General features: G+C 69.6%; 45 protein-coding genes and 1 pseudogene. 26 read left to right on the plus strand and 20 right to left on the minus strand.

The annotated features are described in order from the left end of the window. Positions 1-296: pseudogene (locus GXW71_RS26610) on the plus strand (hypothetical protein); the annotation flags it as partial. Between the two features lie 4 nt (positions 297-300). Here the strand turns inward: GXW71_RS26610 and GXW71_RS26615 are convergent. Then, positions 301-687: a c-type cytochrome gene (locus tag GXW71_RS26615; RefSeq protein WP_211855736.1), complete on the minus strand. Its 387-nt coding sequence runs from the start codon at positions 685-687 to the stop codon at positions 301-303. 449 nt (positions 688-1,136) lie between these two features. Between GXW71_RS26615 and GXW71_RS26620 the strand changes: the two genes are divergently transcribed. The 5 genes from GXW71_RS26620 (at position 1,137) to GXW71_RS26640 (ending at position 5,643) form a co-directional block, all read left to right on the plus strand. After that, positions 1,137-1,994, plus strand: coding sequence for a cytochrome c oxidase subunit II (locus tag GXW71_RS26620; protein ID WP_246526917.1), 858 nt, complete (start codon positions 1,137-1,139; stop codon positions 1,992-1,994). Continuing rightward, positions 1,991-3,769: a cytochrome c oxidase subunit I gene (gene ctaD / locus GXW71_RS26625; RefSeq protein ID WP_211855738.1), complete on the plus strand. Its 1,779-nt coding sequence runs from the start codon at positions 1,991-1,993 to the stop codon at positions 3,767-3,769. Before GXW71_RS26620 ends, ctaD begins: the two co-directional genes overlap by 4 nt. Beyond that, positions 3,766-4,476: a cytochrome c oxidase subunit 3 gene (locus GXW71_RS26630; protein WP_246526918.1), complete on the plus strand. Its 711-nt coding sequence runs from the start codon at positions 3,766-3,768 to the stop codon at positions 4,474-4,476. Before ctaD ends, GXW71_RS26630 begins: the two co-directional genes overlap by 4 nt. 9 nt (positions 4,477-4,485) lie before the next feature. Beyond that, the gene (locus GXW71_RS26635) at positions 4,486-5,208 is read left to right on the plus strand and encodes a heme-copper oxidase subunit III family protein (protein ID WP_211855739.1); all 723 of its coding nucleotides are present in this window, start codon (positions 4,486-4,488) and stop codon (positions 5,206-5,208) included. Positions 5,209-5,307: 99 nt separating this feature from the next. Further along, entirely contained in the window at positions 5,308-5,643 is a 336-nt protein-coding gene (locus tag GXW71_RS26640) for a cytochrome C oxidase subunit IV family protein (RefSeq protein ID WP_211855740.1), read from the plus strand. A gap of 60 nt (positions 5,644-5,703) precedes the next feature. Here GXW71_RS26640 and GXW71_RS26645 read toward each other — a convergent pair whose 3' ends face one another. Continuing rightward, positions 5,704-6,495 (minus strand): DUF2189 domain-containing protein, encoded by a 792-nt coding sequence (locus GXW71_RS26645; RefSeq protein ID WP_211855741.1) that lies wholly within the window; start codon positions 6,493-6,495, stop codon positions 5,704-5,706. 274 nt (positions 6,496-6,769) lie between these two features. Next, complete coding sequence (locus tag GXW71_RS26650; RefSeq protein ID WP_211855742.1) at positions 6,770-7,837, minus strand: AbrB family transcriptional regulator; 1,068 nt, start codon at positions 7,835-7,837, stop codon at positions 6,770-6,772. A gap of 71 nt (positions 7,838-7,908) precedes the next feature. On the opposite strand from GXW71_RS26650, the gene GXW71_RS26655 reads away from it, so the two are divergent. Then, positions 7,909-8,307 carry a hypothetical protein gene (locus GXW71_RS26655; protein WP_211855743.1) on the plus strand — a complete coding sequence of 133 codons (399 nt, stop codon included), beginning with the start codon at positions 7,909-7,911 and terminating at the stop codon, positions 8,305-8,307. On the opposite strand, the gene GXW71_RS26660 is transcribed toward GXW71_RS26655, so the two are convergent. The 10 genes from GXW71_RS26660 to flgE form a co-directional block, all read right to left on the minus strand. Beyond that, complete coding sequence (locus tag GXW71_RS26660; RefSeq protein WP_211855744.1) at positions 8,304-8,891, minus strand: acyltransferase; 588 nt, start codon at positions 8,889-8,891, stop codon at positions 8,304-8,306. The two genes, GXW71_RS26655 and GXW71_RS26660, sit on opposite strands and share 4 nt — an antisense overlap. Further along, positions 8,888-10,090: a DegT/DnrJ/EryC1/StrS family aminotransferase gene (locus GXW71_RS26665; protein ID WP_211855745.1), complete on the minus strand. Its 1,203-nt coding sequence runs from the start codon at positions 10,088-10,090 to the stop codon at positions 8,888-8,890. The genes GXW71_RS26660 and GXW71_RS26665 overlap by 4 nt, the downstream gene beginning before the upstream one ends. Continuing rightward, the gene (locus GXW71_RS26670) at positions 10,087-12,552 is read right to left on the minus strand and encodes an O-linked N-acetylglucosamine transferase, SPINDLY family protein (protein WP_211855746.1); all 2,466 of its coding nucleotides are present in this window, start codon (positions 12,550-12,552) and stop codon (positions 10,087-10,089) included. The genes GXW71_RS26665 and GXW71_RS26670 overlap by 4 nt, the downstream gene beginning before the upstream one ends. A gap of 118 nt (positions 12,553-12,670) precedes the next feature. Further along, a complete protein-coding gene (locus GXW71_RS26675) occupies positions 12,671-13,453 on the minus strand; it encodes a DUF1217 domain-containing protein (protein WP_211855747.1) in 783 nt (260 codons plus the stop codon). 4 nt (positions 13,454-13,457) lie between these two features. Further along, complete coding sequence (locus GXW71_RS26680) at positions 13,458-13,802, minus strand: flagellar biosynthesis regulator FlaF (protein ID WP_211855748.1); 345 nt, start codon at positions 13,800-13,802, stop codon at positions 13,458-13,460. Then, positions 13,799-14,236, minus strand: coding sequence for a flagellar biosynthesis repressor FlbT (locus GXW71_RS26685; RefSeq protein WP_211855749.1), 438 nt, complete (start codon positions 14,234-14,236; stop codon positions 13,799-13,801). Before GXW71_RS26685 ends, GXW71_RS26680 begins: the two co-directional genes overlap by 4 nt. A 69-nt stretch (positions 14,237-14,305) precedes the next feature. Next, the gene (locus GXW71_RS26690) at positions 14,306-15,145 is read right to left on the minus strand and encodes a flagellin (RefSeq protein ID WP_211855750.1); all 840 of its coding nucleotides are present in this window, start codon (positions 15,143-15,145) and stop codon (positions 14,306-14,308) included. A 227-nt stretch (positions 15,146-15,372) separates the two neighbouring features. Next, the gene (locus tag GXW71_RS26695; protein ID WP_211855751.1) at positions 15,373-16,434 is read right to left on the minus strand and encodes a flagellin; all 1,062 of its coding nucleotides are present in this window, start codon (positions 16,432-16,434) and stop codon (positions 15,373-15,375) included. Between the two features lie 2 nt (positions 16,435-16,436). Next, entirely contained in the window at positions 16,437-17,963 is a 1,527-nt protein-coding gene (locus tag GXW71_RS26700; protein WP_211855779.1) for a flagellar hook-associated protein FlgK, read from the minus strand. 143 nt (positions 17,964-18,106) lie between these two features. Then, entirely contained in the window at positions 18,107-19,411 is a 1,305-nt protein-coding gene (gene flgE / locus GXW71_RS26705) for a flagellar hook protein FlgE (RefSeq protein ID WP_211855752.1), read from the minus strand. 283 nt (positions 19,412-19,694) lie between these two features. Here flgE and GXW71_RS26710 point away from each other — a divergent pair, with 283 nt between their 5' ends. The 8 genes from GXW71_RS26710 (at position 19,695) to flhA (ending at position 29,268) form a co-directional block, all read left to right on the plus strand. After that, a complete protein-coding gene (locus tag GXW71_RS26710) occupies positions 19,695-21,131 on the plus strand; it encodes a flagellar hook-length control protein FliK (protein WP_211855753.1) in 1,437 nt (478 codons plus the stop codon). 15 nt (positions 21,132-21,146) lie between these two features. After that, positions 21,147-21,821 (plus strand): flagellar hook assembly protein FlgD, encoded by a 675-nt coding sequence (locus GXW71_RS26715; RefSeq protein WP_211855754.1) that lies wholly within the window; start codon positions 21,147-21,149, stop codon positions 21,819-21,821. Positions 21,822-22,164: 343 nt separating this feature from the next. Continuing rightward, positions 22,165-23,817 carry a flagellar basal-body MS-ring/collar protein FliF gene (fliF, locus tag GXW71_RS26720; RefSeq protein WP_211855755.1) on the plus strand — a complete coding sequence of 551 codons (1,653 nt, stop codon included), beginning with the start codon at positions 22,165-22,167 and terminating at the stop codon, positions 23,815-23,817. Further along, complete coding sequence (gene fliG, locus GXW71_RS26725; protein ID WP_211855756.1) at positions 23,817-24,812, plus strand: flagellar motor switch protein FliG; 996 nt, start codon at positions 23,817-23,819, stop codon at positions 24,810-24,812. Before fliF ends, fliG begins: the two co-directional genes overlap by 1 nt. Before the next feature lie 73 nt (positions 24,813-24,885). Next, positions 24,886-25,485, plus strand: coding sequence for a FliH/SctL family protein (locus GXW71_RS26730; protein ID WP_211855757.1), 600 nt, complete (start codon positions 24,886-24,888; stop codon positions 25,483-25,485). Next, positions 25,482-25,799 carry a flagellar motor switch protein FliN gene (gene fliN / locus GXW71_RS26735; RefSeq protein ID WP_211855758.1) on the plus strand — a complete coding sequence of 106 codons (318 nt, stop codon included), beginning with the start codon at positions 25,482-25,484 and terminating at the stop codon, positions 25,797-25,799. The genes GXW71_RS26730 and fliN overlap by 4 nt, the downstream gene beginning before the upstream one ends. 4 nt (positions 25,800-25,803) lie before the next feature. Continuing rightward, the gene (locus GXW71_RS26740) at positions 25,804-27,195 is read left to right on the plus strand and encodes a sigma-54 dependent transcriptional regulator (RefSeq protein ID WP_211855759.1); all 1,392 of its coding nucleotides are present in this window, start codon (positions 25,804-25,806) and stop codon (positions 27,193-27,195) included. 6 nt (positions 27,196-27,201) lie between these two features. Then, positions 27,202-29,268, plus strand: a complete 2,067-nt coding sequence (flhA, locus tag GXW71_RS26745; protein ID WP_211855760.1) for a flagellar biosynthesis protein FlhA — start codon at positions 27,202-27,204, stop codon at positions 29,266-29,268. A gap of 4 nt (positions 29,269-29,272) precedes the next feature. Here flhA and GXW71_RS26750 read toward each other — a convergent pair whose 3' ends face one another. Then, positions 29,273-30,103 carry a hypothetical protein gene (locus GXW71_RS26750; protein WP_211855761.1) on the minus strand — a complete coding sequence of 277 codons (831 nt, stop codon included), beginning with the start codon at positions 30,101-30,103 and terminating at the stop codon, positions 29,273-29,275. Between the two features lie 179 nt (positions 30,104-30,282). Here GXW71_RS26750 and GXW71_RS26755 point away from each other — a divergent pair, with 179 nt between their 5' ends. Then, positions 30,283-31,185, plus strand: coding sequence for a flagellar biosynthesis protein FlhF (locus GXW71_RS26755; protein ID WP_211855762.1), 903 nt, complete (start codon positions 30,283-30,285; stop codon positions 31,183-31,185). Further along, positions 31,182-31,967 (plus strand): nucleotide-binding protein, encoded by a 786-nt coding sequence (locus GXW71_RS26760; RefSeq protein ID WP_211855763.1) that lies wholly within the window; start codon positions 31,182-31,184, stop codon positions 31,965-31,967. The genes GXW71_RS26755 and GXW71_RS26760 overlap by 4 nt, the downstream gene beginning before the upstream one ends. Positions 31,968-32,158: 191 nt before the next feature. Here the strand turns inward: GXW71_RS26760 and GXW71_RS26765 are convergent, their stop codons facing one another. Then, positions 32,159-32,491 (minus strand): DUF1491 family protein, encoded by a 333-nt coding sequence (locus tag GXW71_RS26765; RefSeq protein WP_211855764.1) that lies wholly within the window; start codon positions 32,489-32,491, stop codon positions 32,159-32,161. A gap of 191 nt (positions 32,492-32,682) precedes the next feature. Here GXW71_RS26765 and GXW71_RS26770 point away from each other — a divergent pair, with 191 nt between their 5' ends. Continuing rightward, the gene (locus tag GXW71_RS26770; protein WP_211855765.1) at positions 32,683-32,904 is read left to right on the plus strand and encodes a hypothetical protein; all 222 of its coding nucleotides are present in this window, start codon (positions 32,683-32,685) and stop codon (positions 32,902-32,904) included. 39 nt (positions 32,905-32,943) lie between these two features. Here GXW71_RS26770 and GXW71_RS26775 read toward each other — a convergent pair whose 3' ends face one another. Next, positions 32,944-33,522 carry a cytochrome b gene (locus tag GXW71_RS26775; protein WP_211855766.1) on the minus strand — a complete coding sequence of 193 codons (579 nt, stop codon included), beginning with the start codon at positions 33,520-33,522 and terminating at the stop codon, positions 32,944-32,946. Between the two features lie 34 nt (positions 33,523-33,556). Here GXW71_RS26775 and GXW71_RS26780 point away from each other — a divergent pair, with 34 nt between their 5' ends. After that, complete coding sequence (locus tag GXW71_RS26780; protein WP_246526919.1) at positions 33,557-34,495, plus strand: hypothetical protein; 939 nt, start codon at positions 33,557-33,559, stop codon at positions 34,493-34,495. 111 nt (positions 34,496-34,606) lie between these two features. Next, on the plus strand, positions 34,607-35,602 hold the full coding sequence (gene cuyA, locus GXW71_RS26785) for a D-cysteate sulfo-lyase (RefSeq protein ID WP_211855767.1): 996 nt from the start codon (positions 34,607-34,609) through the stop codon (positions 35,600-35,602). 189 nt (positions 35,603-35,791) lie between these two features. Here the strand turns inward: cuyA and GXW71_RS26790 are convergent, their stop codons facing one another. The 4 genes from GXW71_RS26790 to GXW71_RS26805 all read right to left on the minus strand — a co-directional run bounded on the left by GXW71_RS26790 (position 35,792) and on the right by GXW71_RS26805 (position 39,268). Beyond that, complete coding sequence (locus GXW71_RS26790; RefSeq protein ID WP_211855768.1) at positions 35,792-36,781, minus strand: ketopantoate reductase family protein; 990 nt, start codon at positions 36,779-36,781, stop codon at positions 35,792-35,794. A 31-nt stretch (positions 36,782-36,812) separates the two neighbouring features. Next, complete coding sequence (locus GXW71_RS26795) at positions 36,813-37,196, minus strand: hypothetical protein (protein ID WP_211855769.1); 384 nt, start codon at positions 37,194-37,196, stop codon at positions 36,813-36,815. Positions 37,197-37,301: 105 nt separating this feature from the next. Beyond that, the gene (locus tag GXW71_RS26800; RefSeq protein ID WP_211855770.1) at positions 37,302-38,096 is read right to left on the minus strand and encodes a creatininase family protein; all 795 of its coding nucleotides are present in this window, start codon (positions 38,094-38,096) and stop codon (positions 37,302-37,304) included. Further along, positions 38,093-39,268 (minus strand): M20 metallopeptidase family protein, encoded by a 1,176-nt coding sequence (locus GXW71_RS26805; RefSeq protein WP_211855771.1) that lies wholly within the window; start codon positions 39,266-39,268, stop codon positions 38,093-38,095. The genes GXW71_RS26800 and GXW71_RS26805 overlap by 4 nt, the downstream gene beginning before the upstream one ends. A 198-nt stretch (positions 39,269-39,466) precedes the next feature. Here GXW71_RS26805 and GXW71_RS26810 point away from each other — a divergent pair, with 198 nt between their 5' ends. The 6 genes from GXW71_RS26810 to GXW71_RS26835 all read left to right on the plus strand — a co-directional run. Then, complete coding sequence (locus GXW71_RS26810; protein WP_211855772.1) at positions 39,467-40,414, plus strand: Bug family tripartite tricarboxylate transporter substrate binding protein; 948 nt, start codon at positions 39,467-39,469, stop codon at positions 40,412-40,414. Between the two features lie 55 nt (positions 40,415-40,469). Continuing rightward, a complete protein-coding gene (locus GXW71_RS26815) occupies positions 40,470-41,066 on the plus strand; it encodes a hypothetical protein (RefSeq protein ID WP_211855773.1) in 597 nt (198 codons plus the stop codon). A 29-nt stretch (positions 41,067-41,095) separates the two neighbouring features. Continuing rightward, a complete protein-coding gene (locus GXW71_RS26820; RefSeq protein WP_211855774.1) occupies positions 41,096-42,598 on the plus strand; it encodes a tripartite tricarboxylate transporter permease in 1,503 nt (500 codons plus the stop codon). 287 nt (positions 42,599-42,885) lie between these two features. Continuing rightward, a complete protein-coding gene (locus GXW71_RS26825) occupies positions 42,886-44,313 on the plus strand; it encodes a mannose-1-phosphate guanylyltransferase/mannose-6-phosphate isomerase (RefSeq protein WP_211855775.1) in 1,428 nt (475 codons plus the stop codon). Between the two features lie 154 nt (positions 44,314-44,467). Beyond that, positions 44,468-46,039: a Na+/H+ antiporter gene (locus GXW71_RS26830; RefSeq protein WP_211855776.1), complete on the plus strand. Its 1,572-nt coding sequence runs from the start codon at positions 44,468-44,470 to the stop codon at positions 46,037-46,039. Further along, positions 46,040-47,732, plus strand: a 1,693-nt coding sequence (locus tag GXW71_RS26835; protein ID WP_211855777.1) for a DUF4011 domain-containing protein, incomplete at its 3' end; no start/stop codon positions are given.

The following is a 47,732-nucleotide window of genomic DNA, read 5'->3' on the forward strand; positions in this document are numbered from 1 at the left end:
TCCGCGCCGAGCTGCCGGCGGCGGCCTTGGCGGCGCTGCGCGCGGCGCTCGCCGCCTGCCGGCTGCGGGCGCTGGTGGTGCTGCCCGCACTGACGCCAGCCGATGCCGTCAGCGCCTTCCGGCGCGCCGCGCAGCACTGGCAGGAGGAGGAGGCGCGGGAAGGCGCCGTGGAAGCGGTGCGCCTGATCGGCCCGACCGAGAGCGCGCGTGTCCAGGCGCAGCTCGCCGCCAGCGCCGAGGCCTGCGCCCATTACCGGGACTGGCTGCACCGCCGCACCGGCTGGCGCGCGGCCTAAGCGTTCAGCCCTGCTGCTGCCGGAGATAGGCAATCAGGTCGTTGAGCTGCTGCTCATTGCGCAGCCCCGGGAAGGCCATGGTCCCGGCCGGGACGAGTTCCTTCGGGTTGCGCAGGTAGGAGCGCAGGTTGTCCTCGGTCCAGGTCAGCCCGCCTTCCGCCCGTTGCCGCATCGCGGGTGAATAGCGGAAGCCGTCGATCGCGGCGGCGCGGCGGCCGACGACGCCCCGCAGATTGGGCCCGACGCCGGCGCGCCCGCCTGGATCGACCGTGTGGCAGGCGCGGCATTGGGCGAAGACCCTCTGGCCCGCCGCGGCGTCGCCGCCGGCGTCCTGCGCCGCCGCGGATGCGGCGCAGAAGAGGATCATGGATGCAAGCAGTGGTCTGAGCATGGCGTTGGCTTCGCTCCTCCCCGACGCATCTTGTTCAGGGGAGCTTAAGCGCGATCGTCAGCCGGATGCAAAACGCATCTCCACACGACCCAGCGACGACGCCTCTATCCTCCCCGTGAGGCGGGGCTTCGCTGTTTCCGTTGACATCGGCGCCGGCCGCGCACAACCATTCCTGGTAGCCAAAGGGCCCCGGCGCGGCCATTCGCCGCTTGAGAGTGCTCTGCGTTGCTTGCTGTTGGCTTTTCTCCCGCGGGAGCGAAGCAGGGCACGACCACGGCGAATACCACGCAGCCATTGCTTCATGGATGGGGTCCCGCGCGTGCGTGACTGGGTGTCGGCTGTCCGGCGCATGGGACCGCGTGCCGACATCGCGACGGAGGAAACGGCAGGCTGAGTTGAGGCCCGTCCAGTTCAGCCCCGGAACCCACCGGGGCGTGGAGGAGCGAGGCATGGCGGTAGCGCTGATCCTGGTGCTGGTCGCGGTCGGCTCGGTGGCATTCCACCTCTGGAGCCCGTGGTGGTCGACGCCCATCGCGTCGAACTGGGGCTATATCGACGACACGATCAACCTCACCTTCTGGATCACCGGCTTCGTCTTCGTCGTGATCCTGCTGTTCATGGCCTATTGCGTGCTGCGCTTCCGTACGCGTCCCGGCAATCGCGCGCACTACGAGCCGGAGAACAAGCGCCTGGAATGGTGGCTGACCGGGATCACCGCGATCGGCGTCGCCGCGATGCTGGCGCCCGGCCTCGTCGTCTGGAACCAGTTCATCACCGTACCGCGCGACGCGACCGAAATCGAGGTCGTCGGCCAGCAATGGCGCTGGAGCTATCGCCTGCCGGGGCAGGACGGCAGGCTCGGCAGATCCGACGTCCGCCATGTCAGCGCGGAGAATCCGCTGGGCGTCGATCCGACCGATCCGCAAGGGCAGGACGACATCATCCTCGACGGCGAGGATTTGCGCCTGCCGATCGACCGGCCCGTCCGGGTGCTGCTCCGCGGCATCGACGTGCTGCACAATTTCTACGTGCCAGAGTTCCGCGCGAAGATGGACATGATACCGGGCTCCATCACCTATTTCTGGTTCACGCCCACGCGGACCGGGACCTTCGAGGCGCTCTGCGCCGAGCTCTGCGGCGTCGGGCACGCGGCCATGCGCGGACGCGTCGTCGTGCAGACCCAGGCCGAATACCAGGCCTGGCTCGTCGGGCAGCGGACCTTCGCCGAACTCGGCGCCGCCGCGCGGCGCGCGCAGGCATCGGCGCCACCACCTGAGCGGGACAGATACGAGGAGGCGTCACGATGAGCGAGATCGTGCCCGGCGCGGACCATCCGATCCCGCACGACCATGCCGATGACGTCGAGCTCTATCACCCGCATAGCTGGATCACGAAATACGTCTTCAGCCAGGACGCCAAGGTCATCGGCATCCAGTACTCGCTGACCGCGATGGCGATCGGCCTGGTGGCGCTCGTGCTGTCCTGGCTGATGCGCCTGCAGCTCGGCTTCCCCAGCACCTTCTCCTTCATCGATCCACCGAGCTACTATCAGTTCATCACCATGCACGGCATGATCATGGTGGTGTACCTGCTGACCGCGCTGTTCCTCGGCGGCTTCGGCAACTACCTGATCCCGCTGATGGTCGGCGCGCGGGACATGGTCTTCCCCTACGCGAACATGCTGAGCTACTGGATCTACCTGCTCGCGGTGCTGGTGCTGGTGGCGAGCTTCTTCGCGCCCGGGGGGCCGACCGGCGCCGGATGGACGCTCTACCCGCCGCAGGCGATCCTCTCCGGCACGCCGGGCGGACAGGGCTGGGGCATCATCCTGATGCTCGTCTCCCTCGCGCTCTTCATCATCGGCTTCACCATGGGCGGGCTGAACTACGTGGTGACCGTGCTGCAGGCGCGGACGCGCGGGATGACGCTGATGCGCATGCCACTGACGGTCTGGGGCATTTTCACCGCGACGGTGATGGCGCTGCTGGCCTTCCCCGCACTCTTCGTCGGCGCCGTGATGATGCTGTTCGACCGGCTGCTCGGCACCAGCTTCTTCATGCCCGCGCTAGTCGAGATGGGCCAGCAGCTCCGTTATGGCGGCGGCAGCCCGATCCTGTTCCAGCACCTGTTCTGGTTCTTCGGCCACCCCGAGGTCTACATCGTCGCGTTGCCCGCCTTCGGCATCGTCTCCGACCTCATCAGCACCCATGCGCGGCGCAACATCTTCGGCTACCGGATGATGGTCTGGGCGATCGTCGGCATCGGCGCGCTGAGCTTCATCGTCTGGGCGCACCACATGTATGTCAGCGGCATGCACCCGTGGTTCGGCTTCTTCTTCGCCACGACGACGCTGATCATCGCGGTGCCGACCGCGATCAAGGTCTACAACTGGCTGCTGACGCTCTGGCGCGGCGACATCCACCTGACGGTGCCGATGCTCTTCACGCTCGCCTTCATCGTCACCTTCCTCAATGGCGGGCTGACCGGCCTCTTCCTCGGCAATGTCGTCGTCGACGTGCCGCTCTCGGACACCATGTTCGTGGTCGCGCATTTCCACATGGTGATGGGCGTCGCGCCGATCATGGTGATCTTCGGCGGCATCTACCACTGGTACCCGAAGGTCACCGGGCGGATGATGAACGACGCGATGGGCAAGATCCATTTCTGGGTCACCTTCCTCGGCGCCTATCTGATCTTTTTCCCGATGCATTATCTCGGCCTGCTCGGCGTGCCGCGCCGCTACCACGAGATCGGCCCGACCTCCTTCGTGCCGGACTCGGCCGAGACGCTGAATGCCTTCATCAGCGTCGTGGCGCTTGTCGTCGGCGCCGCTCAGATGCTGTTCCTGTTCAACCTGGCCTGGAGCCTGCGGCGCGGTCGCGAAGCGGGGCCCAATCCGTGGAACGCAACCACGCTCGAATGGCAGACGCCGCAGACCCCGCCGGGCCACGGCAATTGGGGCAAGGAGACGCCACCGGTCTATCGCTGGGCCTATGCCTATGGCGTGCCGGGGGCGGCGCGTGACTTCATCCCGCAGAACGAGCCGCCGGCGACAGCGGCCGGCGACGGAGGCTCGGGATGATCATCACCCTTCTGTTCCTGGTCGCAGTACTGGGTTTCCTCGGCTGGTGGCTGCTGGCGCGGCAGGGGCTGATGAGCAAGCCCTGGCTGGAGACCGCGACGCCCGCGACGATCCTCGATACCGGCGCGTCGCCGCTGCCGACCGCGAAGATCGGGCTCGGCGTCTTCCTCGGCATCGCCGGCACGCTGCTGATGCTCCTGGTCAGCGCCTATGCCATCCGGATGGACATGGAGGACTGGCGGCCCCTGCCCTGGCCGCAGCTTCTCTGGGCCAATACCGCCGTGCTGGTGCTGAGCAGCGTTGCGCTGCACCGGGCGCGGGCCGCGGCGCGGCAGGCGGCGCGGGAGGAGGCGCGATCCTGGCTGCTGGTCGGCGGGCTCGCCGCCATCGCCTTCCTGGCCGGGCAAGTCCTCGCCTGGCGCCAGCTCGCGGAGGCGGGCTATCGCCCGGCGACCAACCCGGCCGATGCCTTCTTCTATCTCCTCACCGCCTTGCACGGGCTGCATGTGCTGGGCGGGCTGGTCGCGCTCGCCAGGGCGGCTGCCCGCCTGCGCCAGGCCAGGATCGAGGCGCTGCGACTCAGCATCGAGCTGTGCGCGACCTATTGGCACTTCCTGCTGGCGGCCTGGATCGTGTTCTTCGTCCTGCTCGCCTACGCGCCCGTCTTCCCCTGGCTCTACGCGATCTGCCGCGCGCCGTTCGGATAGGACCGGTCCATGCCCGACACCCCGCTCATCCGCACGCAGGACGCCGCCACGCCGACTTCCGGTTGGCATTCCTTGGTCAGCGACTGGTCCTCCGACCGGCATGCCTTCAAGGACGTGTCCTGGGGGAAGGCCATGATGTGGATCTTCCTGCTGAGCGACACCTTCATCTTCGGCTGCTTCCTGCTGTCCTACATGACGGTCAGGATGTCGACGACCACGCCCTGGCCGAACCCGAGCGAGGTCTTCGCGCTCGAGATCGCCGGCACGAACATGCCGCTCATCCTCATCGCCATCATGACCTTCGTGCTGATCACCAGTAGCGGCACCATGGCGATGGCCGTCAATGCCGGCTATCGCCGCAACCGCCGGGCGGCCGCCTTGCTGATGCTGGTGACCGCGCTATTCGGCGCGGCCTTCGTCGGCATGCAGGCCTTCGAATGGTCCAAGCTGATCCATGAAGGCGTCCGCCCCTGGGAGAACCCCTGGGGCGCCGCGCAGTTCGGCTCGACCTTCTTCATGATCACGGGCTTTCACGGCACCCATGTCACGATCGGCGTCATCTTCCTGCTGATCGTCGCGCGCAAAGTCTGGCGTGGCGATTTCGACAGCGGGAGGAAGGGCTTCTTCACCAGCCGCAAGGGCCGCTACGAAATCGTCGAGATCACCGGGCTCTACTGGCACTTCGTCGATCTGGTGTGGGTGTTCATCTTCGCATTCTTCTATCTCTGGTAGGGCAGATCCCGCCCGGGCGGGTGAAGATGCTCGCCACAATCAAGGACTGGCGTGGTTGGAGCGCGGCAAGGCGGAGCGAGACCGCTCCAGGAGGCAAAATTGGCGCAGGCATCGGCCGAAGGGCAGCAGCAGCATCCGATCAAGCTCTACCTGATCGTCTGGCTCTGGCTGTTCGTCCTCAGCACCTTCTCCTACCTGGTCGACTACTTCCACCTGCAGGGCATCCTGCGGTGGTCCCTGATCCTGATTTTCATGATGCTGAAGGCGGGGCTGATCGTCGCCGTCTTCATGCACATGGCCTGGGAGCGGCTGGCGATCATCTACGCCATCCTGCTGCCGCCGCTGGCGGTGGTCGTGTTCATGGCCCTCATGATCTTCGAGGCGGACCACACGCTGTTCACGCGGATCCGGTTCTTCAGCCCCGGATCCGGGTGATCCGCCGCAGCGTGGTCGCTTCGAGCTGAAGCGACCACGCTCCGGGCCACCGCGCAGGGATCAGGATCCGACCACCTGCCGATAGAGGTGCCAGGTGGCGTGGCCGAGCAAGGGCATCACCACCGCGAGGCCGACGAAGAGCGGCAGGCAGCCGACGAGCAGCAGCGCGGCGACGATCAGGCCCCAAACCGCCATGGGCCCCGGGTTCATCAGCACCGCCCGGATCGATGTCCGGACCGCCACGCGCACCCCCACGGGCCGATCGATCAGCATCGGGAAGGACACCACGGTGATGGTCAGCACCAGCACGGCGAAAAGGAAGCCGACGGCATTGCCGATCAGGATGAGGTTCCAGCCCTCGCGCGTGCCGAGGATGCGGCCGAAGAAATCGCCGATCGAAGCCGGGATCCAATTGCCCATCGTCGCCCAGTAGACCATCTGCGCGGCGAAGAGCCAGGCCACGAAGATCACGCAGAGGATGAGCCCGAGCCCGATGATCGCGGGCAGCGACGGCGAGTGGATCACGTCGAGGGCATTCACCCAGGAGACCTCAGCCCCCTGCTCGCGGCGCCGGCTCAGCTCATAGATGCCGACCGCGGCGAGCGGGCCCATCAGGGAAAGGCCGGCGACCAGCGGATAGAGCAGCGGCAGCCCGTCGCCCGAGGCGAAGCGGGCGGCGATGAGGCCGATGATCGGATAGATGATGCCGAGGAAGATCAACTGCGTCGGCGCGGCGAGGAAATCGTCATAGCCGCGGCTGAGCGCGGTCCAGAGATCCGCCATCCCGATCCGGCGTGGAATGGGATCGGCATGGGCTGTCACCATGCCGTCGGCCGTCGAAGCGTTTGCCATTATTCTGCCTCCCCAAGGACTGCTCGTGCAGAAGCACTCGCTGTCGCGAGTCGCGGGCGGCATCGGACGGCCGATAGCAGTGAGTGTGACCGCGGCAGTGGCCGTCTGACGGCGCGGGTCGACCCTCGATGGAGAAGATTCTAGCACCGATCGCCAGATCATCGCGGGAAAAAACCGGCGAGCGCCCCTTGTCGCCTTGATTGGCGCGCAGCCGCCACACCAACCCTGCGCGCTGATACCCAACTCCGAAAGGCAAGCCTTTCTCCGCCGGGTATCAGCCGCCGAGGCCGAGCCGCTCCGCGATGCGCCAGATCGGCGCGACGATCACGTTGCAGAGCAGCGTGCGCGTCAGATGGAAGCCGAGCACCAGCGGCACCGCCATGTCGAGCGCCTTGGCGGTCACCGTCATCTCCGGCATGCCGCCGGGCGCCATGCCGAGGATCACCGCCGGGATCGGCAGGCCGCTGATGAGTGCCAGCACCACCGCGACCGCGATCAGCAGCAGGGAGAGCGCGATCGTGGAAATGAAGGACGCGAAGGCGAGGCGCCGCGCGCCGAGGATGAAGTCGCGCGTCAGCTTGACGCCGATCGAGGCGCCGAGCGCGACCTGCGCGGCATCGACCAGCGGCATCCAGACGCCGGACGGCAGTCTGTCCGCTGCCGAGAGGCCGATCGCCAGCAGGCAGGGCCCGAACATCCAGGGATTGGCGAAGCCGACGCGCTGCCCCGCGAAGCCGAGCGCCGCGCCACCGGCCGCCAGCATCAGGAGCCCGGGCCACCAGACCTCCGGCCGCACCGTCTGGAAGCTGGTGTCATGGGTGCCGCCGGCGAGTGCGGCCAGCAGCGGCGGGAACACCAGCACCACGACGACGAGGCGCATGGTCTGCGAGAGCGTCACCGGCGCGATGGAAACGCCGGCGCGCGCCGCCAGCACCACCATCACCATCAGCCCGCCGGGAACACCGGCGAAGAAGGCGGTGCGGCCATCGAGCCCGCCGAGGCGCTGCAGGATCGGCCCGACCGCGAGCCCGGCCAGGATCGACAGCACGGCGGCCGCGAGGATCACCGGCAGGGCGCCGGCGACTGCCGCGATGACCGGCGCGGTGAAGGTCTGGCCGAGTGCCAGCCCCAGCACCAGCAGCCCGGCCGGGCGGGAAAAGGCGGGGACCGAAGCGTTGTGCCGCCAGGCGAGCGCCGCGGTCGCGACCATGGCGCCGATCATCCAGGCCAGCGGCATGCGCAGCAGATGGGCGACATAGCCGCCCGCCGTCGCCAGCGCGAGGGTGCCGAGGGAGGTGAGAAGGGAGGAGAGGGTCACGCGGGCGCCAGTGTTGCGCCGCAACAGTGGAACGTCAAAACCGGCGGGCGTTAAGCTCTCGGTAATTATTTATTCTTAATCTTTAACGATCCGCCATGCTGATCGACACCTCCTGGCGCGGCGTAGCCGCCACCGGTCTGGCCTATGCGCTCCCGTCGCCGATGGCGACGGCTGTGAGCACGGAGGCGCCGGCTGTCAGCACGGAAGCGCCGGCCGCGATCGAGGAGATCCGGCCGAATCCGCGCCTGCGGCTGGACAGCGGCCTCGGCGTGGTGGTGATCGAGTTCCTCGATTCCCAGGGCGAGGTGCGAACCTCGCTGCCGACCGAACGGGAGATGGCGGCCTATCGCGCCGCGGCGATCGCCGATCAGCCATTGCCCAGCGAACTCGGCCTGCCCGGGCCGGCGCCCCTGCCCAAGGCTCGCGACACGCAGGATGCGCCGCCGGCACCCGAGACCCCGGCCAAGCCCGTGTCGCGGGATATCGACATCTAGCCCGCCCCCGCAGCTTCGGACGTCAGATAGGCCTGCTCCAGTTCCAGCATGGTCCTGGCGCGCTCGCCCAGCTTGCGCGCCGGGTTGCCCGCCATAATGGCAAAATCGGGCACATCCTGCCGGATCACGCTCAGCGCACCCACCGCGGCACCGAGGCCGATGCTGACCCCGGGCAGCACGATGCTGCCGCAGCCGATGATGACATGCCGGCCGAGCCGCACCGCCCCATGCGTCGCCTGGGTGAACTCCTCCGGGACGGTCGGATTGGTCATCGCAACGCCCGTGTAGTCGTCGCTCGAACTGAAGAGCGAGCAGCGTTGCGACAGGCCGGCGAAGTCCTCGAGCTCGATCCGCGCCCGTCCGACCATACCGCAATAGGCCGCGACATGGACGTTGCGCCCGATCGTGATCCCGTCGGGCCCAGCGCTCAGCACGCAGAAGGGGTCGATACGGCTGTGGTCGCCGATCGATATGCGCCCGATCCCAAAGAGCCGCACGCTGCGGTCAAGCCGCACGTCGCGCCCGACATGGGCGAAGCCGAGCCCCCGCAGCTCCGCCTCGCTGTAGAGATGTGGAGGGTTCACGCCGCCGAGACCAGGACGGGAAAGGCGCCGGCGGGTGACGCATAGGTCTCCGTCGCCGGCGCGGGCGTGGCGGCGGCGATCTCCGCGAAGGCGGTGCCGATCTGCGCGATCTCGGCGTCCGAAAGGTCGCAGTAGAAGGGAATGCCGATGGTGCTGTGCGCCAGGACCTCGGTCGCCGGCAGGCGGTTCTGGGCGGCGTGGTTGCGCCGGGGCAGATGCGCGAAGGCGGGGCTGGTGTGGCAGCCAAAGCCCCACCAGGCGCGCGTCGAAATGCCGCGCAGCCCGAGGCCCATCGCCGCATCGCCGGCGCCGAGCCCGTCCGGCAGGCGCAGCACGCAGGTGGCCGAGACCCAGTCCTCACCGAAGCCGGGCTGGAACACGGCGCCGCTCGGCTCCACCGCCGCGCGCAGCCGGTGCGCGACGGACTGGAATTCGGCGCGCCGTTCCGGCCAGCCCTTGAGCGAGCAGAGCGCGACGGCGGCGTGATACTCACTGAGCTTGGCGTTGGTCGCAGGCACCTCGGCGAGACGGGTGCCAAGGAAGCCGAGATTGGCCACGCGCTTGATGCGCTTGGCGAGGTCGGCATCGCGGGTCGCGACGAAGCCGCCCTCCCCCGCGCCCACGGTCTTGGTCGCGTGCAGGCTGACGACGGAGGGCGTGCGCGCGACGCTGAGACCATCGAAGGCAGCAGCGGAGTCGATCACCACCGGGATCCCAGTCTCGGCGGTGAAGGCATCCCAGGGTTCGGGCGCGAGCTGCAGGCCGAAGGGCGCGACCACGACGACCGCGGCGACCGGCAGGTTCGACTTCAGCCCGGCCAGCAATTCTCGGCGCACAAGCTCCGGGGTCAGCATCCAGCTCCCTTCCTCGACATCGAGGAAACAGGGCGTGAGGCCGGCGGCCAGCGCTGCATGCGGCGTCGCGACGAAGGTCCAGCTCGGCATCAGGCAGAGGCCAAAGCGCTTCTCCGCCGGCCGATCCTCGAGCACCGCGCGCAGCGCGCAGGTGATGCCGTCGGTCGCCGAGGAGCAGGTGACGACCGAGGCGCCGAGTCGGTCGCCGAGCAGCCGCTCGAGCTCAGCGTTCAGCGGGCCCCAGTTGGAGTAGATGCGCCGCTGGTCGATGGCGCGGAGATACGGGAGCAGCGCATCGGCATCGGGCAGCTTCGGGCGGGCGACTGCAATGCTGCGTTGCATCATGTCGGCATCTCCTCGCCTGGGCCACCGAGCTGTTCGGGGGTGATGGTGATGGCGGCCGGCGCCTGGCCTTCGCAGAAGCGGCGCCACATGGCGCGGAAGGCGGCATCAAAGCCGCGCGCGGCCAGGTCGGACTGCCGCATGGCCGCATCCATCTGCCCGGGCAGCCGGGCGCGGATGGCGGCGAGTTCCTGCAGGTTGTCACTCCAATGGGCAGCGCGCGCCACGAACTCCTCAGGGGTCGTGGCGACGAAGCCCTCCAGCCCGACATGGTGCGTCAGCACGATGCCGCTGCGGCTGACATAGGTGTCGCCGGCGAGTGCCAGCACCGGCACGCCCATGCGCAGCGCGATGCTCGTCGTCGTGCCGCCGGCATAGGGGAAGCTGTCGAGCAGCATGTCCACCTCGTGGTGGTATTGCAGATAGTCGGGGGAATGGCGGCGGAACATCAGCCGGTCTTCCGGAATGCCGGCCTTGGCGAAGCGCGCGATCATGGTCGCGACCATCTCGACACCCTTCATGCCCGCGACGAGGAAGTGGGAATTCGGCACCGCATGCATCGCGCGCGCCCAGAGGTCGACCACGCTCTGATCCGACTTGCTGATGCGATTGAAGCTGCCGAAGGTGATGTGGCCATTGGTGAGCGCCGGCAGTGGCCTGACCTCCGGGATCACCGAAGCCTCCGAGGCGGTGAAGCGCTGCAGGTCGAACATGTAGGCACGCGGCAGCCGCACCAGCTTCTCGGTGAACTGCTCGTCGCAGAGGCCTTCAGGCACTGCCCCGCCGCAGAGCGCGTAGTAGTCCATGCGCGACATGCCGGTGGTCGCGGGATAGCCGAGATAGCTCACCTGCACCGGCGCCGGCTTGCGGGCGAAGATACCGAGGCGGTTGTGGTTGGTGTGACCGGCCAGGTCGACCAGGATGTCGATCCCATCCTCACGGATCCGCTTCGCGGCGGCATCGTCGGCCAGGCCGCGGATCACCCGCCAGCCGGCGGCGAAGCCCCGCAGCCGTTGCGTGACCTGATCATCGCGATCGCTCGTCGCATAGGCGTGGATTTCGTAGCCCCGCTGTTGCAGCTTTTCCCAGAGCGGCAGGAACCAGGCCGAGACCACGTGCTCCGCGAAGTCGCCGGAGACGAGGCCGATCCGCGGGCGGCGCACCGCCGCGGCGGCGTCCGGGCGGTGCCGCATGGGCTTGGCCTCCGCTTCCAGCCGCCGCCCGAAAGCGCGATGGGCCGCGAAGACCTCCGCCGTGCTGCGTCCCGGCGCATGCAGCAGCGTGAAAAGATGCACGTTGTGCAATGCGGTATTGCCCGCTTCCACCGCGAGGCCGGCACGGGCGCTCTTCAGCGCCTCCTCCACCTGGCCGATATTGAAGTGCACATGGGTCAGCGTCAGCCACAGCGGCCCGTTGCGTGGATCAATCGCCAGCGCCTTGCGCAGCCACGCCTCCGCCTCTGCCGGCACGCCCCACTTGGCATAGAGGTCAGCGAGCTGCCGATAGGCGTCGGTGCGGTCGCTCTTCAGCGCAATGGCACGGCGAAAGGCAGCTTCCGCCTCCGCTTGGCGATTCCCGCGCTGCAACAGCTTGCCGAGATGGACTAGCGCTTCCGCCGAGTCCGGATCGGCCTGCACCGCAGTACGAAAATGCCGTTCGGCCAGCACGTCCTGCCGCTGCAAGGCAAAGAACTGGCCCATGACCAGATTCGTGTTGCTGGCTGCGGGTGCGAGCGCCAGCGCGGTGCGGCAGTCCCGCTCCGCCTCGTCATGCCGGCCTGCATCGATCAGGATGCGCGCGAGATTCAGCGGCAGGGCGACGAGCCCGGGATGAGCAGCGATCCCCTGGCGCAGCAGCGCGACAGCGTCGTCGACCCGGTCCTGCACGCGGAGCAGGCCACTCAGGCTGTTGATCGCCTCGGCCTGGTACGGCTCGATCTTTAGGATCGCGCGGAACTCCGCTTCCGCATCGGCGGTGCGGCCGGACGCCATCGCCTTGCGCGCGCGCAGGAGCTTCGCCGCCACTTGTGGGGAGGCCTTCGCCGCGCTGCCGGCCAGCCCTGGGGCGGAAGCCGCCCCGGCCGGTGCAGGAGAGGAGGCAGCCAGCGGTGTCATCCGCGACAAGCTTGCCGTCGTTCCCGCCAGCAGACGGCGTCGCATCTCCTCGATCACCTCGGCCTCGAACCCGAGTTGCTGAACCTGGCCGATCAGCTTGTGCGCGCCATCGAACATGCCCGTGGCGATCAGCGCCTCCTGGATCGCGAGCCAGCGCTCGGCGATGCCGGGTTCGGCTTCCAGGGCGCGCAGCAGCAGCGGGAAGGCGAGCGTCGGCTCACCGGAATCGAGCAAGGCCCGGCCGAGCCGCGCGGCCTCCTCAGGCGCCACCGACGCGGGATCGACCGCGGCTTCCGACAGCAAGGGTGGAAGGTGATCCGCCTGCGCTGGCGAGAGCGGCGCTTGATCCATTGCTACAGCCCCTCATGGGCAGGAATTTACGGAGCTAGGCTAAGGGCTTGCGGCTGAAACAAAGATTAAGACCAAGGCTGGCTGGTCAGTGCCGCTGAACCAAGGGCACGAGGCCGATCTAAAGGATCAGATTGATGCCTGAGATGGCAGTGAAATCGATCCCCGTCTGACCGCTCTGGTTGAAGCCCGGCAGGCTGAAGCTCGGCGTCGTCGAACTGTTCATGTTGGTCATGATCAGATAGCGCTCGGCGAGCTTCTGAACCTTTTTCGGATCCTGCAGGTCCTTCAGGTTGATGCGCTTCTCGATCACCTTGGCCTGAGTCTCGACCGACTGCAGGGCGAATTCATCGGGCAGGCCGAGTGCCCCGGTCACCACCCGCCGCAGCACCGCGTTACCGAGGATGGCATAGGCGCTGGTCGCGTTCTTCGCACTCTCTTGGAAATAGAGCGCATCGGAGATGCCGGTCGCGCGCTCGTCCAGGCCGTTCCGCCAGGAGAGCTCGCGGATGCCCTTGTCCAGGGTCTCGAGCAGCTTCGGATCGCGCAGCGCGTCGAGGCCCTTCTTCTTCAGGTCGAGCGTGGTCGCGGCGTCCTTCCAGCGGGTGTCCGTCAGCTGGTTGGCGAGGCTCTTCGGATCCGTCAGGTCCGAGGTGAGCGCCTTCCGCGCCAAGGCGGTATTCCCCACCTGGTCGCCGAGCCCCATCGCCGGCAGCAGCACGTTCAGTACCCGCGGGTCCTTGAGCGCGGAATCAAGGTCTTTCGCCTTGGCGATAGCGGTCTTGTAGGCCTCCATCTGACGCTTGATGGCCGGGTCCTTGGCCAGCCGGTCGAGCGCCTTCGCCTCCTGCTTCGGGTCCAGCGCCTGGCGGAAGAGCGGGATGGCGGAGAGGCTGCCGGACATGGCGTCAGGCCGCCTCGGTCAGCCCTGCGGCAATCTGCTCATTCACCGAGATGAGGAAGCCGAGATCGGGTGCCGCGCCATCCATCTCCCGCCGCACCGCGCGGCCGAGCGAGATCAGCCCGGCGCGCAGCGGCTCGGGCAGCAGGTTCGAAGGATGCGCCGCGGCGGATTCGACCGCCAGCCACAGGCGGCGATTGTCGGCGATGGCGCGGGCGCGGCGCCCGTCATCGGCTTCGGTCGCGGCGCGCAGCAGGCCGATCACCCGGCGGAAGACATCGGCTTCCTGCACGCGAGGATCCATGACCGCGCGGGTAGCACCATAGGCACGCAGCGCGTTGGAAGCGTTCATGCGTCGCTCTCTTCTTCCTCACGGGCGAAATCGGGGATCGGCGGCAGGCCGAGCACGGCATCCTCATGCCGCATGACGCGGCGCGCCAGCTTCAGCGCCTGGTAGCATTCATCCGCTTCGGCGGACGCCAGCGCCCGCTCCAGCAGGTCGCGCGCCAGGGTCGAGGTGGTCGCTTCCTGGAAGGCGGCGATATAGCTGCGCGCAGCTTCGAGGCCGCGCTCGCGCTCCAGCTCGTCGCCGATATAGGCGGTCTGCAGCGCGAAATAGATCCGGCGCGCCGGGGTATCGGCGGCCTCGGGGGCCATGAGCTGCTTGCCGAACAGGAAGCGCGCCTTGCCGGTCAGCTCGATCCGCGTGCGATTGCGGAAGCGGATCGGCGCGCCATTCACGACCATCAGATCGCCTTGGCGAAGCTCTAGCACGAGGGTGGACATCCATCGCTCCCGGTCGAACAGGCGAAAAGCGGTGGCGGCGCCGCGAACGCGACGCCGCCACCCAGTTACTCAGCGGAACAGGCTCATCAGCGACTGCGGCGCCTGGTTCGCGATGGAAAGCGCCTGGGTGCCGAGCTGCTGACGGATCTGCAGGCTCTGCAAGACGGCGGATTCCTTTGCGAGGTCGGCATCGACCAGTGCCCCAAGGCCACCGTTCAGCGCGTCGACCTTCTCATTGTTGTAAGAGATCTGGCTGTCGATGTACTTGGAGTTGCTGCCGAACGTGTTCAGCGCATCGCTGATCGCGGTGTTGATCGTTTCCCAATCGCCACCAGCCGCCAGTGCGCTCTGAGCGTCGCCCGCGCTGGCGATGCTGCTGACATCCTGGATAACGAGAGTGCTCGCGCCATCCACCGCAGTCAGGGTGAAGGTCGTGCCGTTCTCGTTACGGACAGTGGTGATGTCACCGCCGCCGGAGGCGGTGGCGGTGCTCAGCAGCGAACGGCCGTTGTACGTCGCATCCGCGATGAAGTTCTCGACCTTCGTCCGCAGGTCCGTGTACTGGGCCTCGTACTGCGCCCGCTGCTCCGTGTTCAGCGTATCGTCCGCCAGACGCACCAGCGTCGTGCGGAGTTCGGTCATGGTGTCAGACACCTTGCCGAGGCTCGACAGGGCGGTATCGAGAATGCCCTTCACGCCGCCGAGCTGCTCATTGGCGGCGCTCAGGCCCGCGACCTGCGAGCGCACGGTCTGGGCAACGGCAAAAGCGGCGCCGTCATCCTTCGCATCGGCCACCCGGAAGCCGGTGGAGATGCGCTTCTGCGTCGCTTCCAGGGCGCTGTTCGTCCGGTTGAGGGACTGCAACGCCACCATGGCGCCATTGTTGGTGTTGACAGAGTTCAGAGCCATTGGGGTCTTCCCCTTCCATCGGCCCCGCCGGCCACACGGGCACGTCGGGAACCATAGTTGCATTCCGCATTTTGCGGTCTGTGTTCAAGATGCCCGAAGGCCCGTTAAGAAAGGCTCAAACAGCTTGGGCTTCTTGCGCTTCGCGGCGCCTGCCGCGACCGTCCTGCACCCAACCTGAACGGGCTCAATCACCCGCCCAGGTTGTAGCGCCGAAAGAGGGCTCCGTCTTAGCGGAGGAACTGGGTCAGGGTCAGCGAGGACATCAGCGAGATCGCCTGGTAGGAGGCCTCGAGCTGCGTCTTCGTCGCGGTCAGGCGCGTCAGGGTCTCGGCCGGATCCACTTCCTCGATCTCGGAAAGCTGGGTCTTCAAGGCGATGGTGATTTCGGCATGGTCGGTCGCGATGCCTTCCAGCCGCTTCTGCGTGACACCAAGCGCGCCCTGCTCCTGCGCGATACCGCTCGTCGTATCCTTGAGGCCCTGGCGGACATTGACCATCAGCGCGTCGAAATCGGTGCCCAGCGCCGCCTGGTTGGGCGTCATGGCCGCGAGCGTCGCCAGGCCGCGCATCAGGTCGCGCGCCCAGGACCCCGTGGTGTCACCGGTCGAGACGCCCGCCGCATTGCGATTGGCGAAGAGGCCATAGGGAACGTTCTGCCCATCCGATGCGGGCACACTCCGCCGTGCCTCGGTCGCGCCGGGGCCGGTGGAGAGATAGCCGGAGAAGGGCGTGACGCCGGCCGTATCGTCGCTGGCCGCCGCGAGGGTCGCGGCGGAGACGGCGGCGGCGGCGCCCGCGGTCAGGCCCTGCACGGCGGCGGTAATCTGCGTCACCATGCCGGAGGAGGCGATATTGGTGGCGTCGGGGATCGGCGGGTTGGTGGTGTCCTGGCCGCCGAAAATGTACTGGTCGCCATATTGGCTGTTCAGGAGCTGCGCGACCTGAGCCAGCGCTCCCTTCGCCTCCTCCGCCGCCGCGGCGATCCCCGCCTTGTTGGCGGCATTGACACCCTGGGCCAGGGAATAGGCGCGCGTCGCGATGGTCGAAAGCTGCTGCAGCGTGTTCTGCGCCACATCGGCCTGCGAGAGCGTCTGGGAGATGGTGCTCTGATAGGTCTCGCGCCGGTTCATGTCGGCCCGCAGGCTGATGGCACGACGCGCCTCCGGCGCGATATCCCCGAGATGGACGCCCTTGCGGCCGTCGGAGATCTGGCGGGTCAGCGTCTCCATGCGCAGGCGCAGCATCGCTGCACCGGCGTCAAGGCGGCCGAGGGCGGAGAAGCCGGTCATGGTCAGCGCGCCGCCTGGAGCAGGGCGTCCCACATCGCCTGCACGGTGCTCATCACCCGGGCATTGGCGGCATAGGCATTCTGCAGCGTCACCATATTCGCCATCTCCTGATCGATGTCGACGGAAGACCGCTCCGCGAAACGTATGTTGAGGCCTTCATTCACCAGCTTCGCGTCCTCGACCGCCGTGGTGGCCGCGGCGCGGTCGCCGGTCTGGGTCGCGGTGACGTTGGCGGCATAGCCTTCGATCGTCGTCGGCGCGATGAAGGGTGAAGAAAGCGTGCCATCCGGCCCGAGGCCGGTCGTCGCGATCGGCGGCCAGCCGACGCCGTTCTGCGCCTGCGCGCCGAAGGAGAAGTCGACCACGCGGCCGAGCAGCGTCGAGAAGCCAGCCGGGCCGCCGGCGCCATTGGGCGCGAAGGCCGAAGGCCCGGTCGCCGATCCCGTGACCGTATGGGTGCCGTCGCGGAGCAGCGAAGGATTGGCCTGGACGGCGGGATTGACCACCATGCTGGCCGCGAAGCCGATCAGCGGTCCGCTGTTATAGGGCTGCGTCGGATCGGGCACCGTGCCGCTGCCATCGGCGAAGAGCCGCAGCCCCTGCCCTTCGAAGCGGGCCGCCATGGTGGCAGCGGAGAGATCGACCTCCGCCTGGTAGCGCGGCAGCGTGCTGTCGCGCAGCGTGACGTATTCGCCGAGCCGCCCTCCCTGGATCTGGCTGGTGACGTCGATGCCATAGAGCGTCACCGGCGGGATGGTGCCGCCGCTGCCGTAATAGGAGGACGGCCCGATGACCGCCCCGCTGGTGGAGAAGGGGTCGGTCTTGCTCGGGATGGTGATCGACTGACCGCCCTGGGTGACCAGCGCGATGCCCCCATTCGCCGAGCGCAGCGCCTTGACCGGGATGCTTTCGGATAGCGTGGCGATCGCCTCGTCGCGCTGATCCTCGAGATTGGCGGTGCTGAGCCCGGCCGCCTGCTGTGACTGGATCTGGTCGGTCAGCGCGCTGATCCGGCGGATCGAGGCGTTGGCGGCGTCCACCTCGTTGACGATGCCATCCTGGCTCTGCTGCCGCGTCGCGACGATGGCGCCGGCGACCGCCTGGAAACGATCCGTCACCTGGCTGGCGGCGAGCAGCACATTCCCCTGCCAGCTCGAGGACGCCGGATCGGCCTGCATCTGCACGAAGGCCGTGCGCAGCGCTGAGACACGATCCCCGAGACCGTCGCCGGCCGAGGTCTGGCCATGCGCCATCTCGATGGTCTTGAGCAGGCTCTCGCGCGCCGTGGCGCCGGCGAGCGCGCCGCCCGAGCGGTGCAGCGAGTCGATGACGGCATTGTCCACGTTGCGGGAGGTGAGCCCGAGCCGGACGCCGCCGCCGGCGCCCGTGGTATTGGCGATCGAGGGCAGCGTCTTCTTGGTATAGCCCGAGGTCTGCGCGTTCGCGACGTTGTCCGCCGCCACCGAGAGCGAGCGCTGCGCATAGCGCAGCCCCGACTGGGCGATGGAGAGGGCGGCATCGAGGCTCATGATAATCTCCAGCCTGCGGCAATGGCCATTAACGCTGCGCTAACAAAGCCGAGGAGCGCGAAGGTGCCCTGCGTCGCGCCGAAGGCGCGTCTCCGGCACGTCATGCGAACAGCGTGCTCTTCGCACGACGCGTCCTGGTGGCGCTACCGCCGCATGTTGATGGTGTCCTGCAGCATCTCGTCGGTCGTGGTGACGATGCGGGTATTCGCGGTATAGGCGCGCTGGGCGATGATCAGCTTCGAGAATTCGGAGGCGATGTCGACATTCGAGCTCTCGACGGAACCGATGACCAGCGTGCCGCTGCCATTGCTCGCGGCATCGCTCACCCGCGCCTCACCACTCTCCAGGGTCCGCATGAAGGCCTGGCCATCCATGCGCTGCAGGCTGTCGGCATCGTTGAAGGTGACCACCGGCACGCGATAGGCGACGCGCGACTGGCCATTGTCGTAGTTGATCGCGACATCGCCGTTGTCGCGGATCGAGACCGAGGAGAAGGAGCCGAGCGGCACACCATCCGACTCCAGGTTGCGCAGCTCGAAAGTCTCGCCCGCATACTGGGTCAGGCCGCCCGCCGCACCAAAGGTGCCGAGGTTCAGCGCCATCGCCTGCGCACCCTGGCCGAAATTGGCGTTGAAGCTGATGGTCGCCGGGTTGCCGGCAGTGGCAGCGGAACCAGCGAGGACGCCGGTCGCGCCGCTGAGATTGCTGATCGTACCGGCCGCCATACCACCCGATCCGAATTGCACATCGATGGTGCCGAGTGCGGCAGCGGGCGTGGCGTTGGGGGCGTTGATGCTCAACCGCCACGAATCAGTTGGGGTAGCCAAAGGCGTCCAGGTCAGCGTCATCGGCTGCAGCGTGCCCAATGCGTCATAGACATTGACCGGCGTGACGATCGGAGCAGAGGTGGCTGTCGCATCGGCCGGCAGATTGGCCGAGAGATCGACGTTGCTGGTCGCGATCGGGTTGAAGACCAGCTCGTTGATGCGGATCGGCGAAAGCTGGGTGCGATCCGGCTGGCCGGTGGCATCAGCATTCCAGCCCTGCAGGTAGTAGCCGGAGCCGTTGACCATGTAGCCGTTCTCGTCGACGCTGAAGTCGCCGGCGCGGGTGTAGAATTGCCGCTCGTCGAACTGCAGGCCGCCATTGGCGTTGCCGTCCGGCCGCGCCACTGAGAAGAAGCCCTGCCCGGCGATCGCCATCGCAAGCGGGTTGTCGCTCTGCGTCGGCGTGCCCTGGATGCTGTTCCGGTAGTCGGGCCGCGCCTGCACCGCGCCCGGCTGGTGGCGGGTCGAGGTGCTGTCGGTGATGTAGGACACGAAATTCGTGTCGACGCGCTTGTAGCCGACGGTCTGGCTGTTCGCGACGTTGTCGGAGATGTTGCCGAGCGCGCGGGACTGGGCGGTGAGCCCGGAGATCGCGGTGGTCATGGAGCCGAACAGGGACATGCGGGCCTCCGGGTCCTCTGGTTGGCGCAGGGCCGATGCGGCCATGCGGCGAATGGATGCAGCGACGTGCTGCGCAAGAGCGACTGGGTCCAGGGCAAGGCGCGTGCCAGGCGCTGCGGGGCCGGAACCGGCGATTCCTGCCAGGTGCAGGGGGTAGCGCGCGGCAGGAATTGCCGCCGCCCGGCGCCGATTGCCGGGACAGGACCGGCATGCGGCTGGCCCGGCGCTTGCTGTCACCCGATGGCACGGCGTCCGGCCCGGGACCGCCGCCAGGAGATCGCGTATGGAAACCCCGCAGGTCGCAGCACCCGCCATCGTCGCCGGCCCGGCCGCGCCCGAGGCCGCGCCCGCGGCATCCGGCTTCGCGGCCCTGGTCACCGCGGCGTCCGCGGCCACGGGTCCGGATACCCCGCCGAAGCCCGCCAATGATACGGAGCCGGAGGCGCCGGACGCTGCGGCGGTCGATGCCGGCGCCATGGCGGGCCTGCTCTGGATCACTGCCGCGCCGGCGCCGCAGGCCAGCCCTCAGATGCCGCCGGGGACGGTCAGCATGCCGAACGCGACCGCCGCGGCTGGCGCCAGTGCCGCTACGAACCTTGCCGGGGCGAAGCCGCAGGTCGGCCTCCAGACGCTGCCCGAGGGCTCAGCGCCCGGCACCTCGGCTGTTGCTGCCGACGCCGCCGCTGCCAAGGGGCTTCCCGCCCAAGCTGCCGCGCCCGGTGCCGTCGCCCCAGGCGCCAGCGCGGCACCGGCCGCGCCAGTCACCACTACCGCCAATGAAGCCGGGACGGATGCCGCCGCGGCCGACGCAGCCCCCACGCCCGGCAACGCGGCTCCGGCCACGGGTTCGGCGCAGCCGACCCCGGCTGAGGCCGCTGCCGCAGCAGCCGCGGCGCCGGTGCCCGGCACACCATCGAGCTTGCCGGAGGCGATGGCCACGATCGCCGCCGCTGCCGCCACCGCTTCCACTGCCGCGTCACACGCACCGAAGGTCCAACCCACTCTCTCGGCCCGTGTGGCAACCGCAAAGCCCGAAGCTGCCGCGGCAGCGCCGGCTGCCGATGCCGCCGCAGTCGCGGCGACGCCCGACAAGGCCGCGCCGGACGCCACGCGACCGGTGTCGCCAGCCGAATCCAACCCCGCACCGCCCCCCGTTTCCCGGGCGGCGGAGCTGTCGAAGCCGGCCGCCCGCACGGCAGAGAAGGAGCCGTCGGAGCTGCTGCCGGCCGGCGCTGTGGCCGCCGCTGCGCTCCGTACCGCCGAGATGGCCGCGGAGGCGCCGCGCGCCGCCCCACCCTCCCCGCCGGCGCGCCAGATCGCGCCGATGGCGGTCGCGCTCGCCTTCTCTGTCAGGGATGGCGAGAGCAGCAACCTGTCCGTGGCGCTGGATCCGGGTGAGCTTGGCCGCGTCGAGGTCAGCGTCGAACGCCAGGCCGGGCACACCGCGGTCCGGGTCACCGCCGAACGGCCGGAGACCCTGATGCTGCTGCAGCGCGACCGGCATGAGCTCGATCGCGCCCTGACCCAGGCCGGCATCGCGACGGAAGGGCGCTCACTCGACTTCAGCCTCTCCGGCCAGGGCGCCGGGCAGCGTGACGGGCAGCAGGACGCACCGACATCCTGGAGCGGCTTCACTACCGGCGGCGGCCCTGCGCGCCCTGCCGCCGTCGCCGAGCCGGCACCCCGCCTTTCGCTTTCGCTTCTCGATATCGCCGTCTGAGCAGGAGATAGATCCATGTCCGGCACCGTAGGCACGACCGCCACCGCCCAAGCCGCCGCCAACGCGGCGCAGCAGGCCGCATCGACGCCGACCATCGCGTCCGACTTCAACACCTTCCTGACGCTGCTGACGACGCAGCTCAAGAACCAGAGCCCGACCGATCCGCTGGATGCCAACCAGATGATGGCGCAGCTCACGCAGTTCGCCTCGGTCGAGCAGCAGGTCAACATGAACCAGAACCTGCAGCAGCTCATCAGCCTGCAGCAGGTCAATGGCTTGACCGCCGCGGCCGACCTGGTCGGGCACCGCGTCGAAGTGCAGTCGAGCAGCCTCTCCCTCCAGCAGGGCAGCGCGGAGCTGCGGCTGCCGGCGCGTGGCGCGGCGTCGACCGCGGTCGTCACGATCAGCGACAGCGCTGGGCGCGTGATCCGACGGGCGGAGGTGCCGCTGACACAAGGGACGCAGGCCTGGACCTGGGATGGGCGCAACGACACCGGCATCCAGCAGGTCGATGGAGCCTATAGCGTGGCGGTCGCCGGCATCGGCAGCGATGGCAAACCGACCAGCCAGGCACAGTCCTTCACCGTGATCGGCACCGCGACCGGTGCCTCGCGCAGCGGCAGCAACATCGTGCTGAGCATGGGTTCGTTGACCGTCCCCTACGACCAGCTTCGGGCGGTAGTTCAGTAATATCTGTCCTCAAGTGCCGGCGCCGGCATCCGCCGGCTTGGCTTGCGCGCTGTCAGGGCGGCATTGGCGGCAACGGTCGGTCGCGCGCGGGCCGCATTCGCGGCCTCGGCCTGCATCGGCTGACGCCTCGCAGTCCGGCCTTTCCAGGGGCGGCCTGCGGCCGCGTGGTATTGGTGCTCGGCGCTCGACCGGCGCGCCCGTCAGACGGGTGTGCTCATCAGTGCCTGCGGGCAAAATCTGCCCATTAACCGTCCGCTAGGGGCGAGCCCGGCAAGCTTTGCCCAGCGCGCGGCAGGATGCCGCCGCGAAGGAGCGGCGCAACCGTGCAGCCTGGACGTGACCTATGGGCGGTTTGATCGCGCAACTGCGGGCGCTCGGGCCACGGCGGCTGGGCGCGATGGCGGCCGTGGGCGCCGTGCTGATCGGCCTCCTCGCCTGGATGATACTCCGCGCGGGCCAGCCGACCATGGCGCTGCTCTATGGCGAGCTCGAGGCACGCGACGCGGCGCAGGTGGTGGCCAATCTCGACCGTCAGCGCGTGCCCTATCGCATCGCCGGCGGCGGCACCCAGATCCTGGTGCCGGAGGAGATGGTGCCGCGGATGCGCCTGGCGCTGGCGCGCGAAGGCCTGCCGAATGGCGGCACCACCGGCTACGAGCTGTTCGACCGCAGTGAATCCCTGACCACCACGCCCTTCCAGCAGGACGTCAATCGCCTGCGCGCGCTGGAAGGCGAGATCGTCCGCAGCATCCGCACCCTCTCCGGCGTGCGCGCCGCACGGGTGCACCTGGTGCTGCCGCGCCGCGAGGCCTTCCTGCGGGAACGCGGCGAGGCGCAGGCCTCCGTCGTGCTGACCATGCAGGGTGCCCAGCGGCTGGACCGCGAAGGCGTGCAGGCGGTGCTGCACCTGGTGGCGACGGCAGTGCCGGGGCTCAGGCCGCAGAACGTCTCCATCGTCGACAGCCGCGGCGAGCTGCTGGCCCGCGGCGGCCAGGCACTGGCGGGCCCTGCTGCCGCGCAATCCCAGGACGAGATGCGCCGCGCGCAGGAGCTCCGGATCACCCGCGCGGTGGAGGAGATGCTGGAGCGCACCCTCGGCGCTGGCCGCGTGCGGGTGGAGGCGAATGTCGACCTCGACTTCGACCGCGTGCAGACCACCGAAGAACGCTTCGACCCCGACAACCAGGTGCCGCGCAGCACCAGCACGACCAATGAGAGCTCGCGCGGCGGCGACAACGCGCCCACCACGGTGCAGAACAACCTGCCGGGCGCCGATGCCGGCGCCGGTGCCGGCAGCCAGACCAACGAGAACCGGTCCGAGGAGACGATCAACTACGAGATCGGCCGCACCACGCGCAACATCCTGCGCGAGCATCCGGTCACCCGACGCCTCTCCGTCGCGGTGCTGGTCGACGGCGTGTGGGAGCCGCAGCAGGACGCGGCCCCGCGCTTCCGGGACCGCACGCCGGAGGAGCTGCAGCGCCTGACCTCCCTGGTGCGGAGCGCTGTCGGCTTCAACGAGCAGCGCGGCGACCGTGTCGAAGTGGTCAGCCTGCGCTTTGCCGAACCACCGCAAGGCCCCGCGGCGGCGGAGCCCGGGATCTTCGGCCTGCCGATCACGCCGGCGATGTTCGGGCGCCTGTCGGAGACCCTGGTCTTCGCGCTGGTGGCGCTGCTCGCGATCCTGCTGATCGGCCGGCCGATCGCCAAGCGCCTTGCCGTCGGCATGACCGGCCGGCCGGCGCTGGCGGGTGCCGCAGCGGGGACCGCGGCCGGCGCGATCGCCGGTCCCGCCGGAGCGGGAGCGCTGGAGGGCAGCGGCATGGCGGCGCTGCCGCCCGGCGAGGAAGGCCCGGAAAACCTCGTCTCGCTGCGCAACATTGAAGGCCAGGTGCGCTTTACCGCCATCGCGAAGCTGCATGATCTGGTCGAGAAGAATCCGGACCAGACGCTCGCCGTGCTGCGCTCCTGGATGGCACCGGAGGAGGCGTCCTGATGCAACTCAAGACCGGCCCGCAGAAGGCGGCAGCGCTGCTGCTGACGCTGGGCGACGACAAGGCGGCGGTGCTCTTCGCGCGCATGCACGAGGATGAGATCCGCGACCTCTCCACCGCCATGGCGACGCTCGGCAAGGTGCCCGCCGATCAGATCGAGGCGCTTTGCCATGAATTCGCCGACAGCCTCGGCAATACCGGCAACATCGTCGGCTCCTGGGAAGTCACGGAGCGGATGCTGCTGAAGACGCTGCCGCGCGACCGCGTGTCCCAGATCATGGAGGAGATCCGCGGCCCGGCCGGGCGGACCATGTGGGACAAGCTCGGCAACGTGAACGAGACGGTGCTCGCAAACTACCTCAAGAACGAATACCCGCAGACCGTCGCCGTCGTGCTCTCCAAGGTGAAGCCCGACCATGCGGCGCGCGTCCTCTCGCTGCTGCCCGAAGCCACCGCCATGGAGGTGGTGATGCGCATGCTTCGCATGGAGAATGTGCAGAAGGAGGCGCTGGAGGGCGTCGAGCGCACGCTGAAGATGGAGTTCATGTCGAACCTCGCGCGCGCCCAGCGCCGCGATGCGCACGAGATGATGGCCGAGATCTTCAACAACCTCGACCGCAGCGCCGAGACGCGCATCCTGACCGCGCTCGAGGATCGCTCGCGGGAGGCCGCCGAGCGCATCCGCGCCCTGATGTTCACCTTCGACGACCTGCAGCGGCTGGACAGCGCCGGCATCCAGGTGCTGCTGCGCGCGGTGGAGAAGGACAAGCTGGCGCTGGCGATGAAGGGTGCCAGCGAGCGGCTGCGCGACCTGTTCCTGAAGAACATGAGCGAGCGCGCCGCGAAGCTGCTGAAGGACGATATCGCGGCACTCGGACCGGTGCGGCTGCGCGATGTGGACGAGGCGCAGGCGATCGTGGTCGCGACCGCGAAGGACCTGGCCGCACAGGGCGAGATCCAGCTCAGCGACGGCCGCGACGAAGAAATGTTGACCTGATATGCGCAACAGCTTCGCACCCCTGTCCATCTCGAGCCTGGCGCCTGTCGCCGAGCCCGGGCGCTCGCGCGCCATGCCGGTCACAGGGTTCGCCCCGTCCTTCCGGTCGTCGTCGCCGCCGGTGCCGACGGATCCGGCGGCGCTGCTGGCCGAGGCCATGGAGGCCGCGCGCGTCGTGGCGCGTGAGGAAGGCCACGCCGAAGGCCACGCCGCGGCGTTGGCGGAAGTGGCGAATGCCCAGGATGCCGTGATCGCGGCCGCGCTGGCCACGCTGCCCTCCGCCCTGGCCCGGCTGACCGAGGCCGCCGGCAATGCCGCGCGGGAGGAGGCCAGGACCCTTGCGGGGATCGTCCTCACCGCGTTCGACGCGGCGCTGCCGGCCGCCGCCACCCGCGCGACCCCGGATGCCGCGGCCTACCTCGCCGCACGCCTGGCGCCGCTGCTGGAGCAGGAGACGCGCGTCACGCTGCACGTTGCGCCCGAGCTGGCGGAGGCAGTCGCCGCGCGCATCGCCGATCCGCGCCTGGCTGTGGTGCCTGATACCCGCCAGCCGCCCGGGGACCTGCGCGCAGAATGGCGCGGCGGCACAGCCTCCTTCGACCTCGCGGCGCGTCGCGCCGCGATCCGCAGCGCCCTGGCCGAGGCCGGGCTCGCCCTGGAGAATGACCCATGACGGGTGACAATGTCTTCGAACCGGTGTCGGCCGTGACCGACGAAGCCCGCAGCGGCTCCGCCGCACGGGAACTGGAAGCGGTCTACGATATCCCGGTCCAGATCAGCGCCGTGCTCGGCCGTGCCACCATGCAGGTCAGCCAGCTCCTGAAGCTCGGCCGCGGCGCCGTCGTGGAGCTCGACCGCAAGCTCGGCGAAGCGGTCGACATCTATGTCAACAACCGCCTGGTCGCGCGCGGCGAGGTGGTGATGGTGGACGACAACCGACTGGGCATCACGATGACCGAAATCGTGAAGTCGGATCGCGGCCTTTAGCACCATGGCAAGGCTGCTCATCATCGGCTCGCTGGAGGCGGAGCTCGGCCAGGCGGCCCGCATCGCCATCGCGCGCGGCGCCCGGCTGACCCAGGCGGAGGGCGTGACGGCAGCGCTGACGCTGCTGCGGGCCGAGGGCGCCGACCTCGTGCTCTGTGACGTGCTTCATGATATCGGCTGGCTGGTGCAGGGCATGGTCGCCGAGCGCATCGTCTGCCCGATCGTCGCCTGCGGCCGCACCAGCGATGCGGAAGCGGCGGTACGCGCGATCCGCGCCGGCGCCAAGGACTTCCTGCCGCTGCCGCCGGAGCCCGACCTGATCGCGGCCATGCTGCAGACGGCCGCCGCCGGAGCGGAGGCGCCGGTGCATCGCGACGCCGCCATGCTGCGGCTGCTGGAAAGCGCCACCACGCTGGCCCGGGCCGATGCTTCGGTCCTGATCACCGGGGAAAGCGGCACCGGCAAGGAAGTGCTGGCGCGGCACATCCACGCCTCCTCCCGCCGCTCCCGCGGCGCTTTCATCGCGCTGAACTGCGCGGCCCTGCCCGAGAGCCTGCTGGAGAGCGAGCTCTTCGGCCATGAGAAGGGCGCCTTCTCCGGTGCCGTTGCGCTGCGGCGCGGCAAGTTTGAGCAGGCCGATGGCGGCACCCTGCTGCTCGACGAGATCGGCGAGATGGACCCGCGCCTGCAAGCCAAGCTGCTGCGCGCCATCCAGGAGCGGGAGATCGACCGCCTCGGCGGCGCCGGCCCGGTCAAGATTGACGTCCGCATCCTGGCCGCGACCAATCGCGACCTGGCGCGGGAAGTCGCCGCCGGGCGCTTCCGCGAGGATCTCTATTTCCGCCTCAATGTGATCCGCCTGCGCATTCCGCCGCTGCGGGAGCGCGCGGCCGACATCCTGCCGCTGGCCGAGCATTTCGCGCAGCGCTACGCCCAGGCCAACGGGCTGCCGTCGCGGGACTTCACACCGGATGCGCGCGAGCTGCTGCTTGGCCACACCTGGCCCGGCAATGTGCGGGAGCTGGAGAACGCCATCCACCGCGCGGTGTTGATGGCCGGGGGCGAGGTGATCGGCGTCGACGCCATCGAGCTCTCCGCCATGCCCGCACGCGCCGAACCGGCGACGGCGGTGCCGGTGCTCGCCATCCCGGCCGTGTCCGTGCCGAAGCCGGGCAAGCCGGTCGCGGCCCTGGTCGGGCGGCGGATGGAAGATGTCGAGCGGGAGCTGATCCTGGAGACGCTGTCGCATTGCCTCGGCAACCGTACCCGCGCCGCCGAGCTGCTCGGCATCTCGATCCGCACGCTGCGCAACAAGCTGCACGAGTATCGCGCTTCCGGCCTGCCCGTCCCGCCAGCTCCGGGCACGGTCATGCCCGAAGCCCTTCCGGCGGGCTGATTTAGAATGGGGAGCATCGCGCTGCCCGGCTGGCTCGGGCGGATGACGCCGGGCAGCGACGTGGCGCTGGCGCTCGGCGTCGCCGCGCTGCTCGTGGTGCTGGTGGTGCCGCTGCCGGTGGTGCTGCTGGATCTCGGCCTAGCGATCTCCATCACCCTCTCGGTGCTGGTCCTGATGACCGCGCTGTTCCTGGCCCGACCGCTCGACTTCACCTCCTTCCCGACACTGCTGCTGCTGAGCACGCTCCTGCGCCTCGCGCTCAATGTCGCGACGACGCGCACCATCCTGACCCATGGGCATGAGGGGCATCAGGCGGCAGGCCATGTCGTCTCGGCCTTCGGCGGCTTCCTGATGGGCGGCGACGTGGTGGTGGGCTTCATCGTCTTCGCCATCCTGCTGGTCGTGAACTTCATGGTGGTCAGCAAGGGCTCCGGCCGCATCGCGGAAGTCGCGGCGCGGTTCAGCCTGGACGCCATGCCCGGCAAGCAGATGGCGATCGACGCCGACCTCTCTTCCGGCATGATCGAGGAAAATGAGGCGCGGCGACGCCGCAAGGAGCTGGAGGAGGAGACCGGCTTCTATGGCGCCATGGACGGTGCCGCGAAATTCGTGCGCGGCGACGCGATCGCCGGCCTGATCATCACCGTCATCAACCTGCTCGGCGGCATCGCGATCGGCGTCGCGCGCCAGGGGATGCCCTTCGCCGACGCGGTCGAGACCTTCACCGTGCTGACGGTCGGCGACGGGCTGGTCAGCCAGATCCCGGCGCTGCTGGTCTCGATCGCCGCCGGCATCGTGGTGACCAAGGGCAGCGCCGAGGGCAGTGCCGACAAGGCGCTGATCGGGCAGCTCGGCGCCGGCTGGAAGCCGATGGCGCTCGCCTCCGGCGGCGCGGTGCTGATGGGGCTGCTGCCGGGCATGCCGCTGCTGCCCTTCTTCGGCCTGGCCGGTGCCGCGGGCTATGCCGCCTGGCGCAAGCGTGCCGAGGAGACGGCGATGGTGGAGGCGCTCGCCACCCCGCCCCCTGTGGCCGCCACCGAAGCACCGCTGGCGGAGTCCATGCGCATGGACATGCTGCGGCTGGAACTCGGCTATGGCCTGCTCTCGCTCGCCGCCGGGGAGGCGCCGCGGCTCACCGAGCAGATCCGCGGGCTGCGCCGCGCCATCGCGACGGAGATGGGCTTCGTGCTGCCTTCCGTGCGCGTGCAGGACAATCTCCAGCTCCCGCCCGACACCTATGTGATCCGGCTGAAGGAAGTGGAGGTCGGGCGCGGCCAGCTTCGCCCGCCGATGCTGCTGGCGATCGACCCCGGCAACGCCATCCAGGATCTGCCCGGCCACCGCACGGTGGAACCGACCTTTGGCCTGCCCGCCCTCTGGATCGAGGAGACGAAGCGGGAGGAGGCGCTGTCGCGCGGCGCCACGGTCGTCGATTGCGCGGGTGTCATCGCGACCCACCTGACCGAGCTGGTGCGGGAGAACATGGCCGAGCTGCTCTCCTTCGCGGAGACGCAGAAGCTGCTCGACGAGTTGCCGCGCGAGCAGCAGAAGCTGGTCTCGGACCTGGTGCCGGCCCAGATCAGCCTCGGCAGCGTCCAGCGCGTGCTGCAGGCCCTGCTGGCCGAGCGTGTGTCGGTCCGCGACCTGCCGACAGTGCTGGAGGGCATCCAGGAAGCCTGCGCCGGCGGCGCCCGAGCGGTGCAATCCATCACCGCCATCGTGCGGGCGCGGCTGGCGCGGCAGATCACCGACCAGGCGCGGGGGCCAGGCGGCTACGTGCCGATGATCACGCTCGGCGTCGAATGGGAGACCGCCTTCGCGGAAGCCCTGGTCGGTCCGCCGGAGGAGCGGCAGCTCGCCATCGCGCCATCGCGCCTCGGCGAATTCATGCAGCGCGTGCGCGATCTCTTCGACGCCGCGACCGCGCAAGGGGAGCAGCCGGTGCTGGTCTGCTCCTCCGGTATCCGCGCCCATGTGCGAGCCATCGTGGAGCGGTTCCGGCCATCGACCACGGTCCTGGCGCAGACCGAGATCCACCCGCGCGCCCGTATCCGCACCATCGGCAGCCTGTAGGCGCTCAGCGCGCCAGCGCCAGGATCTCGCGCCGGGTCAGGGCTTCGGCCTCGGTAGCCGGCAGACGCGCCAGCGCAGCGAGGTCCCGTCCCTGCGCCGCGGCGCGCTGTGCGATCACCCAGCCCAGCACATAGCCGCTGCGCGCCGGGATGTCGCCGCGGTAGTCATAAGCGAGGTAGCGGGCCCGCGTCGCATTGGCGGTCGCGCCGAGCACCGGCGGCAGCTCTGCCGCGACGCGTGCGATCACCTCCGGCCCGATCGCCGCCAGGGCCGCATCGCCGAGCAGCACGCGAAGGCGCGTGGCATCCGGGTTCAGCACTGCGCTGGCATGTACGGCGAGCCCTTCCTTCCAGATACCGAGCCAGAGCGGGTCGCCCGCCGGCAGGAGCAGCGTCGGGTTCACCTGATGGTGGTAGAGATGGAAGGATTCATGGTCGAGCAGGATGCCGAGATCGGCGTCCGCGCCGTGCAGCCTGACCACGCCGTCCAGGCCAACGAACAGCACGATGCGGTCGCGCCACATCCGGACACGGGCGTCGAAATAGTAGAAGGACGGCAGGATGGTGACCGGCGCATCATCCACGGCATCCGGCAGCGCGCGGCGGAACCGCGCCGCATGCGCCTGCCAGAGCGCCGGGAACTGCGCGGACAGCCGGCGGACGGCGGCGGCCATCGGGTCGAAGACCTGCAACCAGCGCACGAAGTCGACACGGCCGATGCCGGCGCCGCGATAAGCCTCGATCTCTGGGGTGAAGAAGCCCTCGACGATCGCCCGGCCGCGCTCCTCGACGGTGCCGCCGGCGGCGCGGTCATGGACCGCCCAGAAGGCTGGCATAAGGTCGCGGGCCGCCCCGGCCTGCGCTGCCGCTCCGCCGATTCGCAGACCAGCCAGCGGCGCGCCGAGGAGAAGGCGCAGGCATCCCCGGCGTTGGATACGGCCCAGGTCCATCCGATGCTCCCCTGCGCGCCGGATCAGTAACGCTTGTACAATCTCTGTTGTCTAGGTTGCGCGCCATGCGGCTGAAGCTGTTCCGTGCACCAGCGATCAATGAGGCGATGGCCGAGATTCGGGCCACGCTTGGCGCCGATGCGATCATCCTCTCGACCCGCCGCATCGCCGGCGGGGTCGAGGTGACGGTCGCGCTGGAGCCGGAAGAGCCGCTGCTGATCCTGCCTGACGCGCCCCAAGCGATGGCGCCACAGGGGCCGCTCGGCTTCCACAACCCGCCGGGATGGCTGGCGCAACGCCTGACCGGCGGCCCGCTGGAGGAACAGCTTGCCCGCGCCCTGGTCTTCGCGCCGCTGCCCGATGGCATCAGGCCCATCCTGCTCGCCGGTCCGCCGGGCGCCGGCAAGACGCTGACCTGCGCGAAGCTCGCTACACGGATGGCAATGGCCGGCCACCCCCCACTGGTCGCGACCGCGGATGGGCAGCGCGCCGGCGCCGCCGAGCAGCTCGCCGCCTTCACCCGCCTGCTCGGCCTGCCGCTCGCCGTGGCGCCGACACCGGCAACGCTTGCCAAGGCGTTGGCGCGGCGCGTGGAAGGGCAGCCGGTGCTGATCGACACCGCCGGCTGCGATCCGCTCGACCCTGTGCAGGCAGTGGCGCTGAAGCGCCTCGCCCAGGTGGCGGAGGCCGAGATCGTCGCGGTGCTGCCGGCCGGGATGGATGCCGCCGAGGCCGCCGACCTCGCCCGCGCCTTCGCGGCCCTTGGCGCACGGCACCTGATCCCGACACGGCTCGATGTCGCGCGGCGGCTCGGCGGTGTGCTGGCCGCCGCCGCTGCCGGACCGCTGGCGCTCGCCGAAGCCGGCACCGGCCCCGATGTCGTGGGCGGGCTGATGCCCCTCGATCCCAATTCACTCGCCGAAGCGCTCCGCGCCGGCCCCCGCCGCGCCGCACCGGAGGCCGCATGACCCCGCGCCCAGCCCTCGCCGTCCTGCCGCCCACCATTCCATCCCGGGGCGGCCGCGTCCTCGCCGTCGCCTCCGGCAAGGGCGGCGTCGGCAAGACCTGCGTCGCGATCGGGCTCGCGCATGCGCTGGCGCAGCGTGGGCAACGGGTGCTGCTGCTGGATGGCGATCTCGGCCTTGCAAATGTGGATGTGCAGCTCGGTCTGACGCCGCTGCATGACCTCGGCGCGGTGCTCGGCGGCCGCGTGGTGCTGGAGCAGGCGGTGCTGCGCTATGCCGGCGGCTTCGATATCCTGGCCGGGCGCTCCGGCAGCGGCGCGCTCGCCGGGCTGTCGCTGGCGGCGCTCGAGGCGGTGCTGGCCCTGGTGCGGCGCGCGGCGACGCTCTGGGATGTGGTGGTCGTCGATCTCGGCGCCGGGCTCGATCCGCCGCAGCGCCGGCTGGCGGCGGCGGCCGACACGCTGCTGGTGCTGGCGACCGATGAACCCACCAGCATCACCGACGCCTATGCCGTGCTGAAGCTGCACGCGATGGACGCGCCGGGCGGCGATGCCCGGATCATCGTCAACCAGGCCGCCGATGCCGGCGCAGGAACGCGCACCCACGCGACGCTGACCCGCGCCACCGAGGCCTTCCTGAAGCGCAGCGTGCCGCTCGCGGGCGTGGTGCGGCGGGATTCGAAGATGAAGGACGCAATCCGCCACCAGGCCTCGCTGCTGACCCGGCACCCCGGCAGCGCCGCCGCCCAGGACATCGAGGCCCTGGCAGCCAGCCTGCTGACCTGAGCGGGCCCTGGCCCCGATCAGAAGCGCGGCCGCAGGCCGCCACCCATCTCTGCGGAGCGAGGCGAAGCCGATGCTCCGAGGCCGCGAATGCGGCCCCGCGCGCGACCGACAGTTGCCGTGCCAATGCGCCCTGACAGCGCGGAAGCCAAGCCGCCGGAGGCGGCGCCCGGCGTCTGAGGACAAAAAAGCCGCTAAATAATCTTCCCCTCGAAGGGGGGAAGAAAATCGGGCGCCTCGAACTCCACCACCCAGAGATCGGGGTCGCGCGCGACCTGGCGGGCGATATAGGCCTCGGCGTCCGGCTCGGGGACCGGGGCGGCGCCGGTGCCGCGCATCCAGGCGCTGCGGCCTTCGGCATCCCGCACCTGGGCCAGCACAACGGCTTCGCCGCGCCCGAGCAGCACGCAGAGGATCCCCCCCGCATCGGGATCGCCCTTGCGCAGCACCGCCGCCGGGCGGCCTGCGATGTCGGACATCCGGGTTGCCATGGAGACCCAGAGCCCTGCTTTTACACGCGCTTCCATGGGGCGGGACACTCGCAGGATCGGCGGCGCGCGCAACCCCCCTTGCCGAGGCTCCGTCCATCGGCGAGATAGCGCGCCTGGAGCAGGTCGTCGGAGGGCTCATCGCCCGGAGGCGTGAATCTGCTCGCGGACATTGGCTGGACCGGGGCCGCGCCGAGGGCGCGAGGACGGGCCGGCATCGCGAGGGTGCCATGGCGGACAGGAAGCTCACGGAGGGTCAGCGCGCCTATGAGGCGAAGCGCGCCGCCAAGGCAGGGGTGAGCCTCGACAAATGGCTCGCCGACAAGGAGAAGCGGGAGAAGGCGGAGGCTGCCGCGGCGGCGAAGGTTGCCCGCGCGCAAACGGAAGCGGCGGCTCCGAAGAAGCCGGGTTTCCTTTCCCGCCTGCTGGAAAAGGCCAACAAGCCGATCTGACCGCCTGGCGCCGGCCGGCCGTCGAGCGCTTCGCTGCCGCTACAGCATCCTGAGCAGGGTGCCGTCGCGACGGAGCACATGGTGGAACAAGGCGCCGCCGATATGGGCAGAGAGCAACCCCAGCAGCGTCCAGGCGACGATGGTGTGGAAGGTCTGCAGCCAGCCGGCCAGCCACTCATTGGCTTCCATGTATTTCGGCAGGTTGATGAAGCCGAGATAGGCGGTCTCGCCCTGCAGCGGGAAACCCCAGGCATTGGTGGCCAGGAAGCCGAGGATCGGCTGCAGGATCAGCACCGCATAGAGGGCGTGATGGACGCCCGCCGCCACCCTGCGCATCAGTGCCGGCACATGGTCGGGCAGCGCCGGCGGCGGGCTGAGCTGGCGCCAGGCCAGGCGCAGGATGGCGACGAAGAGGATGGTCAGGCCGGCCGATTCATGGATGGCGTAGAAGGCCATCTTGCTCTCGTCCTTGACGTGCCCGATGACGAAGCCGACCGGCAACGCCACCGCGATCAGCAGCACCGTCGTCCAATGGAAGAGTTTCGCGATGGCGCCGTACTGGCCATCCGGGTGCGTGGCATCGATCCGCGCGACGCGCGGACTCAGGCTGGCATCCATGCGGTATCTCCCTGTATGGGCTTCGGCGATCACTATGGCACAGGCAATGATCGCGGCTCATGCCGATTGGAGCACGGATCCGCGTAAGCGCTGGGTCAGCATCGCCCGCCGGGACGCGGGCGGCTGGCGGGCTGAGGCACCTCAGCCGGTCGGCGATCCCGCGGCGCTGGTGGCGCGGCTGCTGGCCGAGGGCGTGCCGCTGGCGCTCGGCCTCGATCTGCCGCTCGGCGTGCCGCGCGCCTATGCGGAGGCCGCGGGCATCGGCTTCTTCCCGGATTTCCTGCGCGGCCTCGCGGCCAGCCCCGGCTTCTTCACGGTGAATGCCGGGCTCGACGGGCTGGCGCTCGGCCGCCCCTTCTACCCGGTGCGCGGCATCAAGGGCATGACCCGGGCCGCGCACGCGGCGGCACTCGGCTTCGCCGGCGCGGCGGCCCTGTCGCGCCTCTGCGACCGCGCGACGGCGGAGCGGCCGGCGGGGGCGCCGGTGTTCTGGACGCTCGGCGCCAACCAGTCGGGCAAGGCGGCGATCGCCGCCTGGCGGGATTGGCTGGCGCCGGCGCTCGCCGCGGGCGGGCCGCTGCGGCTCTGGCCGTTCGAGGGGCCGCTGGCGACGTTGCTGGCCCCCGGCACGGCTGTGATCGCTGAGGTCTATCCGGCCGAGGCTCTCCGCCATTGCGGCATCCGCCTCGCCGGTAGCAAGCGCGTGCGGGCGGACCGCGCCGCCGCCGCCGAGGGGCTGCAGGCCGCCATGATGGCCCGGCGGGTGGCGCCTTGCCCCGCCCTGACGGAGGCTGTCCGGCTCGGCTTCGGCGCCGATGCGGCAGGTGAGGACCGCTTCGATTCCGTCATCGGGCTGCTCGGCCTGATCGGGGTACTGGACGGGCTGCGGCCTGACTTCGTGCCCGAGGATCCGGCGATACGGCGGATCGAAGGCTGGGTGCTCGGCCAGACCGCCCTGCCCCGCCCCCTTTGACGGCCGCGCCTGACGGCGCCCCCCTTTGACGGCCGCGCCTGGCGGCGCCCCCCTTTGACGGCCGCGCCTGGCGGCGCGAGGCTCCCCCCGCCTTCACACGGAACCAAAACCATGCACATCGCCCGCTTCCCGCGCATCCGCCTCGGTCACTCCAACACGCCCCTGGAATTCATGCCGCGCCTGACCAAGGCGCTCGGCGGGCCCGACATCTGGATCAAGCGCGACGACTGCACGGGCCTCGCGACCGGCGGCAACAAGACGCGCAAGCTCGAGTTCCTGATGGCCGAGGCGGTCGCCCAGGGCGCCGGCACGGTGCTGACCCAGGGTGCCGTGCAGTCGAACCACGCCCGCCAGACCGCGGCCGCGGCCGCGAAACTCGGCCTGGCCTGCGAACTGCTGTTCGAGAACCGGGTGCAGGACCCCGACCAGAACTACCTCACCGGCGGCAACGTCTTCCTCGACAACCTCTACCGCGCCAAGACCCGCCACTATCCCGGCGGCACCGACATGAACGCGGCGCTGCAGCAGGTCGCGGAGGAGCTGACCCAGCAGGGCAAGCGCGTCTATGTCATTCCCGGCGGCGGCTCCAACCCGATCGGCGCGCTGGGCTATGTGAACTGCGCGATCGAGATCGCGACCCAGGCCAATGAGATGGGCCTTCGTATCGACAGCGTGGTGCACGCGACCGGATCGGCCGGCACCCAGGCAGGGCTGGTCGCCGGCTTCCGCGGCTTCCGCTCCGGTATCCCGGTGCTCGGTTTCGGTGTGCGTGCGCCGAAGGAGACGCAGGAGGCGAACGTCTACAAGCTGACCACCGCGGTCTGCGACCTGCTCGGCATCCCCGGCGCGGTGCCGCGCGAGGATGTGGTGGCCGATTGCAGCTATGTCGGCGCCGGCTACGGCATCCCCACCCCGGGCATGGTCGAGGCGGTGCGCCTGGTCGCGGAGACCGAGGCGGTGCTTCTCGACCCCGTCTATTCGGGCAAGGGCATGGCCGGGCTGATCGACCATTGCCGCAAGGGGCTCTTCAAGAAGGGCCAGACCGTCGTGTTCGTGCACACCGGCGGCCAGGCCGGACTCTTCGCGTATCAAAGTGTGTTTGTTTAGTGCCTCAAGCGCCGGCGCGCGCATCCGCGCGCTTGGCTTGCGCGCTGTCAGGTTTGCTCTGACGACGACTGCCGGTCGCGCGCGGGGCCGCATTCGCGGCCCCGGAGCATCGCTTCGCTCGCTCCGCAGAATCCGTTGGCGGCCTCCGGCCGCAGGGCCCTGGCCCTGCGAAGCCTTGGCGAAGCAGGGTCAGGCGACGGCGCGCTGGTAGCAGCCCGCCGCCTGCGCCGCCTGGGCAGCGAGGTGCACCAGCAGTTCCAGCGTCGGTGTGGGAACGCCGAGTTCACGCGCCAGGCGCAGCGGCTCCAGCAGCAGCGCCTCCATCTCCATCGGCCGCCCGAGCTCCAGGTCCTGCAGGATGGAGGGCTTGTGCGCGGTGTTGGTCATCCGCGCGACGCGCTGTTCCGAGGCATTGCCGAGATCCTGGCCGAGTGCGGCGGCGATCGCCGCCCCCTCATCGGCGAGCCGCACCGCGGTGGCGCGCAGCACCGGGTCGGCCAGCGTCACCTTCATGTCGCGCCGCGACAGCAGACAGAGCGGGCCGGTGGTCAGATTGCCCATCAGCTTGGCCCAGACCCGGTTGCGGATATCGGCGACCACCGGGCAGGGCATGCCGCCCGCTTCCATCGGCGCCGCGATCGCCTGGGCGCGCGCCGAGAGGCTGCCGTCCGGCTCGCCCAGGATGACGCGGATATCGCCGTGCTCGGAGACGACGACGCCCGGGCTCTCCACATGGCACGCGGAATAGACCACGCCGCCGATCGTGCGTTCGACGCCGATCGCGCGGCGCAGCGCATCCCCTGGATCGATCGCCGGCAGCCGGCGCCCGTCCATCGGCCCGCCATGGCGGTCGAAATACCACCAGGGGATGCCGTTCATGACGAAGGCGACCGCCGTTTCCGGCCCCAGCAGCGGCGCGATGCCAGCCGCGACCGCCGGCAGCGCCGGCGCCTTCACGGTGACGATCACCGCATCCTGCGGCCCGAGCTCATCGGCGCGCGTCGCGGCGCGCGGGCGGCTGAACAACTCCCCGTCCTTCGCGCGCACGGTCAGGCCGCGCTCCCGGATCGCCTCCAGATGCGCACCGCGTCCGATCACGGAGACATCGGCGCCGCCCTTCGCGAGCCGCCCCGCGAGATGGCCGCCGATGGCGCCGGCCCCATAGACACAGATTCGCATGCTGCTGGTCCTCAGGTCGATTGCGCGATAATCAAGTTGATTGGGCGACGATCGCGTTTTGCAACCGCTGCACCCAGCTATTGTAGTTCGGGTGGATCATCTCGCCGGAGCGGTTGAGGTTGGTGCTGTCCACATAAGCGATGGTGAAGCGCCGTAGATCATAGGCGATGTCGACGACCGCCTGATGGCTGCGCAGGTTGAGCGTGCCGCGGACCAGGCCCGGCCGCACCTCCTGCATCGTCCAGCCGAGGCCGATGCCGGCGCGGCGAATCTGCTCGCTGCGTTGGATCTCAGTCGCGCTGCCGATGAATTCAGCACCGCTGACCGCGACCAGCGGCGCCTGCCGGCAGGCCGCCAGCACGGGCGCGAGCAGGGTCGGCGCGATGGCGGCGCGAAGGAAATGACGACGATGCATGAAGGGCTCCCAGGCGGATCGGTTCGGTTGCTTGCAATCCGAACCGCGACGATGTTCGCATGGCCAGAACGTTCTGGCCCCAGCATCATGGCCGGGTCAGCGCCGTCACGCCAGGGTGGCCCCCCGCATCGCGGCCAGCATGGCAGCCCCGGCATCCACCAGGCGCTGGGTTATGCGCGCGCCGTGCGCGGCATTGGCGCCGCGGGGATCGGCCGCCTGCACGCCGCCCTCCGCGATCTCCCCGACCTCGATCGGCACCGCGAATTCGGCGCCGCCACAGGCGACGGTGCCGAAGCCGGTCACCGGCAGGCCGAGAAAAGGCGTCGCGGGCGCGCGGGCGCGTGCCGCCCCCGGCCGGCAGAGATCGGGCAACAGGTGCAGGGCGACCGATGCCACCGGGTCGCCGCCGTGACCGAGTGCCGCCGGGTCGCCACCGAGCGCCGCCTGCCAGGGACCGGCGACCTTCCAGAGGTGCAATGTCGGGACGACGACGCCGTGCTTCGCACGCAGCGCGCGAGCGGCAGCCTCGATCGCCGCGATGCTGCCGCCATGGCCATTCACCACCAGGATACGGCGGGCACCATTGCGTAGGAAGGCTTCCGCCATCTGCGTCACGACCGCCTGCAGCACCTCATTGGTCAGGGAGACGCCGCCCGGGACACCCGCGAAGAAATCCTCCCCGCCATAGGGGATCGCCGGCGCCACCAGCGCGTCGTCGCCGGCGGCCGCGACGGCGATCGCGATGCGCTCGGCGATCGCCTCCGCGATCAGGTAGTCGCCCATCGGCAGAGCCGGCCCATGGGTTTCGGTGCTGCCCATCGGCAGCAGCACCGCCGCCCCCGCCGCCAGCCGGGCGGCAACCTCCGGCGCACGGGCCTCGGCGATGCGGTGCGGCGTCATGCCAGCAGGTCCAGCGCGATGCGCGACAGCGCCTGCACGCCAAGCCCGATGCTGCGTTCGTCCGGCTGGTAATGCGCGTTGTGCAGCCGGTCGTCGCGCCCAGGCTGTCCGGCGCCGACGCGCAGGTGGAAGGCCGGCGCGATCGCCGCGAACTGGGAGAAATCCTCGGCGCCCATCGAAGGGTCGCCACCATCCACCACATCCCCGAACTGCTTGCGCACCGCGGCCAGCGCCGGCTCCAGCACCCGGTCGTCATTGACCAGGGGCGGCACCTTTCGGTTGTAGTCAATCGTCACCCGCACCCGCATGCCGTGCTCGATGCCGCCGAGCAGGCGGCGAATTGCGGCTTCCGCCGTGTCGCGTGCCGCAGCGTGCAACGTGCGGACGGTGCCTTTCAGGTGCACCCGCTCCGGGATGATGTTGTAGGTGGTGCCGCCGGCGAACTGCCCGATGGTGACGACCGCCGGATGGACCGGCTTCACCTCGCGGCTCACCACCGTCTGCACCTGAGAGACGAAGGCCGCAGCGGCGACGATCGGATCGACCGCCGCGTAAGGGTGCGCCGCATGGCCCGACTTGCCCTGGATGACGACATCGAAACTGTCGGAGGCCGCCAGCGCCGCGCCGCGCGTGAAGCCGAAGCGGCCCACCGGCTGGTCCGGCGCGTTGTGAAAGCCGAGCGCCAGATCGATCCCCTCGCCCGCGCCATCGGCGATCATTGCTGCCGCGCCTTCCAGAATCTCTTCCGCTGGCTGGAATATCAGCCGCACGCTGCCAGCGAGTTGCGGCGCCAGATCCTTCAGGACGGCGGCGACGCCCAGCAGTGTTGCGGTATGGATATCGTGTCCGCAGGCATGCATCTGGCCCGCGACCTCGGAAGCGAAGGATAGCCCGGTTTCCTCTTGGATCGGCAGCGCATCCATGTCCGCGCGGATCGCCAGCACCGGTCCGGGACGGCCGCCGGCGATGGTGCCGACCACGCCGGTGCCACCGACGCCAGTGCGGCACGGGATGCCCAGCCGCGCCAGCTCATCGGCGACGATGCCGGCCGTCCGGGTCTCCTGGAAGGCCAGTTCCGGCTGGGCATGAATGCTGCGGCGCAGTGCGACGAGATGCGTCTCCAGGGCAGCGGCTGCGTCGCGCAACGCGCGCTCGGGATCGTTGATCAACATGGGTGCCTTTCGGGGCGGCTGCGCAATTTTCGTGCAGCCAACTTAAGTGAAGATGACTCCATGACAATGCAGATGGCTTGATCGCGTACGAAACGCCATGCAATACCCCCCTCACCTTAGCAGCCGTATCCAGAGGGAGGAGCGCGTTCGGTGGGGGCCAGGGTCGGGCTGGTGCAACGCAGGGGAGTCATTGCAGGCATGGGCGCTATCACGCTCCTGCCTGGTGCCGCGCGCGCGCAGGCCGGCTTTCCCGCCCAGCCGCTCCGCCTCATCGTGCCCTTCGCGCCCGCCGGCACCACTGACCTGACCGCGCGCTTGGTCGCGCAGGGCCTGGGCGAGCGTCTCGGCCAGACCGTGGTGGTGGAGAACCGCCCCGGCGCCGGGGCGATGGTGGGCAGCGAAGCGGTGGCGCGCTCCACGGCCGATGGCTACACGCTGGTTATGTCGAATATCGCGAGCCACGCGATCAGCCCGAGCCTCTATCCCACCGGCGCCGTCCGCTACGATCCCGTGCGCGATTTCACGCATATCGCGCTGGTCACATCCAATCCGTCCGTCTGGGTCGCCAATCTCCGCTCCGGCATCGCCGATGTGGCGGCACTGCTGCAGCGGGCCCGGTCGCAGCGCGGCGGGCTCGATGTCGCGAGTTCCGGCGCCGGCTCCTCGAACCATCTGCTGATCGTGCAGCTCGCACAGGTGGCGGGCGTCTCGCTGAACCATGTGCCCTATCGCGGCGCCGGCCCGGCCATGACGGCGGTGATCGCCGGCGAGGTGCCGGCGATGTCGGACAGCCTGCCTTCTGCGGCAGCCCATGTCCGGCAAGGCTCGGTGCGCGCCATCGCGATGTCGTCCGAAACGCGTCACCCAGGCTTCCCGGAGGTGCCGACCTTTCGCGAACAGGGGCTCGACATCGTCAGCACCTCCTGGTTTGGCATCTCGGGCCCGGCCGGCCTGCCCGCCGCGGTGGTCGCACGGCTGAACGCGGAGATCCGCGCGGTGCTCGCGACCCAGGAGGTCAGAGCCCGCTTCGCCGAGTTCGGCGGCACGCCGGGCGATATGGATGCGGCGGCCTATGGCCGCTTCGTCGCAGCGGAATTCGCCCGCTGGGCGCCGGTGGTGAAGGCCTCCGGCGCCGAGGCAGGGTGATTGCAACAAGGTTTCTAGGCAGGGGCGGGTTACGTCTCGTGATGAGGGGACTGGCATGAAGATCAATACGAAGGATCTGCTTTCGGGCGCGATCCTGATCCTGCTCGCGGTGGTGGGCTATTGGCTGAACCAGGAACATGCGCTGGGCAACGCCCGCCGCATGGGGCCCGGCTACATGCCGATGCTCACCTTCTGGATCCTGGGCGGCCTCGGCCTCGCAGTGTTCCTGATCGCGCTGTTCAGCGGGCCGAACCCTCTGGACAAGTGGACCAAGCTCGAGATCCTGGCGGTGCCGCTCGCGATCGCGGTCTTCTTCATCACCTACTTCGTCTTCGATGCGCTGAAGCTCTTCACCGGCAACTACTACGTGCTCGGCAGCGCGATGTTCGTGGGCTGCGTGGTGCTCGCGGTCGCGCCGGGATGGCGCCCGCTCGGACTGGTGCATGCGGGCTTCGCGCTCTTCGGGCTGATGCTGGAGCAGTTCGGCCTCATGCTGGCGCTGGTCGGCTGCATCGTCGTCGCCTCCCTCGCCGACCCCGACCATCGCCCCAAGGGGGTCATCGGTATGATCATCTTCCTCTGCGCACTCTGCTGGTGGGTGTTCATCAAGGAACTGGATATCCGCGTTCCCGTCTGGCCGCAGTTCCTCTGATCCGGGCCGAAGGATAAGGAAAAGACCCCATGGAATTGCTGCTCCAGAACCTGGGCCACGGCTTCGGCGTGGCGCTCACGATCGACAATCTGCTCTTCGCCCTGCTCGGCTGCCTCATCGGCACGGCGATCGGTGTGTTGCCGGGCATCGGTCCGGTCGCCACCATCTCGCTGCTGCTGCCGATCACCTTCGGCCAGCCGGCGACCACCGCCATCATCATGCTGGCCGGCATCTATTACGGCGCCCAGTATGGCGGCTCGACCACGGCCATCCTGCTCAATCTGCCAGGTGAGGTCAGTTCGGTCGTCACGACGCTCGAGGGCTACAAGATGGCGCGCAATGGCCGCGCCGGCGCGGCGCTGACCATCGCGGCCCTCGGATCCTTCTTCGCGGGCACCGTCGCGACCATCCTGGTCGCCGCCTCGGGCCCGCTGCTGACCTCAATCGCGCTCTCCTTCGGCCCGGCCGACTACTTCTCCCTGATGCTGCTCGGCCTGATCATCTCGGCCGTGCTGGCGCAGGGTTCGGTGCTGAAGTCGATCGGCATGGTGGTCTTCGGCGTGGCGCTCGGCCTGGTCGGCACCGACGTGCAGACCGGGCAGCAGCGCTTCACCTTCGGTGTGCCGGAACTGTCCGATGGCATCGGCTTCGTCTCGATCGCCATGGGCATGTTCGGCATCGCCGAGATCATCCTGAACCTCGAGCGGCCGGAAGCGCGCAGCGTCCTGACCCAGAAGGTCGGCAGCCTCTTCCTGACCAAGGAGGAGTTCCGTCGCGCGACCCCGGCGGTGCTGCGCGGCACAGTTGTCGGCTCACTGCTCGGCATCCTGCCGGGCGGCGGCGCATCCCTCGCTTCCTTCGGCTCCTACATGATGGAGCGGAAGGTTTCCCGCGGCCGCGCCCAGTTCGGCAATGGCGCGATCGAGGGTGTGGCAGGTCCGGAATCGGCCAACAACGCCGCCTCCCAGACCTCCTTCATCCCGCTCCTGACCCTCGGCATCCCGGCCAACGCCGTGATGGCGCTGATGGTCGGTGCGCTGATCATCCAGGGCATCCAGCCGGGGCCGCGCATGGTCGAGGCGCAGCCGGACCTGTTCTGGGGCCTGATCGCGTCGATGTGGATCGGCAACCTGATGCTCCTGGTCATCAACCTGCCGATGATCGGCATGTGGGTGAAGCTGCTCCAGGTCCCCTACAAGTACCTCTACCCGTCGATCCTGGTGTTCTGCGCGATTGGCGTCTATTCGCTGAACAACAACGTCTTCGACGTCTACCAGACGGTGATCTTCGGCATTCTCGGCTACATCTTCAGCAAGCTGCGGATGGAGCCGGCGCCGTTGCTGATCGGCTTCGTGCTCGGCCCGATGATGGAAGAGCACCTGCGCCGCGCCATGCTGCTCTCGCGCGGCGACGCGACGGTGTTCATCGAGCGCCCGATCAGCGCCACCATGCTCGGCATCGGTGCCGTCGCCATCCTGGCGATGGCGTTGCCCAGCCTGCGCAAGGGCAAGGACAAGGCCCTGGCCGAGTAACCCCCCATCGCCGCCGGGAAGCTCCCGGCGGCGCGCCGCAAAGCTGCGGATCGGTCGCTTTACCGATCCGAGGCCGCGAATGCGGCCCGCCGGTAGTCCGGCGTCACGCCGGAGGCGTGCTGTCCGCACAACGCCAAGGGCACGGATGTGCCCCGCCCAGCGTTTGAGGGCTCTTGAATAGCGAACCGCCCCGCGCCGACCGCGCGGGGTGGTTTGTGATTCCGGAGCATCTTCCCTTAGCCTCGCGCTCGCAGCATCTTCCGGTCAGTCAACGACAAGGCGTCACCATGGCTCAGGCGGCCCCCCTGATTCTTCCAGTCATCCTTTCGGGCGGGTCCGGCACCCGCCTCTGGCCGCTCTCGCGGGAGAGCTACCCGAAGCAGTTCTGGCCCCTGGTCTCCGCCAGGCCGATGCTGGAGGAGACGGCGCTCCGCGCCGCCGGACCCGGCTTCCTGCCCCCCATGGTCGTCTGCAACGAGGCGCACCGCTTCCTGGTCGCCGAACAGCTCCGCGCCCTGGCCGGCGCCCGCATCGTGCTGGAGCCCGCGCCGCGCAACAGCGCCCCGGCCATCGCGGCCGCAGCCCTCCTCGCCGAGGAGAGCGAGGGGGCGGACACCCTACTCTGGTTGATGGCCGCCGATTCCGCGATCGAGGACGTCCCTGCCCTCCACGCCGCGCTGGAGCGCGCCGCGGCCGCCGCCCGTACCGGGCTGATCGTCACCTTCGGCATGCGCCCGACCGCACCCGAGACAGGCTATGGCTATATCGAGGCCGGCGCCGCCCTGCCGGGGCTCGACGGCGTGCAGGCGATCGCGCGCTTCGTCGAGAAGCCGGATGCCGCGACCGCCGCCGGCTTCGCGACCGATGGCCGGCACCTCTGGAATTCCGGCATGTTCGTCGCGACCGCGGCGACGCTGATCGCCGAGCTGGCGATCCACGTCCCGGACCTGCTGGCCGCCGCCCGCGAGGCAGTCGCCCGCGCCAAGCGGGACCTCGACTTCGTCCGCCTCGATGCCGAAGCCTTCAACGCCTCCCCCGCCATTTCGATCGACTACGCGGTGATGGAGCGCACCAGCCACGCCGCGGTGGTGCCGGCCGATATCGGCTGGTCCGACCTCGGCTCCTGGTCGGCGCTCTGGGAAGTGCGGCCGAAGGACGAGGCAGGCAATGTCGCCGAAGGTCCGGTCGAGCTGGTTGGTGCCGAACGCTGCCTGGTGCGCAGCGAGGGCATCTTGACCGGCGTGGTCGGCCTGAAGGACGCCGTGGTGGTGGTCACCGACGATGCGGTGCTCGCCATGCATCGCGACCAGGCGCAGAACGTGAAGATCCTGGTCGAGCGCCTGAAGCGCGCCGGTCACAGCGAGGCGACCGAACATCGCCGCGCCTACCGCCCCTGGGGCCATTATGAGGGTGTGGTCCGCGGCGAGCGCTTCCAGGTCAAGCGCATCACCGTCCGCCCCGGCGCCAAGCTCTCCCTCCAGAAGCATTTCCATCGCGCCGAGCACTGGGTGGTGGTGAGCGGCACCGCCATCGTCCGCCGCGACGCCGAGGAGATCCTGCTGCGCGAGAACGAGAGCGTCTACCTGCCGCTCGGCTGCATCCACCGGATGGAGAACCCGGGCATGATCCCCCTGGTGCTGATCGAGGTGCAGTCCGGCAGCTATCTCGGCGAGGACGATATCGTGCGCTTCGAGGACACCTACGGGCGGTCCTGAACGCCTTCGCGGCGCCCAGGCCGATCTGCTGCGCGCACAAACGCTGAGCGAGGTGACGATGATGCTGAAGCAGGCGCCGGGACGGATCGCGACCATCGGGGGACGTCGCAGGCCTGCGCTTTCCTAGGCGCCGCGATTTCGGGCACACAGGGCCATGCCGATCGTCGAAGCCGTCCTGGCCATGATCGCGGCGTGCATCGGCTTCGCGCTGATCGCCCGCCGCACCCGCCTGCCCTATTCGGTGATGCTGGTGCTCGGCGGCATGGCAATCGCCTTCATCCCCGGCATCCCGCAGGTGGAGCTCGATCCGCAGATCGCGCTGGCCTTCTTCCTGCCGCCGCTACTGCAGGGCAGCGCCTTCCGCACGGATTGGCGGGAATTCCGCCACAACCTGCGCCCGATCCTCTTCCTCGCGGTCGGCGCGGTGCTGTTCACGGCGCTCTGCATCGGCGCCGTCGCCAAATGGATGATCCCCGACCTGCCCTGGGCCGCGGCGATCGCGCTCGGCGCCATCGTGGCACCACCGGATGCGGTGGCCGCGACCTCCATCCTCCAGCGCCTGCGCATCCCGCGCCGCATCGTCACGGTGTTGGAGGGCGAGAGCCTGGTCAACGACGCGACCGCGCTGGTGCTCTACCGCTTCGCCGTCGCTGCCATGGCCACCGCCTTCAGCCCCTGGGAAGCGGCGGCGGCCTTCGTGGTGGTGGGCGCCGGCGGCATCGCCATCGGCTGGCTCGGCGGCCGCGCCGCGGTCTGGGCCATCCCCCGCCTGCGCGACACACTTCTGGAGGTCGCGGCGACCTTCGTCATCTGCTTCGCGGTCTTCCTCGCCGCCGAGGCGGTGCATGCCTCGGGCGTCATGGCGGTGGTGACCGCGGGCCTGGTGCTCGGCCGCGCCGCCTACCGGGATCTCTCGGCGAATACGCGGCAAGCGGCGCGCGCGGTCTGGGGCTTCATCGAATTCATCCTCAACAGCCTCGTCTTCATCCTGATCGGGCTGCAGCTCAATGCCATCCTGGACCGCATCGAGGGCTATACCGCGGCGACGCTGATCGGCCTCGCGCTGCTGCTCTCCGCGGTGCTGATCGTCTCGCGCTTCCTGTGGGTCGTGCCCGCGAGCTGGCTGTTGCGGCTGATCCCGGCCATGCGCCACCGGGAGCCGCTGCCACCCTGGAGCCATACCGTGGTGATCTGCTGGGCCGGCATGCGGGGCGTCGTCTCGCTCGCTGCGGCGCTGGCGCTGCCGCTCGATTTCCCGGCGCGCGACCTGCTGGTCTTCCTCGCCTTCTGCGCCATCCTCGCGACCCTGGTGCTGCAGGGCACCACGCTCGGCTGGGTGATCCGGCGTCTGCGCATCGAGGAGAAGCGCAGCACCACCATGCCCTGGGACGAGGCGGCGGCCCGCACCCTGGTGGCGCAGGCCTCGCTCGCCAAGCTGGTCGCGCATGCCGATGACCCGCTGGACGGCGCCATCGCCCGCGACATCATGCCGGAATACCGGGACCGGGTCCGGCTGCTCGACGGCATCGGCCAGGGTGCCGTCGCCGCCGAGCGCACGGCGCGGCTGCAACTGCGGCTGCAGGCGCTGCGACATGGCCGCGACCGCCTGGTGCGTCATCACGCCGAGGATGGTCTGGACGACGAGATCCTGCATCGGATCGGCCAGGAGCTGGACCTGGAGGAGCTGCGTTTGCGCCGCCTGCTCGGCATAGCGGAGGAGATCTAGATGGCCGACCTCGCCACCGCCTTGCAGGAGGCCCGGCGTGGCCTGCTCGCCCTCTCGACGCGCAACCGGCTGCTGGCGCTGCCGAAGCCCGGGCGGTCGCGTGGGGTCGTCATCTTCGACGATGAGGATGCGGATTTCGTGCTCGCTGCACTGAAGGACGGCCGCGCCTTCACCTTCGAAGCAATGGCCGAAGCCGCGGCGACCGAGCCGCCCGCCCCCTCCGCACCTGCCGAGGAGGCGATGCCCGCGGCCGCGCCTGCCAAGCCTCGGCGCGGCGGCCGCAGGCGCGCCACCCCGAAGGCCGATGGCGTCGGCACCGCGGATGCCGCCGCGACCCGGGAGGCGGCGCAGTCCGACACCAGGCTCCGCGTGCGGATGCCGTCCGCCGATCTCGCGCGCCGGCTCCGCGACATCATCGCCGATGCCCGCACGGCGCGGGAGGAAACCGGCATCGCGACCCTCTATCTGGCTCTCGGCGCGCTCGCCTGGCGCGACCCCGGCACGCCGGAGACCGAACGCCTCGCCCCCCTCGCCCTGCTGCCGGTGGTGCTGGAGCGGGAGGGCGTGTCGCAGGTCTTCCGCCTCCGCGCCGATGTGGTCGAGGCCGCGGAGAACCTGTCGCTGCGCGAGATGCTGCAGACCCAGTTCCGCGTCGCCCTGCCCGAATTCGACCCCGAGGCCTATGACCCGACCAAGTGGGCGGAAGCGGTCGCCACCGCGATCGGGCAGCGCGAGCATTGGCGGGTGGAGGCGGATGCGCTGGCGCTCGGCCTCTTCTCCTTCGCCAAGTTCCTGATGTGGCGCGATCTCGATCCCGCCGCCAATCCGGGACTCGCGACACATCCGATCGTCCGCGCCCTGGTCGGCGGCGAGGTGCTGGCCAGCGAGGCGCCGGCCTTCGCGGACGACACCGACGTGGATGCCGCGATCCCGGTGGAACGGCTGGACCACGTGATGGACATGGACGGCAGCCAGGCGCTGGCGGTGGAGGCGGTCAGGCGCGGCGGCCACCTCGTGATCCAGGGCCCGCCCGGCACGGGCAAGAGCCAGGCCATCGCGACCATCCTGGCGCAGGCGGTGCTCGACGGGCGCAGCGTGCTCTTCGTCGCCGAGAAGCTGGCGGCGCTGGAGGTGGTGCAGCGCCGGCTGGCGGCGATCGGCCTCGGCCCCGCCTGCCTCGAGTTGCACAGCGAGAAGCAGTCGAAACGCGCCGTGCTGGACGAGTTGCGCGCGACGCTGGCCGTGCCCGCGGCCCCGAAGCCGGACCGCGATGCGGTGGTGCGCCGCCTTGGGGCCCTGCGCGGACGTATCAACCGCCATGCCGAGGCGATGCGCGCCGCCGTCGGCGAGAGCGGCACGCCGCTGCACGCGGTGATCGGACAGCTCGCGGCGCTGCGCGCGCGCGGCGTGAAGGCGGGCTCGGTCACCCTCGACGCCGGCACCTGGACTGTCGAGCGGATCGAGGCGCAGCGCGCGGCGCTGCGCGAGCTGGCGCTGCGCCAGACCGGCGCCCGCAGCCCGTTCCAGGGCGTGGCCCGCGACCTGACGCCTGGCGAGACCGACCGGCTGATGGCCCGGCTGCCAGAGCTGATCCGCGCCTTCGCCGGCGGTGCCGCGGCGCTGGCGCCGCTCACGGCCGCGATCGGCCAACCTGCCGCCGGCGCCGCCGAGGTGCCGGCGCTGCGCGCGCTGG

Origin of the sequence: Plastoroseomonas hellenica, from assembly GCF_018129085.1 — a bacterium.
Classification (GTDB): Bacteria; Pseudomonadota; Alphaproteobacteria; order Acetobacterales; family Acetobacteraceae; genus Plastoroseomonas; species Plastoroseomonas hellenica.

What these genes read in the sequence shown, in the direction of transcription:
- GXW71_RS26615 (WP_211855736.1), bottom strand. Translation starts at nt 687, where the DNA reads ATGCTCAGACCACTGCTTGCATCCATGATCCTCTTCTGCGCCGCATCC.
- GXW71_RS26620 (WP_246526917.1), top strand. Translation starts at nt 1,137, where the DNA reads ATGGCGGTAGCGCTGATCCTGGTGCTGGTCGCGGTCGGCTCGGTGGCA.
- ctaD (WP_211855738.1), top strand. Translation starts at nt 1,991, where the DNA reads ATGAGCGAGATCGTGCCCGGCGCGGACCATCCGATCCCGCACGACCAT.
- GXW71_RS26630 (WP_246526918.1), top strand. Translation starts at nt 3,766, where the DNA reads ATGATCATCACCCTTCTGTTCCTGGTCGCAGTACTGGGTTTCCTCGGC.
- GXW71_RS26635 (WP_211855739.1), top strand. Translation starts at nt 4,486, where the DNA reads ATGCCCGACACCCCGCTCATCCGCACGCAGGACGCCGCCACGCCGACT.
- GXW71_RS26645 (WP_211855741.1), bottom strand. Translation starts at nt 6,495, where the DNA reads ATGGCAAACGCTTCGACGGCCGACGGCATGGTGACAGCCCATGCCGAT.
- GXW71_RS26655 (WP_211855743.1), top strand. Translation starts at nt 7,909, where the DNA reads ATGCTGATCGACACCTCCTGGCGCGGCGTAGCCGCCACCGGTCTGGCC.
- GXW71_RS26665 (WP_211855745.1), bottom strand. Translation starts at nt 10,090, where the DNA reads ATGATGCAACGCAGCATTGCAGTCGCCCGCCCGAAGCTGCCCGATGCC.
- GXW71_RS26670 (WP_211855746.1), bottom strand. Translation starts at nt 12,552, where the DNA reads ATGGATCAAGCGCCGCTCTCGCCAGCGCAGGCGGATCACCTTCCACCC.
- GXW71_RS26675 (WP_211855747.1), bottom strand. Translation starts at nt 13,453, where the DNA reads ATGTCCGGCAGCCTCTCCGCCATCCCGCTCTTCCGCCAGGCGCTGGAC.
- GXW71_RS26680 (WP_211855748.1), bottom strand. Translation starts at nt 13,802, where the DNA reads ATGAACGCTTCCAACGCGCTGCGTGCCTATGGTGCTACCCGCGCGGTC.
- GXW71_RS26685 (WP_211855749.1), bottom strand. Translation starts at nt 14,236, where the DNA reads ATGTCCACCCTCGTGCTAGAGCTTCGCCAAGGCGATCTGATGGTCGTG.
- GXW71_RS26690 (WP_211855750.1), bottom strand. Translation starts at nt 15,145, where the DNA reads ATGGCTCTGAACTCTGTCAACACCAACAATGGCGCCATGGTGGCGTTG.
- GXW71_RS26695 (WP_211855751.1), bottom strand. Translation starts at nt 16,434, where the DNA reads ATGACCGGCTTCTCCGCCCTCGGCCGCCTTGACGCCGGTGCAGCGATG.
- GXW71_RS26700 (WP_211855779.1), bottom strand. Translation starts at nt 17,963, where the DNA reads ATGAGCCTCGATGCCGCCCTCTCCATCGCCCAGTCGGGGCTGCGCTAT.
- flgE (WP_211855752.1), bottom strand. Translation starts at nt 19,411, where the DNA reads ATGTCCCTGTTCGGCTCCATGACCACCGCGATCTCCGGGCTCACCGCC.
- GXW71_RS26710 (WP_211855753.1), top strand. Translation starts at nt 19,695, where the DNA reads ATGGAAACCCCGCAGGTCGCAGCACCCGCCATCGTCGCCGGCCCGGCC.
- GXW71_RS26715 (WP_211855754.1), top strand. Translation starts at nt 21,147, where the DNA reads ATGTCCGGCACCGTAGGCACGACCGCCACCGCCCAAGCCGCCGCCAAC.
- fliF (WP_211855755.1), top strand. Translation starts at nt 22,165, where the DNA reads ATGGGCGGTTTGATCGCGCAACTGCGGGCGCTCGGGCCACGGCGGCTG.
- fliG (WP_211855756.1), top strand. Translation starts at nt 23,817, where the DNA reads ATGCAACTCAAGACCGGCCCGCAGAAGGCGGCAGCGCTGCTGCTGACG.
- GXW71_RS26730 (WP_211855757.1), top strand. Translation starts at nt 24,886, where the DNA reads ATGCCGGTCACAGGGTTCGCCCCGTCCTTCCGGTCGTCGTCGCCGCCG.
- fliN (WP_211855758.1), top strand. Translation starts at nt 25,482, where the DNA reads ATGACGGGTGACAATGTCTTCGAACCGGTGTCGGCCGTGACCGACGAA.
- GXW71_RS26740 (WP_211855759.1), top strand. Translation starts at nt 25,804, where the DNA reads ATGGCAAGGCTGCTCATCATCGGCTCGCTGGAGGCGGAGCTCGGCCAG.
- flhA (WP_211855760.1), top strand. Translation starts at nt 27,202, where the DNA reads ATGGGGAGCATCGCGCTGCCCGGCTGGCTCGGGCGGATGACGCCGGGC.
- GXW71_RS26750 (WP_211855761.1), bottom strand. Translation starts at nt 30,103, where the DNA reads ATGCCAGCCTTCTGGGCGGTCCATGACCGCGCCGCCGGCGGCACCGTC.
- GXW71_RS26755 (WP_211855762.1), top strand. Translation starts at nt 30,283, where the DNA reads ATGCGGCTGAAGCTGTTCCGTGCACCAGCGATCAATGAGGCGATGGCC.
- GXW71_RS26760 (WP_211855763.1), top strand. Translation starts at nt 31,182, where the DNA reads ATGACCCCGCGCCCAGCCCTCGCCGTCCTGCCGCCCACCATTCCATCC.
- GXW71_RS26765 (WP_211855764.1), bottom strand. Translation starts at nt 32,491, where the DNA reads ATGGAAGCGCGTGTAAAAGCAGGGCTCTGGGTCTCCATGGCAACCCGG.
- GXW71_RS26770 (WP_211855765.1), top strand. Translation starts at nt 32,683, where the DNA reads ATGGCGGACAGGAAGCTCACGGAGGGTCAGCGCGCCTATGAGGCGAAG.
- GXW71_RS26775 (WP_211855766.1), bottom strand. Translation starts at nt 33,522, where the DNA reads ATGGATGCCAGCCTGAGTCCGCGCGTCGCGCGGATCGATGCCACGCAC.
- GXW71_RS26780 (WP_246526919.1), top strand. Translation starts at nt 33,557, where the DNA reads ATGGCACAGGCAATGATCGCGGCTCATGCCGATTGGAGCACGGATCCG.
- cuyA (WP_211855767.1), top strand. Translation starts at nt 34,607, where the DNA reads ATGCACATCGCCCGCTTCCCGCGCATCCGCCTCGGTCACTCCAACACG.
- GXW71_RS26790 (WP_211855768.1), bottom strand. Translation starts at nt 36,781, where the DNA reads ATGCGAATCTGTGTCTATGGGGCCGGCGCCATCGGCGGCCATCTCGCG.
- GXW71_RS26795 (WP_211855769.1), bottom strand. Translation starts at nt 37,196, where the DNA reads ATGCATCGTCGTCATTTCCTTCGCGCCGCCATCGCGCCGACCCTGCTC.
- GXW71_RS26800 (WP_211855770.1), bottom strand. Translation starts at nt 38,096, where the DNA reads ATGACGCCGCACCGCATCGCCGAGGCCCGTGCGCCGGAGGTTGCCGCC.
- GXW71_RS26805 (WP_211855771.1), bottom strand. Translation starts at nt 39,268, where the DNA reads ATGTTGATCAACGATCCCGAGCGCGCGTTGCGCGACGCAGCCGCTGCC.
- GXW71_RS26810 (WP_211855772.1), top strand. Translation starts at nt 39,467, where the DNA reads ATGGGCGCTATCACGCTCCTGCCTGGTGCCGCGCGCGCGCAGGCCGGC.
- GXW71_RS26815 (WP_211855773.1), top strand. Translation starts at nt 40,470, where the DNA reads ATGAAGATCAATACGAAGGATCTGCTTTCGGGCGCGATCCTGATCCTG.
- GXW71_RS26820 (WP_211855774.1), top strand. Translation starts at nt 41,096, where the DNA reads ATGGAATTGCTGCTCCAGAACCTGGGCCACGGCTTCGGCGTGGCGCTC.
- GXW71_RS26825 (WP_211855775.1), top strand. Translation starts at nt 42,886, where the DNA reads ATGGCTCAGGCGGCCCCCCTGATTCTTCCAGTCATCCTTTCGGGCGGG.
- GXW71_RS26830 (WP_211855776.1), top strand. Translation starts at nt 44,468, where the DNA reads ATGCCGATCGTCGAAGCCGTCCTGGCCATGATCGCGGCGTGCATCGGC.